Genomic DNA, 57,671 nt, shown 5'->3' on the forward strand with positions numbered 1-57,671 from the left:
ATTTTAAAGTATGTATTTTTATTATGGATTTATAGGGTTTAGTTTATATATGCGTATCCACTTCTTTTTTCTATATTTATAGAGGCTACATTATTATTTTTATCTGTTAAAACTATCTTACAATCACCTTTTAATAGTCTTGAATAAGGTCTTTTTTCTCCTTTATTGTTAGTAACACTCACCACTCTCATGGGCCTACCTAATTCGTCAAAATCAATGGTTTGCGTTTTGCCTTTTCCACAACTACCAATAAATTTAACTGATTTTATGCCATATTTTTTCTCGATATTTAAATCTGTATTAATTTTATTGCAATAGGATTGAGGAATGCCTCTCCAGCCCGCACTTAAGAATTTGTTTGATTTTTGTGTATCGATGGCAACCTCTTCTTTGGAATTTAAGTTGCCACTAAATTTATTACCACTACCTCTTTTATCATAAAAAATACTATATTTCCAAGATTTAACCCCAGGCTCATCTACAGAGCACTCTTGCAAATTAGTGTCATTAATAGCTATCCCCCATCTCATTTTAAACCAAAATTTTTCATTTTCTGAATGTACAAATTTATCATCTTGCATGGCAAGGTGCTGGGCGTACCTTATATGCGTTAGCATCTGTGTAGCTGCCTCTCTGGCTCCGTTTATTTCTAGCCTTGGTATGATCATTGCTGCAAGTATGCCAACGGCAATGATTACAAAGATAAGCTCTATAACAGTAAAACCCTTGTTTTTATGCATCTACCTGCCTCTTATGTCAAAATTTGCAATTACTTTTCCCATTTTTTCTATGCAAAATTTTGATTTTCCATTTAGATCGACGCTTAATAATAAATTTTTAGACTCATCTCTTACATCTATACCATAAAATTTAAGTCTTAATGCAAGCTTTTTATTGTCAGTGTATAAATCCTTGATTTCCGCTTCTTTTAATTTATCAGCAAGCTCTTTTACAATATCAAATTTATAGACAAAATGCTTTGTTGGATTATCCAAAAATAGGTAAAAAATTTGATTAAATACAATCATCGACCAGTTTATAGCCAGAAAAAGCATCACTAAAGTCGTACAAATTTTATAGCCTTTTCTAAATTTTGGCAATCTTACGCGATACGAATTAAAAAAAACTCTTACCATAAGTGGCGTTGCGATCACGCAAAACGGCAAAAACTGCTCAAGCTCTAGCCTTTGGCGCACTGAGACTATCATACAAAAGCAAAATGAGCAAATCGCAATAAACCATAAAAGATCCTTCTTTTCCTTAACCCAAATTCTATAAATAGTATAGACAAAAAAGATAAAAACAAACGGTGAAAAAACAGCGGCAAAGATACCAAAAGTATCGATAAAATGCCCACTTGGCCTACCATTTGTATCAAAGCCAAAAAAGTAAAGCGTGAGTAAAAATAAAATAGCACTTAGCCAAGCAAGCGGAGGCCTTCTTTTATAAAGTGAAAATATAAAAAATCCTGCGTAAAATATCAAAAAATCGCCATCTATAAAAAAAGAAAGGCAAAAAAATACTACAAATAAAATTTTATTTTTAACATGGAAAAAGTATATACATAGGAGCGCCAGCATAACGCAAAGCCCAGCATTATTGACGATAAGAGCTGAAGCTAACGTGCCAGGAAGTAAGATAAAAAACAATACCGCAATAAGTCTGTCAAACTCTAATTTAATGTAAAATTTGCTTATCTTATACATAAAACGACACTTATGACATGAAAAGCAATCATCACAGATCTTAGAGCAATATCTGTTTGACCAAAAATTTGAACGCTTAAGTTTAAAACATGACTAAGAAAATTTTGTTTGTTAAAAAAAATTTCAGCTTCACTATAACTTATGCTAAGAGAATTTGCCGTATAAAGTAAAAATATACAATCAATCAAACATATTAAAAATACGCTAAAGGCGACGTGATGTCCAACAAATTCTCTAAATTTATCTAGCAAAAATTTTCCTTAAATATGTATATCCCAAAAAAACTCGATCCAATCGTGAGCTTCTTTTACCTTAAATTCTGGTAAAAGCAGAGCTTTCTCTTTATAAAAGACGGTCGCTATTTTGATATCTAAATTTGGATAACGCTTAAGTAGCTCTCTTTTTATCTCGACCATGCTCTCTCCACTATCGATGATATCATCGACGAGCAAAATTTTAGTGTATTTGCTAAGATCTGGTACGTTAAAGATATTAATAGTATCAAGCTTATTTGTATCTTCGTAATGGATAGAATTTAGGGTAAATAAATTCCTATTATTAAGCGCAACAGCTAGCGAGTGGCCAAGCGTTAGACCGCCTCTTGCCACAGCTAGTATCACCTCTGGATCAAACTCGTCTTTTATCTGTTTTGCCATCTTTTTAGTATCAACGGCAAATTCATCGTAGCTATAAAATATCATCTTTCTTCCTTATCAATGCACTAAAAATACGATAAAACTAATGAGCGCTAGCACGACTACGCCTAAATTTATATCGCTAAATTCTCTCTTTATGAGCTTAACTATGACGTATGACATAAAGCCAAATGCAAGGCCGTTTGTGATCGAATAAGTAAGCGGGATGAGCACAACTATGAAAAATGTCGCAACAGCAATGGCTGGATCTTTAAAATTTATACTAGCAAGCTCAGCAAACATAAGCACGCCAACCATCACAAGGATCGGATAAATGGCATTGCCAGGAATCGCTTTAAAAAGTGGCAACATAAATAATGTAAGTATAAATAAAAGTCCGCAAAATACAGCCGTTAGACCAGTTCTACCGCCCTCTTCTACACCGCTAGCACTCTCTACAAACGATGTGGTCGTACTTACGCCTACAAGTGAGCCAGCTGCCGTAGCAATAGCGTCAGCTTCAAGAGTTTTTTCAAGTTTTACGACGCCATCTTTTTTGTTTTCATCAAAAATTCCAGCCCTCGTGCCTACACCAGCTAGTGTGCCTATCGAGTCAAAAAGATCGGTCACAAAAAATGTGATAACAACTGGCAGCAAGGCTAGACTAAGCGCGCCTTTTATGTCAAGCTCTAAAAATATCGGAGAGATAGAGGCTGGAGTTGAGAAAATTTCTGTTGGATGAGGAGCGATACCAAGCACCCAAGCTATTACTGAAGTAGCAAGCACAGCTAGGATAAACGCGCCCTTTATCTTCCACGCCCAAAAGAAAATAACTAAAAATAGTCCCAAAACGCCAAGAAGTACGTTTGGATCTTTGAAATTTCCTATACCAACCAAAACTACGTCGCTATTTACAATAAAACCCATTTGCTGAAATGCCACAAAGCTGATAAATGTGCCTATGCCAGCGCTTATCGCCCTTCTTAGATCAAGTGGGATGGATCTAATTATCCACATTCTAAAATTTGTAAACGAAAGCACGACAAATATCACACCACTTAAGAAAACAACGCCAAGAGCCGTTTGCCAAGGCACTTTCATACCGATGCAAAGACCAAATGTAAAATAAGCATTAAGCCCCATACCAACGCTCATCGCAACTGGCGTGTTCGCCCAAAGACCATTTAATACAGTAGAAAATATGGTAATTAGCGCTGTTGCAGTGATGAGTGCCTCATAAGGCATGCCAGTTTTGCTCATAATGATCGCATTTACCGGCACGATATACATCATCGCCAAAAACGTCGTAAGTCCCGCTCCAAATTCCTGCTTCACACTAGTTTTGTTTTGTGCTAAGTCAAAAAATTTCACCCCAAGCTCCTTTTAGTAAATTTTAAGTTCGTTATATAAGCTATCACGCTCAACCGGCGTAAAACCAGATGTCTTTATGAGATCGCAAAATGTCTTTAATGTAACGCCATTTGCGCTATTTGCGCCAGCTGCACTTTGGATGCTCTCTTTTTCTATCGTGCCATCAAGATCATCAGCGCCAAATTCCTGCGCTATCATCGCTAAATTTAAGGTCGATGTAGCCCAGTATGCCTTTATGTGTGGGACATTATCAAGCACCAAGCGAGATATCGCCATAGTCTTTAAAATTTCAGCTGATCCTAGAAATTTCACATCTTTTAAGTAGTTATTTTCTCTTTGATAGACAAGTGGGATAAATGCGTTAAATCCGCCAGTTTCGTCCTGCAAGTCCCTTATCCTTAGCATGTGATCGATCCTATTTTCACGACTTTCTATGTGGCCAAAAAGCATTGTTGCGTTGCTTTGTTTGCCGTGATTGTGCCACATTTTGTGGATCTTTAGCCAGTTCTCGCTACTTACTTTGCCTTTGCAAATTTTAGCCCTGATCTCTTCATCAAAAATTTCAGCCCCGCCGCCTGGCATGCTATCGACGCCATATTCGAGCATCTTTTCTATCACCTCATCGTAGCTTAAGCCGTAATGCCTTGACAAAAAATCAATCTCAGCCGCCGTCATCGCCTTTACATGAAGCTCTGGATGATCTGCCTTTATCTTTTTAAAAATTTCTAAGTACCACTGCCAGCCGCTAGTTGCGTTGTGGGCGGAGACGATGTGTATCTCTTTTGCGCCGTGGCTCACGCTCTCATCAACGATCTTTAAAATTTCTTCGTGGCTCATTAGGTATGGATTTGGATTTTTTCTGTGGGCTGAAAATGCGCAAAATTTACAGATATCAGCACAGATATTTGTTGGATTGATATGGCGATTTACATTAAAAAAGACCTTGTTGCCGTGCAGTTTTCTGCGCTTTTTATCGGCAAATTTAGCCAAGGTAAAAAGATCAAGCTCATAAAGCGAAAAAGCCTCTTGCTTGCTTAATCTCTCGCCACTTTCTAGTTTTTGTAATAGATTCATTATTTATATCGTCCTAAAGCTGAACTTAAGGCTTCATTATAAGCAAATAAAGCTTTGTTTTTGCAAAAATTATGTAACATTTGCCAAGATATTTTTAACAATGGAAACACTAAATGCTAGCTGATAAAAGTGCCAAAAATAGTGATAATTATTCAAAGATCAAAGAGAAATTTCTTGATTTTAAGGCAAATTTACCAAAACATTTTCAAAAAAATCAGGGTAGAAATTTTGCAAATTTTTTAGCAAAAGAATATGATGATTTTATAAAATCTTATTTAAATGAAACAATGCGAGAGTTTTTTGATGATTTCATTCCGCAAAATGATAGCTTTGCCTTTGGCGTTTTAGCCACCGGAAAGTACGCTCAGACGCTAATAAGTGCAAATAGTGAGCTAGAAATTTTACTAGTTTATAAAAATTTAAAAGGCTACAACATAAAGAATTTCTTAAAAGAATTTAGCGAAATTTTAAGTAGCTCTGGAATAAATTTTTATATAAAAAGCGTTGAAATAGATGAAATTTTTACAAATTACAAAGACGATCTCAAATTTAAAAGCGAAACATCGCAAGTCCGATATATCTGTGGTTCAAAAAGTCTCTACCGTCTAGTAAAAAGCGAGATCATAAAATTAAAAGAATTTGATAAAAAAGCCTTTTTAAACTACCATTTAAAGGCATTTTTGCCGTTTTCTAGCATCAGCTACTTAGCCCAAGAGCCAAATTTAAAAAGTGGCTTTGGCGGGATAGATGAAATTTATCACCTAAACTGCATACTAAACTGCCTAGATAGCGACGTTTCTGTTAGGTCTCAAGCCCTAAAAGTGATGAATGAAAAAGAGATCGCTAGCTTTAACCTAAATGTGGACTTTTTATTAAGCTTGCTAAGTGCTTTAAATTTAACTCAAAATACTGATACTTTCAGCGCTTCAAGCGTTGAGATCACGACAAATTTCATGCAGACAAAGTCCAAAAAACTTCAAGACAACGAAAGCGTCATCAGCCAAAAAATGCTAAGCTCAATGAATAATGTTGCTATTTATTCAAGGTTTATCGTCGCTTCTCTTTGTAGGCCATTTTTTAAAAGTGAGCTAAATTTTGATCAGAGAAAATTTGCTAGGCTAAAAAATGGCTTTTACGAAATAAATGGCGTTATTTACGTGCCACTTCATAAAAAGCCAGCTCTTATTGAAAATCTAATAACCGAGCTTTTAGAACTAAAAGATGTGGATTATAAATTTGATATAAGCGCGATCTTTTACATCAAGCGAGCCATTATCACAAAAAGCGGCTTAGAGCGTGCTATAAGCGAGTTTAAAAAGATATTTTTAAGAAAAAATTCCTACGCAATTTTAAAATCATTGCTCGATGCGCAAATGATACAAATTTTAATAAAACCAATGGAACACATCAGCCAGCTAGCTCAGTATGATGGCTATCACGAATTTACGGTCGATGAGCATAGTATTTTAAGTGTAAAATTTCTTGAAAATATAAAAGATAAATTTATAAAAAATCTCTATACCGAGCTTTGCTTGGAGGGCAAGACGATGCTAAAGATCGTGACTTTAATGCACGACGTTGGTAAGGGGCTTGGCAAAGACCACGCAAATATCGGAGCAAATATCTTTAGAGCCTACGCAAACAAGCTAAATTTAAGCCAAAAGGCCGTAAATATCGGAGTTACGCTTGTAAAATATCACACCCTAATGAGCAATGTCTCAAACAGAGAGGACATCTACTCGCAACGCGTTATCTTTGCCTTCATCTCAAAGCTAGGTGACAAGCAGGTTTTAAAGCTACTTTACATCCTGAGCTACTGTGTAATAAACGCAACAAACGAAAAGCTTTATAACGCCTACACCGCAAAGCTTTTAAGAGAGCTTTATGAAATTTCATTAAATGCATTTGGCGATGAAAACTTACTTGATGAGGCAACAAGAAGAGTCAAAAAAGAGCAGTCAATAAAAAGAAACAGTGAATTTTTAGCGCTTACACCAAGCTTGCAAGATAAAATTTTTAAGATAACATCAAATCTAGTCTTTGCAAAATATAGTGCGAGCGAGATCATAAATTTAAGCAAGGTGGCAGATAGTCTAAATACGACAGAAATTTTTATAAATAACTCTAAAAATTTAAGCATACAAATTTATACGAAAAAGAGCCTAAATTTAAGCGCCCTGCTCTATGAATTTGCCAAATTTGATCTTGCATATATGGAGATTTTTGAGCTATTTGAGAAGAAATTTTACATTAGGCTTGATTTTAACCAAAATATAAAAAAAGAGGAGCTTGAAATTACTAAAAACTTGGCTCTAATATCTCTAAATAGCGAGACTTTAAGAGAGCCTTTGAAACCAAATATTAACAAAGATGAGATAAACTTCGAGCTAAATCATTCAAAAGATTACGCCAAACTTAGCATCAATGCAAAAGATCAGCGTGGGCTTATGGCGTATGTGATGGGTGTTTTTGATAGACTGAGCTTTCAAATCACGAGCGCGAGAATTCAGACGGTTAAAAATAGAACGAGAAACCTATTTTTGATCGAGAAAAACGAGCGTCTTGAGAGCAAGGGTGATGAGATATTAAATTTATTAATAAGCGAGTAAAAAATGTGTGGAATCGTAGGATACATCGGAAATAAAGAGAAAAAAGAGATCATACTAGGTGGACTTAAAGAGCTAGAGTACCGCGGATATGATAGTGCTGGTATGGCTGTGATGAGCGATAACAAGATCGACTTTTTCAAAGCTGTTGGTAAGCTTGAAAATTTAGCCCTAAAAACAAAAGACTTTGCTTCAGAAGGCTTTGGTGTGGCAATAGGTCACACACGCTGGGCAACTCACGGCAAACCAACCGAGATAAACGCTCACCCACACCTTGGTGAGCACTCATTTGTCGTGCATAACGGCATCATCGAAAACTATAAAGAACTTAAAGATGAACTTGAGGCAAAGGGCGTTAAATTTGTAAGCCAGACTGATACCGAAGTGATCGTACACCTTTTTGAAGAAATTTTAAAAGAAAAAAAAGATCCTTTTAAAGCCTATGAGGCAACTATTTCGAAGCTAAAAGGGGCGTATGCAACGCTACTTATCACTAAAACTGCACCTGGTAAGATATTTTTCGCAAAAGACGCTGCTCCTATGGCGATAGGAAAGAGCGACAAAAAAGAGCTATATTTTGCCTCATCTGACGCTCCACTTATTGGAAATGCAACAGAAGTGGCATATCTTGATGATAATAATTACGGCTACGTGAGCTTAGACGAGATCGTAGTCTTTAAGCACGGCAAAAAGGCTAGCATAACATTTAACGCCTTGCCAAAAGACAAAAGCTATGCCCAAAAAGAGGGCTATACATTTTTCATGGAGAAAGAAATTTACGAGCAAGGTGCAGTCGTATCTGAAACCATCATGGGCAGGGTTAAAAACCACAAAGTCACCCTTGAAAATTTAGACGATGAATATCTAAAAAGTATCGATGATGTCGTGCTTTGTGCGTGCGGTACGAGCTATCATGCAGCGCTTGTTGCAAGCTATCTTTTTGAAAGACTTGCTAAAGTTAGAACAAAGGTCGAAGTAGCAAGCGAATTTAGATATAGAAAGCCTTATCTAAACAAAAACTCGCTCTTCATCGTTATCTCACAAAGTGGCGAGACAGCCGACACTCTTGAGGCACTTAGGATCGCAAAAGAGGCTGGGCTAAAGACGCTTGCGATTTGTAACGTCGATAACTCATCTATCGTTAGACTAGCTGATAATACGCTTCTAACTCGCGCTGGCATCGAAAAAGGTGTGGCAAGTACAAAGGCATTTGCAACGCAGATCATCGTGCTTTGGATGCTTGTGCTTCAAATGGCAGCAGCAAAAGAGTCTATCAGTAAAAAAGAGCTTGATCACGAGATCAAAACGCTTCTTCACATTCCACAAATTTTAAATATCAACAACTCTCTTCAAGAGAAGCTTCACCGCCTAAGCAAGCACTATTTACACGGTCATGGCTTCTTCTTTATCGGTAGAGATATCTTCTATCCGCTAGCACTAGAAGGTGCGTTAAAGCTTAAAGAAATTTCATATCTTCACGCCGAGGGCTATCCATCAGGCGAAATGAAGCACGGTCCTATCGCGCTTGCAGATGAGAAGCTATTTACGATCGCTTTAATGCCTCAAAATTTACTTTACGAAAAAACAAAGAGCAACGTCGAAGAGCTTGCTGCAAGAGATGCATATATCCTAGCGATAAGTCCACTTGAGTTTGAGCTAAGCGATGACTACGTAAAAACAAGCGTTCAAGATCATTATATGAGCGAATTTTTTGAGATGATGCTTGTGCTTCAGCTACTTGCGCTTGAAATTTCTGTTAGACTTGGCAACAACGTCGATATGCCAAGAAATCTCGCAAAAAGCGTAACTGTCGAATAATTTAACTGGCCAGTAAACACTGGCTAGTTAAATTTTAGTTGATATTTTGCATTAAATTTTATGAAATGCTGTTTTTGCAAGAACACGATCCAGCTAAAATTTATCTAGCTTTAGTTTAATTTTTTATACTTTGCCATGACAATAAAAAATGGTGGCATAGATATCATTTTTGATGTGACTAAAAAACTTAATCAGTTAAGTAAAAAGGATAAGAATATCACACTGGAGTATTTTAAAATGATGTGCGATATTAAAAATCAAAAAGTGGATATTGCCCGATCTTGTTGGCATCTTCTCTTTTAAGGATAAAGGAGATGTTTAACAAAAAGCCTTTTTTCTAACCCACTAAACTAAAAAATTTAAAGCTCAAAACTCTTAAAATTTATCTTTACCTAGTATCGTTGCCAGCTTTTCTTTGATACTCTCATCAAACTCACTAACGCTTATGACACCCCTACTCTCACACATCTTAGCGTCATTTACCTCACAGTAGTCACTAAGTGCATTTTTGTACCCGCCTCTTATGCAAGCTTCTCTGTCTTCTAAAAATCCAGCCCCACCAAGAATGAGCACGCCAAGATCAAACCCTATCTTAAATTTTGCACTCGCTGAGCTTTTAACCCAGCTTAAAAATATCTCATCGTATCTTAATCCAAGTGCTCCAACGCCATCTGGTACGACTAAAATATCCACACCATAAAGGCTTTCAGCATAAATTTCTGGATGGAGCCTGACGCCAGATTCATCGATTATCTCAGGCTTTAGTGCGTAGGTCTTGATATTAAAATCCTCAAATTTATGTAAAAAATCATAAATTTTGGCAAAGCTTAGTAGATTTAGCTTGTCAAACATCAAAATGCCAACTTTCATGCTAGCTCCTTTTAATGAAGTGCCTCATTTAGCTTGATCGCCCTTTTGCTCGCACTTGCAGTGATCTGGCCTGTTTGGCTATTTTGTCTAAAATGAAGTCCATTTAGCCCACCAAGCTCAAGCGCTTTGTAAATTTCAGCTTCAAATTTAAACTCTGGATTTAGTTTGGCTAGCTTTTCGCGCTCGCTAGCTGATATATAGACTTTTGTGCCCTCAAGCACTGCTATGCCAGCATCCACGATGCAGTTATCGCCAAGAGGCACGCCCGTAACTGAGTTTGCCCCAAGCAAGCAGTGTTTGCCGATGCTTACAGGGTTGCCATTTGTGCCACTTAGCACGCCAAGTATGCTAGCTCCGCCACCTACGTCACTACCCTCGCCAACTACGACAGAGCTACTAACTCTACCTTCAACCATCACCCCACCGGTTGTACCTGCGTTAAAGTTAATATAGGCAGCACCTGGCATAACGACTGTGCCAGGATACACGGCAGCGCCCATGCGAACCTTGGCTGAGTCTAAAATTCTCGTATTATCAGCTGGGATGATGTGACTTAAAAATCTTGGGAATTTATCGACGCTAACGATCGCTGGATATTCGCCAAACATCTTTAGAGAAATTTCATTTTCTCTTAGCCATTCAAGCTCAATTGGCGTATTTTGGCTAGTCCATGCAACATTTGGTAACGCACCAAAGGCTCCATCAAGTACAATCGTCCTAGGTGCGACCTTGCCAAGCGATATCAAATAAAGCTTGAGATATACGGCCTCCACGCTAAGTGGTTTTGCATCATCAAACAAAAATACAAGTTTAAATTTATTCTCATTTAGTTCAAGATCGTCATCAAATGCTATTTTTACGGCATGTAAATTTTGTACATTTTTATGAGAGCTTATCTCTTTTTCAAAGACACTAAAGAGCTTACTAGCTTTTTTCACCACTTTTGGAGTAAGATCGGCTACAAATTCAGAGCCATTAAAATCAACTTTAACATCACATTTTTGCAAAGCATAAATATAAGCAGCTGCGCTTAAAAAGCTCTCTTTGTAATTTACAACAGCAAAAGTCGCTTGCAAAATTTTATCTGTATTTTTTTGTCCACGATCGATCCTAGCGATACCAAAAGCAAGCGGATCTTTATAGCCATCTTTTTTTCTAAATTCTTCAAAAAATTCCTTAAAATCATTTGCATCTTTAAACTCTTTAGACATCTATTCTCCTTTAAATTTTTTCTTAGTCTAGCCAAAAATGGCTAAAAATTTTATGATTTTAAGTCCATTAAAATTTTAAATATTTTTATGTTTTTAATAATGATTAATTTTATCATAAAGTAAATTGCAATAAGATTTTGCAAATTTAAAGAAGGAGTTTAAATGTCAAATTTAGTAACAAAACCTAGATTTGCTCTGGCTGCATTGATCGGCCTTGTCGCTGGCGTTGTCTCAGCCTTTGTCAAATGGGGAGCAGAATTCCCACTCCCTCCAAGAAGTCCGATGGATATGTTTAACGCTGCTTGCGGACCAGAGAGTGCCATTAGAGCAGCCGATGCGATCGATTGCTCTAGAAATTTCTTAAATCCGCCTTATGTATTTTTAAGGGATTATTTGGGCGTAGCGATCCAAATGCCGCCATTTACGAGTTTGCAGGGCATGCGTTTAACTACGTAATGATGACGCATATATTATTTTCGATCGTTTTTGCGGTTGCTTATTGTGTTTTGGCTGAGAAATTTCCAAAGATTACAATATGGCAAGGCTTACTAGTTGGCATTATCGTAAATATCGCTGTTCACGTGATCACATTACCTATTTTAGGGCTTACTCCACCACTTTGGACACTTCCTTGGTACGAGCATGTATCTGAATTTGTCGGCCACATGATATGGTTTTGGTCGATAGAGATCATCCGTCACGACTTAAGAGCTAGGATAACAAAAGAAAAAGATCCAAGTGATTATTGCTGCTGCAACGCATAAATGCAAATTTTTGCTGTTTTGGGCTAAAAACCTAAAACAGCAACCAAATTTATCTCACCATTTAAAAGCAAAATTTATCCGCGATTAGCACTCCTGGCTAAGCTCTAAATTTTCTAAACGAAGTGGCTTTTCACCTTCAAAAATCACCCCAATACCAAAAGGCTCGCAAATATCAAGCGCACCATCGGCAAACCTCATCAGCCACTGCTTATCATGCGCATAAAAGGTGCATTGAGGCGAGCTAAACGGCAGATCGCAAACTGGCACATCAAGCGCTCTAAGCTCATCCTTGTTCAAAAGGCATTTTTGCTTAAGCTTCTCTCGCAAAAACGTAAGTGCGTCTTTTATGTACCGGTCGATATCCTGAGCGATACGCTGCACAAGCAAAATCGTCTCATCATCCACATCTGCCCATTTGCCGAGATAAGGCAAAAGAGCACTTGGCCAAAAATTTCGCTTTTTAGCTCTGTCTCCGCGTACCAAATAAAACCTTCATCCGTTACTACTTTTTCAAGCTTGCCAAATTTTAAAGTCATTTTTTATTCTCATTTTTGTGGTTTTGCTACTCTTACGAAAAAGAGCGAAATTTAAGCAAATCTGTCGTGACATAAAATAGAGATAGCTTGTAAATTTACCCTTTTAGCATAAAGCAAAAGCTAAATTTACAAGCAAATTTTCAGTTTTTCTCGCTATTTAGAAGCAAAATTTCTCATCAGTGCCATTTTGCTTGCGCATAGCTTTAAAGTTAGCAAGATTATCTTTATCTAAAAAGTAATCTTTCTCTTTTTTATTGCGGGCTTCTAGCTTTTCTATGCCTTTTGCAAGGACTGCTTTTCTATCTTCGTGAGGCGAGCTAAATTCTGGCGAGAACATCGCTTCATAGGCATTTTTCTTAGTCCATCCAAGCGCTTTATCAGCGATCTCTTGTTGCTTTTTGATATCGCAAAATGCATAAGGATTGACCACGTCGCCAACAAGCTTCATAAACGCCCCTATCGCGGCCACCACGTCAGTAAATTTCTCGCCCTCCATGTCTATAACGCCTCTTAGCAAGATCGCGCGATTTTTTGCCGCATAAAACCAAAATACCGCATCATCGCGAAGTCCAAGATCGTATGCGCGAGCTGAAAGGACAAAAAGAGTTATCGGAGAGACCATTTGTGGGGCGTCTTGCACGATCTTTTCAGCCTTTTTAAAGTCCTCTTCTTTGCCACTTTTTAAAAGCTCATCTATCTTGTCATAGACCTTGACGTACTCCACCTTGCCAGCATTTGCTGAGTAGTAAGGCGTGACGTAGATGTCGATACTTCTTACTTTGCCGTCATTTGCAAAGCCACATACCGCTCCAAAAAGTAGCGCCGTAAGCAGTGATAAAATTTTCATTTTAGCTCCTTGGCTTAAAATTTTTTATTATTTTAACTAAAAGCAGTTGAAAAGATTAGGATAAATTTAAGAAAAAGTCCGCAAATTTAAAGCGGACTTCGAAGATTAGTTTTTAAAACTATGAATTGGAGCTGGAATTTGTCCGCCACGAGCGATGAAGTCAGCACTTGAGGCCTTATTTATCTTCATCACAGGCGCTCTTCCTAAAAGGCCGCCAAACTCGATCATATCGCCCTCACGTCCAAGAGGTATGATACGAACGGCCGTTGTTTTTTGATTTATCACGCCGATAGCCGCCTCATCAGCGATCATCGCAGCTATACTCTCGCTTGGCGTGTCCGCAGGTATGGCGATCATATCAAGTCCAACTGAGCATATCGCTGTCATCGCTTCAAGCTTTTCTAAATTTAGCGATCCTGCGCGCACCGCAGCTATCATGCCCTCATCTTCTGAGACTGGGATAAACGCACCGCTTAAGCCGCCCACTTGATTGCACGCCATGACACCACCTTTTTTGACAGCGTCATTTAGCAGAGCAAGTGCCGCTGTCGTGCCATGCGTACCAACAGCCTCAAGCCCCATCTCCTCAAGCACGCGAGCTACCGAGTCGCCCACGGCTGGTGTTGGAGCAAGAGAGAGATCGACGATACCAAATTTAACCCCAAGGCACTCGCTCGCCATTTGACCAACTAACTGACCGATACGAGTAATCTTAAACGCCGTCTTTTTCACAGTCTCAGCTACCACGTCAAAGCTCTCGCCACGCACCTTTTCAAGGGCTCTTTTTACCACACCTGGGCCAGAAACGCCGACATTTATCACCACATCAGCCTCGCCCACGCCGTGAAATGCACCAGCCATGAAAGGATTATCTTCGACTGCGTTTGCAAAAACGACAAGCTTAGCACAACCCATCTCTGAAGCTGCTGCTGTCTCTTTTATGATGCGTCCCATATCACGCACCGCGCTCATATTTATGCCGGTTTTCGTTGAGCCGACATTGACACTTGCACATACTTTTGAAGTCTGAGAAAGTGCTTGTGGAATAGAATTTATCAAAATTTCATCGCCCTTTTGATAGCCCTTTTGAACTAAAGCTGAAAAACCACCTATAAAATCAATACCAACCTCAATAGCCGCCCTATCAAGCGTCTTTGCGATCATTACGTAGTCTTTTGCGTCCGTTGCGGCGCCGATTATCGAGATAGGCGTCACGCTCACTCTTTTATTGACGATTGGTATGCCTAGCTCAGCAGAAATTTCATTGCCCACTTTGACTAGGTCTTTGGCTTTAGTGGTGATTTTTGTGTAAATTTTGTCGCAAGCTTTGTTGATGTCAGGATCGATGCAGTCAAGCAAACTAATGCCCATCGTGATCGTTCTGATGTCAAAATTTTGCTCTTCGATCATCGAGATCGTTTCGGTTACGTTTTTGATGTCCATTGTTTTTCCTTAGATTGTATGCATCGCATCAAAGATAGCAGAACTTTGGATATTTATCTTTACTTTTAGGCTCTCTCCAAGCTCGTTAAGTTCTGCTCTTAAGGCCGTAAAGTCTTTATTTTCTTCACTTGAAACCACTGCCATCATCGTAAAAAACTCATCTAAAATAGTCTGTGAGATATCATCTATATTTAGCCCTAGCTCGCTAAGCTTTGCTGAGACGCCAGCAACGATGCCGACTCTATCTTTTCCGACTACGGTTACGATCGCTTTCATGTTTTCTCCTATTAAATTTAAATGATTGCATTTTGGCTCCAAAATTTAAGCCAAGCATCAAGCAAAGCTAAATTTTGGTAGCCAAATTCAAACTGGCAAATTTTAAAATTTGCTCTAAATTTTATCTTTTGTAAATTTTACTTCGAGCAAGCACTTTTGCCGTCATTTACTGGTTGGATCGCTGAGTTATCAACTCCGCCATCACTATTTATATTTTCTATCACTTCCCAAAGTCTAGCAGCCGCACTCTCGTAGCGTTTTGCAGTGACTGAGTTTGGCTCGTAAAAGCTAACTGGCTTGCCATTATCGCCACCCACGCGAACAGCTGGTTCGATAGGGATTTCAGCTAAAATTTGAGTGTTATAAGCTTTTGCCACCTCTTCAGTCGTACCTTTGCCAAAGATGTCGTACTCTTTGCCATTATCTGGGCAGATGAAACCACTCATATTTTCGATGACGCCAGCGATTGGGATGTGAAGCTTCTCAAACATATCAAGCGCACGTTTACTATCGTCAAGCGCTACCACTTGTGGTGTTGTGACGCAGACGCCTGCCGTTACTGGCACGCTTTGAGCTAGAGTTAGCTGTGCGTCACCCGTTCCTGGAGGCATGTCAAGAAACAAGACATCAAGCTCGCTCCAAAGCACGTCTTTTAACAGCTGTTCGATCGCTTTCATAATCATCGAACCTCTCCAAATAAGACTCATGCCTTCTTCCATCAAAACGCCCATGCTCATCATCTCGACGCCGTGACTGAGTATTGGTTTTAGTTTGTTGCCTACTACTTGCGGCTGAGTATTTACCTCGCCAAGCATTCTTGGGATGTTTGGTCCGTAGATGTCAGCGTCCAAAATTCCAACCTTTTTGCCTAGTTTTGCCATTGAGATGGCTAAATTTAGAGTCGTGGTTGATTTACCAACGCCGCCTTTACCTGAGCTTACCATTACGAAATTTTTAACTTGCGGTGCGATGTTTTTGCCACTTTGAGTGTTACTTTTTTCTTCAGGCATCTTTGGCTGGATCAAATTTAGCACATACTCATTTGAGCCCATGACACGTTTGATATCCGTTTTTAACTCGTTTGCCACATCAGAGCTTGAGCTAACTATCTCGACATCGATCAAAATTTTCTCGCCTATTTCAACATTTTTTACAAAGCCAAAGCTAACTATATCTTTTTCAAAACCAGGATAAATAACACCTTTTAGTCTATTTAAGACCTCTTCTTTATTTAACATTTTTCTCCTTTTTCTAGATCTTTTGAAATTTTATATGCACAAAATTTTGGTCCGCACATCGAACAAAAATGAGCACTCTTAAACGCCTCTTCTGGCAAGCTCTCATCGTGAAGCTCTCTAGCCTTTTTTGGATCAAAGCTTAGCTCAAACTGCTTGTTCCAGTCAAATGCATATCTAGCATCGCTCATCTCGTGATCCTTTTCTATCGCTCCCGCCTTGCCAAGTGCGACGTCTGCGGCGTGAGCTGCTATCTTGTGAGCTACGATGCCCTCTCTTACGTCATTTTCGTTTGGCAAGCCAAGGTGCTCTTTTTGCGTCACGTAGCAAAGCATGCTAGCGCCGTGGTATGCTGCCATTGTGCCACCTATGGCTGACGTGATGTGATCGTATCCTGCACCGATGTCTGAGACAAGCGGCCCAAGCACGTAAAATGGGGCGTCATGGCAGAGCTCTTGTTCAATTTTCATATTATACTCAATTTGATTTAATGGCACATGACCAGGGCCCTCGATCATCACTTGCACATCTTTTTCCCATGCACGAAGCGTAAGCTCTCCAAGCACCTTTAGCTCGCTAAGCTGTGCCTCATCTGTCGCGTCATAAAGACATCCTGGACGAAGTCCGTCGCCAAGCGAGAGAGATACATCATGTCTTGCGCAAATTTCTAAAATTTCATCAAAAATTTCATAAAATGGGTTTTGTCTATTTAACTTTGACATATAGCTTGCACTTAAACTGCCACCACGGCTTACTATGCCCATTTTACGCTTTTTGACAAGCGGCAAAAAATCACGCAAAAAGCCAGCGTGTATCGTAAAGTAACTAACTCCTTGCTTTGCTTGCTTTTCAAGTATCTCTAAAATGAGCTCATTTGTAATATTAGTAACCTCTTTTGCTTCTTTTAAAATTTCATACATAGGCACTGTGCCAACTGGCACGCTTGAATGCTCAATGATCGCACTTCTAATGGCATCCAAATCGCCATCCGTACTTAGATCCATAACCGTATCGGCGCCAAATTCTAGGCAAATTTCAAGCTTTCTAAGCTCTGCGCAAATGTCACTACTTAGCTTGAGTTGCCGATATTTGCATTGACCTTTGTCTTTAGCTTTCTGCCTATGCCCATTGGCTTTAAATTTTTATGATTTATATTTGCTGGGATGATGATGCTACCTTTTGCCACCTCATCCATCACCAAATTTTCACTAAGCCCTTCGATCCTTGCCACATAGCTCATCTCTTGCGTTATCTCGCCGCGCCTAGCATAATACATCTGCGTCTTATCTCTCATATAAGGCCTTTTTAAATTTTTAAAAACCTCATTTTAGTCCTTTTTTGATTTAAACTAACTAAATAAGCTTTTAAAAATTTACTTTTTTAAAAAGAAATTTTGAAGTTTTGAGATGTATAATTCTGTAACAATTTTCAAAGGAGTTATCTTGCTTGATATATCACTTATAATGCTTGGAGCAGGAAATTCTAGCCGTTTTGAGCTACCAGTAAAGAAGCAATGGCTTCGAATAGGAAGCGATCCACTTTGGCTATTTGCTACTAAAAATTTGAGTAACTTTTACACATTTAAAGAGATAATCGTCGTTAGCAAAGAGTGCAAATATATGTCAAAATTTGCTCCAAATTATAAATTTGTTGATGGCGGCGAAACTAGACAAGATAGCCTAAAAAACGCACTTAAGCTAGTAAATAGCGAATTTGTCTTGGTTAGCGACATCGCTCGCCCTTGCATTTCAAGCGAGCTTTTTCACAAGATTATAGAGGCAGCGAGTCAAGCCGATTGTGTAGTTCCAGCGCTAAAGATCGCAGACACCACTTATCTTGGCGAAAATGTGGTTGATAGAGATAAGGTAAAGCTTATCCAAACACCACAACTTTCTCGCACAGCACTTCTTAAAAAAGCTCTTAGTAGCAGTGAAATTTACACAGATGATAGCTCGGCCATGAGAGCCATTGGCGCAAGCGTATGGCAAATTTTAGGTGATGAGATGGCAAGAAAGATCACTTACAAAGAGGATCTTGCCAAAATTTCTGCTTTAAAAGAGCCCGAAAATGAAGTCTTTGTGGGAAACGGCTTTGATGTGCACGAGTTTGAAAAAGGTCGTCCTTTGATTCTTTGTGGCGAGAAGATCGACTATGAGTTTGGACTAAAGGCTCACAGCGACGGCGACGTGACACTTCATGCGCTAACTGACGCTATCTTGGGAGCTGCTGGACTTGGCGATATAGGCGAGCTTTTTCCTGATACGGATGCTAAATTTAAAGATATTAGCTCCATTTACTTGCTTGAGGAAGCTTACAAAATGGTGCAAAGTGTGGGCTTTGTGCTAACAAACGCTGATATCACGATAATGGCACAAAAACCAAAAATTTCAAAACTAAAGTCAAAAATGGAGGCAAATATCGCAAAAGCTCTAAATTTAAGCCAAAACCGCATAAATGTAAAGGCAACGACTACTGAAGGTCTTGGCTTTGTAGGCAGATGCGAAGGGATCGCTGTAATGGCAAGTGCAAGCCTTAAATTTTATAACTGGAAGCAAATATGAAAATTTTAATAGTAGAAAATGAAATTTACCTAGCTGGCTCGATGGCTAGCAAACTAGCTGATTTTGGCTACGACTGTGAGATCGCTAAAAGCGTCAAAGAGGCTTTAAAATTTGAAAATTTTGATGTAGTGTTACTTTCTACCACACTTCCAGGGCAGGATTTTTACCCTGTTATCGAAAAATTTAAAAGCTCTATCATCATTTTATTAATCGCTTATATCAATAGTGACACTGTGCTAAAACCGATTCAGGCAGGTGCGGTTGATTACATCCAAAAGCCATTTATGATAGAAGAGCTAGTTAGAAAGATAAAGCATTTTGAGGAATTTAGAAATTTCAAAAACGAGATCAAAAACTATGAAAGCTACGTAAATTACGCTTTAAAAGAGTACGAAATTTCTAGCTTTGAGGCAAAAAAGATAAAATTTCCACTGCTTTTAAAATCGAGCAAAAGCGGATACAGCGATAAATTTATATTTAGCTACGTAAAAGCTTGCAAATTACCATTTTTATTTTTAGGCAAAGCCTGTTTCTCTGAGCTTGAAAAGGCACTAGCCAAAAATGGTGACGAGCTAATCTATATGACAAATTTAGAGGAGCTAAAACAAGAAGAAAAAGAGAAAATTTTAGAAATTTGCAAAAAGAAAAAGGTCGCGATCTCAACTAGCGATTTTGCACAAAAAGCTCCATTTGATGAGCTTAAACTTTCACTTGCCAATAAAGATTTTAGTATAGATGAGATCGTCACTATCGATGAATATATCAAATACATAATCGTTAATTATCAAGACAAATTCCCAGATACTGAGCTTAGTAAAAAGCTTGGAATTTCTAGAAAATCACTTTGGGAAAAGAGAAAGAAATACGATGTTAGCAAGAAAAAATAGCGAAATTTCAATCAATACCGAAGTTTTTGGTGCTTTGGAGCTAATAAAAAATAAAATTCTCTCAGATTATGACTCGCTGATGGACGATGAACAGATAAAAGAGGTGAGCAAAAAAGGCTATTTTAATGGCGAGCCGATGCCGTATTCTTTTGGATTTGCTCCATTTGGCGAGCTAAATCAAAATATTGCTAGCAAGCTTGTTCCTGGACAAAAGGTAAATCTAAATCTTGATGGTAAGATCGTTGGACACATCAATGTTGCTAAGGTTTTTAAATTTGACGAGAGCATGAGAGCTAAAAATATATTTTTAGCAAACGAAGCCAGCAATGATAAAGAGCTAAATTTAGGCAAATACGGTATTAGTGGCGAATTTGAGCTTTATGATGAAAGTATGCAAATAAGCAAAAACGCACTAAATGATCTAATAAAAGAAGATGGCGCCAAAAAGATAACGGCTGTCTTTTTAACGGCCGATCCATTTAATAGAGCTCACGAGCGCCTTGTTAGAATGACTATTGACAAAGCTGATTTAGTAATCATTTTTTTAATACGAACACGCGAAGAAAAGCACGTTGATTACGAGATTAGAAAGCAAGTGCTAGATTATTTTATACAAAATTATTTACCGATAAAAAAGGTCTTTGTCTTTGCTCTAAAAAATACGACTCTTTTTAGCTCACATGCAAACCCAACACTTGAGTGCATCGCTGCTTCAAGATTTGGAGCAAATAAGCTAGTCATCGGACAAAACCACTCAGGAATTGGAATGTTTTTTGATCACAATGAAGCTCATACGATTCTTGATATTTATAAAAACGACCTAAATTTAGAGGTAATCGTACTGCCAGAGCTAGTTTATTGCAACAAATGCAAGACGCTAGTTAGCACTAAAAGTTGTCCGCACGGACAACATCATCAGATCAAATATCATCCAGATGTTATCAAGGAGCTGCTATTTAACGGCATTATGCCTCCAGCTATTCTTGTGAGGCCAGAAATTTCTGCACTGGTTTTAAGCAAACTCTTTACAAATCGATTCAAAGACGTGCAAAAGCTTTGCGATGACCTTTTCGTAAATTCAGGACTACTTGAAAACAAAACTGACCGCGACTTTTACGAAGAGCTTATGAAGCTTTATCAAACATCATCGATGACTTAAGGAAATTTATGCAAAAACTATTTTTAACTTTTTTTGGATTTGGACTTTTGCCAAAAGCGCCTGGTACTTGGGGCTCTATAGCTGGCGCTGTGGTAGCTTATTTTGTGCTTTATTTTTTATCATCAACCACGCTTTTTCTAGCTAGTATTTTGCTCTTTTTGATAAGCATTAGTGTTATAGATGATTTTGAAAAAAAGATAAATTCTCACGATGAAAGTTTTATCGTTATAGACGAAGTTGCTGGAGTTTGGCTTGCTATTGCCATTAGTGGAGCTACGATCTCTCAACTCATACTCTCGCTTGTGCTTTTTAGAGTGCTTGATATCAAAAAGCCTTCTATAATAGGTAGGATCGACCGCAATGTAAAAGGTGGCCTTGGCGTAATGGGCGATGATATGGTGGCTGGTTTTTTTGCTGGATTAATTAGCGCAATAATATACGGGGCTGCTATAAAATTTGGCATAACTTTGCCGTAAAAATATAGATTTTTGGCAAAGTTATATAGGCTTAAATATCTTTTATATAAATTTTAAGCAAGTCCTAGCTCATTTAAAACAGAACTTAGATTAACCGAGCTACTACTCTTACTATTAAGATTTTTTTGCTTCTCTAGCAGAGCTTGATTAGCAAGTGCTACATTTAGCTCTTTGCGATAATCGCTCAAAATTTTATCCATTATCTTAAGTAGCTCATTTTTTTGATCCTGTGTTTTTGCGGGATCATCTATGCCTAGAAGTTCTGTTAGCTCCTTTTTCTTTTGGGCTATTTTCTCTTCTATCTTGTTAGAATTTAGCTCGCTTATAAAACCAACTGCACCGATTTCAGTAAGTCTTTTTTTAAACTGTTCAACTTTATCTGAAATTTTTGCATCGCTTGCGATCTTATCCATAGCAAGGCTTAAAATTTCATCAAAACTATTTTTTTTATACTTAGTTTTGCTTGAGCCTGATTGCAATAAATAATCAATTATGTCGTTATTTTGTACCTTCATATATCTCCTTTTTACTGTATTGAGATATATTTTATAAGCAAGATTTATTCCTAAAAGTTAATCTCTTTGGCTGTTTTTGCTTTTTGTAAGATAAAACTAGCAAACTCATCACTAAAATTTGGGCACCAAACAACCTTGTAGAAGCTAAAATTTAGCTCTTTTGCAATCTTTGCATACTCAATAACTAGCTCAAAAATGGTCTCAGAGTTATCAATACAAAAAGAGAGCGGATAGACAAGAGCTTTTTTGTTATCGCACTTAGCCAAAACTTCATTCAGTGAAGGCTCTAGCCACTTTACCGGACCAAGACGTGATTGATAAGCCAGACTTATATCTTTAAAATTTAGCCCTTGCTCTTTTATCATTTTGCTTAAAATTTGTACATGCTCATTTATATGCTTTTCGTAGACATCGCCTTTTTTAATATGACTTTGAGGCAGTGAATGAGCTGAAAAAATTAAGCTTACATCGCTTGTGTCTATACCACTTATGGTTTTATTTATGTGGGAAATTATGATTTTATTATAGTTCTCATCGTCATAAAAGGTATCGCAAAGTAAAATTCTAGCCTTAACCCCCAGTTCGTCTTTTGCTTTTTTAAAATCATCCAAACTAGAAGATATCGTGGTTTTAGAGTGATGAGGATAAAGTGGCAAAAGTACTATCTCATCAAAATTTTCATATTTTTTCAGCACTTCTTTTGTAAAAGGCGAAGTATAGTTCATCGCAAAATCAATCGCACTAAACTCATTTTCAAAGCTTGAAATTTTATCGCAAAGCTTTTTTGTAAGCTCACAAATAGGCGACTTGCCACCGATTTGTTTATAGTTGTGCTGTGCGGCCTTTAGTCTACCTTTTACTATCATAAAAGCTACAAGTTTTCTTAAAAATTTATTTTTTATGCCCAAAATATATGGATCATCAAACATATTTTTTAAAAAAATTTCTACATCATCAAGGTTATTTGCACCACCCATATTTAAAAGCAAAAGTGCCTTTTTCTTCAAAATAACTCCTTAATTTTTATAGCATCGTCAATACTTGAAAGTTCGATGTTTTCGCCGCTTTGACAAAGGTCATAAAAGGCATCATATTGGGCTTTTATTTCATTGTTTAAAGGATCGGTTTTTAAATTCATCTGACCATTTTCATTTACTCTGTGAAGTTTATAATCAATAAGATCACCAAAATAAACACCCTCTTTGGCATTTACTTCTATTTTAAAACGTTCTAAAGAGCCACAAAAAGAATCAGTAATGCTCACCAAAATTTGATTTTTCATTTTAATGTTAATTCCAACATTATCACATATTTTAGTATTGGTTTTATTTGCCTGAGTATAAAAGAAGTTGCAGACTTCGCTACCTACTAAATTTTTAGTAAGATCTATATCGCAAAGTGAAAGCTCATTTATAATATTTCCCTCGCAAAGCGGTTTAAAATGAGCGATTGAGATACTGTAAATTTCTTCTTCTTTTAAAAGCGCCTTTTTTAGTGAAACAATGGTTGGATTAAAACGTTCATCAACACCAGTACAAACTCTTACTTTATTTACAACTGAGGCATATTTGATCTCTTTTAATTCGCTTACGCTTTTAAATATAGGCCTTGAAATCAATATATTTTGACAATATTTTGCACACTGACAAAATGCCTCTACAATCTCGTGTTGTGGCAAACAAAGTACAATGGCTTGTGGCTGAGCAACTTCGATAAATTCCTTAAATTCATCAAAAAATGGAGCCCTGCAAGATTCATCTCTATTTTCTTTATCAAAAACTCCACAAACTTCAAATTTGTCGGAACGTCTAAGTTCCATATAGTGCCTTTTGCCAACTAGATTGTATCCAACAATACCAATTTTAAGTTTCACCAAAAGCCTTTTAGTTCTATTTTTTAGGCTATTTTAGTTGCAAATCGCTTTTAAACAAATAAATTTATCAAATATCTTAAGTGAAAATTAATTTTGTATTTTTTATAAATTTACAAACGATTTTTGGCTAAAATCAAACAAAATTTTAAGATTAATGAGGAAACAATGCAAAGTTTAGATATAAGAAAGGCATATCTTGATTTTTTCGCAAGCAAAGGTCATGAGATCGTCGCGTCCGCACCCCTAGTGCCAAACGACGCTACGCTACTTTTTACAAACGCGGGTATGGTGCCGTTTAAAAGCATTTTCACCGGCGAAGTACCGCGCCCAACACCACCTATTCGCACGAGCTGTCAGACCTGCATCCGCGCAGGCGGCAAGCACAACGACCTAGACAACGTCGGCTACACCGCGCGCCACCACACGTTTTTTGAGATGCTGGGAAATTTTAGCTTCGGCGAGTACTTTAAAAAAGAGGCGATCGCTTACGCTTGGGAATTTGTAACAGAAGTACTAAAACTGCCAAAAGATAAGCTTTATGTAACCGTTCACGAGAGCGACGATGAGGCGTTTGAAATTTGGAGTACTCGCATCGCAAAAGAGAGAATTTACCGCTTTGGCGACCATGATAACTTCTGGCAGATGGGCGATACTGGGCCATGCGGACCGTGCTCGGAGATCTTCTACGACCAAGGCAGCGAGCACTTTAACACGCCTGAGGACTACATGGGCGGCGACGGCGATAGATTTCTTGAAATTTGGAACCTGGTTTTTATGCAGTACGAGCGCAGCAGCGACGGCAAGCTAACTCCGCTACCAAAGCCTAGCATCGACACGGGCATGGGTCTAGAGCGCGTCACGGCGATAATGGAAGGCAAATTTAGCAACTACGGCAGCTCGCTTTTTATGCCGCTTATAAACGAAGTAGCCGCGCTTTGCGGCAAGCCTTACGCCTATGAAAGTGGCGCTAGCTACCGCGTCATAAGCGACCACATCCGCTCAGTCACATTTTTGCTAGCTCAAGGCACGACATTTGATAAAGAAGGCCGTGGCTACGTGCTTCGCCGCATCTTACGCCGTGCGATCCGCCATGGATACTTGCTAGGCATAAAAGAGCCATTTATGTATAAGCTTGTCGATAAAGTTTGCGAGCTCATGGGCGGACACTACACCTATCTAAACGATAAAAAAGCGGCTGTAAAAGAGCAGATCAAGCTTGAAGAAGAGAGATTTTTAGCGACTATTGCAAGCGGTTTAGAGCTATTTGAGAGCGAGCTAAAAAATACAAAAGAAATTTTTAGTGGAGAGGCTGCGTTTAAGCTTTATGACACATTTGGCTTTCCACTTGATCTAACAGCTGACATGCTTAGAGAAAAGGGTCTAAAGGTCGATGAAGCAAGGTTTGATGAGCTTATGAGCGAGCAAAAAGCACGCGCAAAAGCTGCTTGGAAAGGCAGTGGCGACAAGAGCGCGAAGGGCGACTTTAAAGAGCTACTTGAAAAATTTGGCGAAAATAAATTTATAGGCTACGAAGAGCTTAAGAGCAAAAGTAAAATTCTAGCCCTGCTTGATGAAGAATTTAAAAATGTAGATAGTTTAGATGCTGGCAAAGAGGGCTGGGTGATGTTTGACGTCACTCCATTTTATGCTCAAAGTGGCGGCCAGTGCGGCGATAGCGGTAAGATAATTGGTAAAGCAAATGTGATTGATACGCAAAAATTTCATGGGCTAAATTTATCTTTAGTAAAAACTACCGTGGCACTAAAAGTTGGCGATGAAGTAGAGCTTGAAGTTTCTAGCGATAGAGCAGAAACTGCACGTCATCACAGCGCTACACACTTACTTCATGCAGCCCTTAGAAGCGTGCTTGGCACGCATATTGCTCAAGCTGGTTCAAGTGTAGAAGCAGATAGGCTAAGGTTTGACTTCTCCCATCCAAAAGCACTTACTAGCGAAGAAATTTCAAAGGTCGAAAATTTGGTAAATGAGTGGATACTAAATGGCGCTAACTCAAAAACAGAACTTATGAAGCTTGAAGATGCTAAAAATAGTGGAGCTATTGCACTATTTAATGAAAAATATGCTGATGATGTGAGAGTCGTTAGCTTTGGCAATGTCAGCAAAGAGCTTTGTGGTGGTACACACGTTAAAAATATAGATGAGATCGGATCGTTTTTCATCACAAAAGAGAGTGGTGTAAGTGCTGGTGTTAGGCGCATAGAGGCTGTTTGCTCAAGGGCTGCGCTAAATTTAGCAAGGTCTTTTAGAGCTGAGCTTGACGAGCTAAAAGATGAGCTAAAGAGCGCCGAGCCACTAAATGCGGTCAAAAAGCTAAAAAATGAGCTAAGAGTTTTAAAGGATAAACTAAAAAATGCTAAAAATTCTCATGAGCTAGTCTATTTAGATATAAATAAAACCAAACTTTGCGTCACAAGCGTAGATGGTGGAGATATAAAAACCTTGATAGACGAGTTTAAAAATGAGCATGAAAGTGCTGCTATTTTGCTAATCCAAGCCGATGAGAGTGGCAAAATTTCTCTTGCAGCTGGAGTCAAAAATGCTCCACTAAAAGCTGGTGCTTGGGTAAAATTTGCAGCACAAATTCTAGGCGGCAATGGCGGTGGTAAAGATGACTTTGCAACAGCTGGTGGCAAAAATGCATCAATGATAGAAGATGCGATAAAAGATTCATTTGGATACGCAAGGCAAGCCTTAGAAAAATGAGTCATTACGATATAGCTTTTATAAAATTTGACCAAGTAGTACTATTTTTGCATGTATGTTTTGTAGCTCTTTTTGTGGGGCTACAAGCCGGTCTTGTGCTCGTTGGAAGCTACTTTATAAAAAATAAATTTGAAGACAAGGAACGCTACCACATCTTACTTCACATTATAAGACGCTTTGGCATTGCGATTTTCATACTAATCCTTTGCGTGATAGCGACAAGCATAGTTATAATTTTTGGATTTTATGATGCAAATTTGACAAATCCTATGGCAAGTGCAATGGTGGCAACAAAATGCGCAATAGAACTATTTTTGCTATTAAATTTAAGCTATATATTTTATAGATACAAAAAGGCCTTAAAAGCACTAAGATCGCATGAAATGATCGAGCTAAACGAGAGTTTGATCGTTATAATTTATTACTTCACACCATTAAATTTATTAGCTTCGCTAGCAGCTATTTATCTTGGTATAAGTTATAAGGTATTTTTATGATAACACTTGCTTCAAGCTCACCAACAAGGGCAAATTTATTAAAAGATGCTTGTATAAATTTCACTCAAATTTCTTTCCAGTTTGACGAGAGTAAGATAGAAAAGAACGTAAAGCCTGAAATTTATGTCCAAAATGTCGTAAAAGCTAAAAAAAAGCAATTTTTAAAAGAAAATATAGGTCTTAAAAATTTGCTCTTTGCAGATAGCTGTGTGGCGTGTGGAGATAAAATTTTAGGTAAAGCAAAGGACGAAAAAGAAGCGATTGCTATGCTAAATTTACAAAGTGGCAACAAATGCAGCATCTATACGGCGATGATATTTTTAGGCGAATTTGAGCTTATAAACGTAAGTAAGACTACGTATAGATTTAAAAAATTTAATGAGCATGACCTTAATGAATACATAAAAAATAATGAGTGGCAAGGCAAGGCTGGAGCCATGACGATAGAAAATTTTAATAAAAAATACATCATCTCCCAACACGGCGAAACTAGCACGGCCATGGGACTAAATTTAAAAATATTAAAGGCATTTTTATGAAATATATCTTGGCATTTATCTTTATAGTTGCCATTTCACTTGGCGGAGCATTTTTATATTTTTATTCACAAGTTAGATTTGATGCTTACGCTATTATTGATTATAAACCAAAGCTTACAACGCAAATTTTTGATAGAAACAACGAACTCATTGCAAATATCTTTGAAGAAAATAGAATTTACGTAAAGTATAACGACATCCCGCCGCGTGTCATCGAAGCACTTGTGGCTATTGAGGATACGAGCTACTTTGAGCATGGTGGCATAAACGTAGAAGCTATGGCAAGAGCTGCCATAAAAGATATCAAGGCCAGAAAACTAGTCGAGGGAGCTTCAACACTAACACAACAGCTCATTAAAAATTTAGCTCTAAGCCGTGAGAAGAAATTTACAAGAAAGATAAAAGAAATCGTGCTTGCCATGAAGCTTGAAAGCGAGCTTAGCAAAGAAGATATCATCGAAAGATACCTAAATCATGTCTATTTTGGACATGGTTACTACGGCATAAAAACAGCAGCTGAGGGGTATTTTAGAAAAGAGTTAAATGAGCTAAGCATAAAAGAGGTTGCCATGCTAGTTGGCTTGCCAAAGGCTCCAAGCACCTATGATCCTACAAAGCACCTTGACCTATCACTTAGCCGTGCAAATAGAGTGCTTGAGAGAATGTATAGTATCGGCTGGATAAATGAGGATGAGTACCGCAAGGGCGTGCTTGAAGAGCCAGCGGTCTTTGACGATACACTCACAAGGAATAAAGCTCCTTACGTAGTCGATGAGATAATAAAAGAGGCTTCAAAGAAATTTGACGATATAAAAACTGGTGGTTATAAGATACAAAGCACAGTTGATCTAAATGTTCAAAAGATCGCTCAAGAAGCTCTAGTCTATGGCTACAATGAAATTTTAAAGCGCGATAAAAAAGCAAATGCAGAAATCCTAAATGGAGCTATAGTAGTCACTCATCCACAAAGTGGTCAAATTTTGGCACTAATTGGCGGTATTGACTACACAAAAAGCAGCTATAACCGTGCCACTCAAAGTAAGCGCCAGCCAGGATCTAGCTTTAAGCCATTTATCTATCAAATAGCCCTTGATAGCGGCTACTCAGTAGTCTCTCAAGTAGCTGATATCGCCAGGACATTTGACATGGGTAACGGCAAAGAGTGGACGCCAAAAAACTATAGCGGCGGTTTTCAAGGCTATATCACTATAAAATCAGCCATAACCCAGTCGCGTAACCTCGCAACCATAAATTTGCTAAACGACCTTGGTCTTAGCTCAGTTCGTAAACAGCTTACTGATATGGGCTTTAACGATATCCCAGAAAATTTATCTATCGCACTTGGAAGTTTTGGGATTTCGCCACTTGATTTTGCAAAATTTTACTCGATGTTCCCAAATGAGGGCGAGATGGTTGAGCCAACACTTATTAAGCATATAGAAAATAGCTTTGGGGCTTCGATGGATTATGAACCACAAAGAAAGCAAGTGCTAAAACCTGAGCAGGCATTTTTGATGACGACACTTCTTCAAAATGTCGTAAATAACGGTACTGGACGCAACGCTAAAATAAATGGCATCCAAATAGCAGGCAAAACCGGCACAACAAACAATAACATCGATGCTTGGTTTTGTGGCTACTCACCTGATATCGAAGCAATAATCTGGTACGGAAATGACGACAACAGCCCTATGAAAAAGATTGAGGGTGGTGGTAGAACAGCCGCACCTGTGTTTAAGAAATTTATGGAAGGCTACATTAAGCTTTATCCTACTTTAAGACGTGCATTTGAGCAGCCAGATGGTGTTTATAAAGGCTATTATGGTGGCAGTGACGAATACTACACAAACGACTCACCACTACCTCAAAATATACCAGCAAATGACATCATACAAGATCAAGAAAATGATGGATTATTATTTTAGGAAGATAAGATGTGGATTAAAATTTTACTTTGTTTAGTAGTCGCAAGTATTGCATATGGCGCTAATCTAAATACGGCCAGCAAAAACGAGTTGATGGAGCTTGGGCTAAGCAAAGGCCAAGCGTTAAACATTATAAAATACAGAAAAGCCCATAAATTTAAAAGCATCGATGAGCTTGAAAAAATCCAAGGTATTGGCTTTAACGATATGCAAAAAGTTAAGGCAAAACTTAGTATAAAAGAGAATACAAAAGTAAAAAAATCTGAAGTAAAAAGCTCTAAAGGCAAGAAAAAATAATCTTATTTTTTATTTGAAATTTCTAGCCATTTACATTTGAGTCCTATTATTATGGCTTTTACAAAGGCTGAAAAGATGCTAAATATTAATAAATTTAAAAATATCGGTTTTTTAAAGTTTCTGGTTTTATTTACTGCTTACATATTTTTTATAAATTATATCTTTTTATACAAAGGCGTTTTTTAGGCTTTCTACAAAATAATCAACTCTCTTTTTCTATATTCTTTTTTCTTATATTTGCAATTGTCTTTATCTTGGTTTTTGCTAGTATTTTTTGTATCTTATTTGTGCCTTTTTTGCTAAAGCCAGTTGCAATTATTTTGATTTTAGCAAGTGGCATATCTGTTTACTTTATGCAAGCATATGGTGTTATTATAGATAAAGATATGTTATTAAACGTCCTACACACCGATACCAAAGAAGCCTTTAGTTACTTTAGCACAGGTTTAGTTTTTTGGATAATTTTTACAACCATCTTACCTTGCGTATATGTATCATTTGTAAAAATTAACTATGGTAGTTTCAAAAATGAGCTTAAATCAAGAGCAAAAATTATCTCATTTTCTATAGTTGCGATAGCTATCATATTTTCATTAACGTCTAAAATTTTTATACCATTTTTTAGAGAACACTCAAATTTAAGGACCGCATTACTCCCATACTATCCCATCTACTCGGCTGCAAAGCTAGTAAAATCGATCACACAAAAACCACTACCTTTTACTTATGTAGCAGATGATGCGGTACTAGCTGATGATAAAAAGAAAATTTTAGTTTTGATAGTTGGCGAGACGCAAAGAAGCAGAAACTACTCACTAAATGCTACGCCAAAAACGATACGAATAAATTTACTAAACAAAAAGGTGTGGTAAGTTTTACAAATTTCTACTCATGTGGAACAGCCACGGAGACTAGCGTGCCTTGCTTATTTTCAGACTTAAAGCGAGAAAATTTTAGCAACCGCGAAGCTAAAGCTCGTGAAAATTTAGTTGATATCATCAACAAACTTGGAATAAAAACATACTTTTTTGGCAACAATAGCGGCGGCTGCAAGGGCGTTTGCGACAATCTTGATCAAAACCATACTTCAGATCATAGAGCAGAAGGCTTTGATGAAGTGATATTTGATGAGGCCAAAAAGGTCATCAAAGATGCAAATTCCACCACCTTTATCGTGCTACATCTGCAAGGCTCGCACGGCCCTATCTACTACAAAGGCTACCCAAGCAAATTTAAAGAATTTACCCCAACTTGTGATACTGCCGAGCTAAATAAATGCACGCCAGATGAGATAGCAAATACCTATGACAACACTATTTTATATGAGGACTATCTACAAAGCGAGCTAATAAACGCCCTTGAAGCAAGAAAAGATGAATTTGAAGTCACCATGTTCTTTTTCTCAGATCACGGGGAGAGCCTAGGTGAAAACGGTATATATTTACATGGTCTGCCTTATTCCATCGCTCCAGATGAGCAAAAACACATCCCAGCCATCGTCTTTTCAAGCGATAGTGGGCTTTTAAAAAGGCTAAAAGCTAGAAAAAACGAAAGTCTTTCGCATGATTTTATATTTAGCTCAGTTCTTGGATATTTTGGAATAAAAACTAAGGCCTATAAGCCAGAATTTGATATTTTCAGATAGTAAATTTAAAGCCAGCCTAGGCAAAGCCTGAAGCTGGCGCAAATTTAAAAGCTGATCTCTTTTATATCAGCTACTTTTAGTATCTCACTATAAATTTGACCGATGACCGCGATGCGATTATTTCGCACTTTCTCATTTTCAACATTTATCATAACTTTGTCAAAAAACTCATCGATCTGTGGTTTTAGAGCAAATAGTGCCTTTAATCTTGGCTCGTATGCAAGGCTCTTATCAACTGCACTAAATGCATCATTTAGGGCTTTTTCAGCATCTATCTCAAAGAGACTCTCGTTCACCTTGCTAAATTTATCATCTTTTATGATGTTTGCAAGGCGCTTAAATGTCGAGAAATTCTCCCTAAAACTTGGCTCACTTGAAATTTTAGCAAGTGCCTCTATTATCTTAGTTAGCTCCAAGATATCCTTTTCACCACTTTTTATGCACGCTTTTACGATAGAAGCGTTTGCATCAAAGAAAGTGTAGAGTCTATCAAGGATGAAATTCATAAGCACTTCAACATCAAATTTCTTATACTCTTTTGCGATATCTTCTAAAATTTCTTTTATATTAAATTTCAAATTATGCGCCAAAACGATCTTTATCACGCCATTAGCCGCACGTCTTAGAGCGTATGGATCTTTTGTGCCGCTTGGGATTTTGCCGATACTAAAGAGCCCCATTAGCGTATCAAGCTTATTTGAAAGCGCCACAACCGAGCTAAATGCCTTACTTGGGCACTGCGCCTCCTCGCCGTCTGGCAAATACTGCTCTTTTATGGCTAGAACGACGTCTTTATCCTCGTTTTAGCCTTTGCATAGTAAGCGCCCATGATACCTTGAAGCTCGGTAAACTCATAAACCATCTGCGTTGTAAGATCAGCCTTGCTTAACATCACAGCTCGCTCAAGCTTGGCTCCATACTTGCCAGCTTCTTTTTTGAGTAGCTCGTCGTAGTTGCTAGCAAGTTTTTTGGCCACTTTTAGCTCTCTAAGCTCTTTTTCATAGATACTTCCAAGCTCTTTTAGGTAGGTTATATTTTTTAGTTTTTCTGGGCTAAATTCGTGCGCTAGGTCGCTTTGCCAAAAGAACATCGCATCACTTAGCCTTGCCCTTAGCACCTTTTCGTTGCCCTTGATGATGAGTGAGTAGTCTTTTGTGATGGCGTTGCTAACGACAACGAAGCCATTTGCGAGCTTACCATCTTTAAAGACTGGGAAGTAGCGCTGATTTTCTTTCATGGAAGTGATTATGACCTCGCTTGGCACCTCCAAAAATTCCTCTTCAAATGAGCCAAGAAGTGCTGTCGGATACTCGGTGATCGCCACAACTTCAGCCAATAGATCTATATCGATCTCGATCTTTAGCCCGCTTTTTTGGCTAATTTTTTCAAACTCATCAAGGATTATTTTTTCTCTCTCGTCTGCTTCAAGCACGACACCACGGCTCTTTGAGCCTTCAAAATACTCTTTTATATTTGAAATTTTTATCTTGTCGTAGCTGATACTTCTGTGAGGATAGGTAGAGTTACTGCTCTCTACGCCAAATTTGTTAAATTTAATGACCTCATCTCCAAGCAAGCATAAAAACGATCTTATCGGGCGGATAAACTCAAACTCGCCGTTGCCCCAGCGCATAGACTTGCCAAAGCTAAGGCTCTTTAAAAACTCTTCAACCATCTCACCCATTATCTTAGCAACCAGCTCGCCCTTCACCTCTTTTTCGTAGTAAAGCACCTCTTTGCCGTCTATCTCTTTAAATTTAAGCTCACTTTCATCTATGCCGCATTTATTTGCAAAGCTGAGTGCTGCCTTTGTAAATGCTCCGTCTTTTAGTGCCACTTGCTTTGGCGCACCGATAAAGCTAGCCACGCTATCAGGCTGAGATTGTGGAAATTTCTCATGAAAAAAGACCAAACGACGCGGCGTATAATAAAATTTAAAAGGGCTTACAAGATTATATTTTTCAAGTACAGCCTGCCATTTAGCATTGATATTTGGCAGCTCCCTTAAAAAGGGTATCGCTGGAAGCTCCTCAACTCCGATTTCTAACAATAACTCTTTCATATTTCACTCTTTTTATTAAAATTTTCTCTTTTTTCTCTTACCATTTTTCTTGCCCTCTCCTTCTCCTGTGACTGCAAAATGACGCCTCTTATCATAAAAATAAGAAATAAAACAAACGCCGTAATCATAAAAATATCTAAAATTTGCACTCTCTACTCCACAAAGATTTGGTTTTCCCTCTTATAAATTTTAACTCTCGCATTTTCAAAACTATACTCGCCATCTTTTAGCTTTTTCTTACTATAAACCCTGATCTTACCGTATGGTGTATGCAGATAGCCTCTCTCTAGTCTGCCCGAAATTTTAGCAAAGACATCGCCACTTCTAGCTTCACTTAATTGCGATGCATCTAGTAAATTTTCGCTAATATCTTTTGTGCCGTGCTCATTTGTGATCTCATAAGAGCTAACTTCAAGCGCATCTTTATAAATTTTCATTCGCCTTACTAAAATATCTAGCTCTTCGCCTACAGTAACGCTATTTTTAGGATCATAAACATAAATTCCGCGGTGATTTTTCGAGATAATAAAGCCATGCTTATCTTTTAAGATAACAACCGCTTTTTCAATCACTGCTGGAACTGCCTCTGGGTGATCAAAAAGCGTATCCACATCAGCCGTCTTATAGTTTTGTTCGCTTATTTTTTTATTGGCTTTGTTTTCATCTTTTTTAAAAATTTTACTCACAAAGCCTTTTTTTACTGGGCTTGGATCAGTTGAAATTTTAAACTTTAATGCAAAGTGATCCGAGTAAAGGTCGCTCTTTGCAAAGCCTTTTTCATCGACTGCAAAGTTTGGTTTAAAGACTTCAAAACTGCCACTAACATAACTTAGATCGCCATTTTCCATAAAGCTAGATGAAAGCAAAACATGATCGATCGCTCTTTTTTTGCCATGTACTGCGTGAGAATATCTATCTTTTGGATCAAGCTCTTTATAAAGATCATAAAAATTTCTCGTTGCAATGATGTCATTTAGAATGGATTTTTGTCCAAAGGGCGAGTTAAAATCACCCAAAATAATCGCATTTTTCTCTTTACCAAGAGCTGTTCTTAACGTTTTTTCAGCCTTTTTTTGCATATTTATACCATTTTTATAAGTTGGAAAGTGATTTACAAATATGCTAAATTTCTTACCTTCCGTCTCAAAAATAACCTTTAAAATATTTCTCGTCTTTACGTTTGGAACTTTAAAAATTTCACTGCCGATTGGCTGTAACTTTGAAATAAGCCCAAGCCCAACAGGCGAGTTTTTCTCCTTTGTAAAGCTTATAAATTTATACTCGCTATCACTTACTAGAGCTTTTAAAACCTGTTCATTTTCGATCTCTTGAAGTGCGATAATGTCAGTATTTAGTGCATTTATGACTTGTCTTGTTCTTTGTAGTTTTGAATCAGCCGCCTCGCAGTCCCATTTTGATACACCTACTTTAAAATCAAGATACTCGCTACCATCATCTTTGCAATCAAATAAATTTTGCACATTATAAGTTGCGATGCTAATTTCACTCGCAAATGCCACCAAAATGGTAAAAAACAAAGCAAAAACTACTCTCAAATCTCACTCCTAAAGTCAAATTCAGTGATATTTTGCCTGATCGCCTCATACGCGATAATGCCAGCACTCATAGCTAAATTTAAGCTCCTGCCCTCTTTTCCCATTGGTATGGTTATGGCATTTTTAAAATTTATATCCATAAATTCTCTTGGCAGTCCAGTACTCTCGCCACCAAAAAATATAAAATCTCCTGGCTTAAACTCGGCCTCGTAGTAAAGCCTATTTGTCTTTGTAGTAGCGAAGAAAAATCTATCCTTGTGGCTTAAGTTTGCTTCTAAAAATTCTTCCAAACTATCCCAAATTTTTGGATTTAAAATTTTCCAGTAGTCAAGCCCTGCTCGTCTAACAGCCTTTTCACTCAGATCAAACACAGTGGGCTTAACGATATGTAGCTTTAAATTTGCATTAACACACATTCTACCGATAGCTCCAGTATTTTGCGGTATCTGAGGATAAACTAAGACTATGTTAAACATAAGCTTTCTTTGCCTTAAAAAGTGTTATAAACTAGCCTATTTTAGCCAAAATGGGCTTTTAAGAGTTTTAAAGACTAATCTTTTCTAGGCTTACGCTCGCTTAGATATTTTGAAATTTCAAGCTCTTGCCTACGTTTTATCTCTTTTGCAATTTCTTCGTTTTTAAAACCAGCTGATAAAATTTCTGCCACATCGACTTTCGCGTCAAATTTTGCCTCATAAATTCCAAGCTTCACAGCACGCTCTATCCGCTCTTTATTATAAGCTCCAAGCCATGATTTTATGGGCATATTTAGAGCTATTTGCATTAGCTCTTTATCGATTGGCATGTCCTTAAAATAAGGCTGCTTTAAGATAGAAAAGTAGCTCTTTGGCAGACGCATTTTCTCTAAAATTTCATTTGCGTCAAGCTCAAATTTGCCAAACAAAAGATACAAAAATAGCCTCTCATCATCCACAAATTCTCTAGCACTCTTAAGATCGCTTAAAAATCCATCGTCCATAGAAATTTGCATACCAAAAATTTCTTTAAAAAGTCCAAGCTCAAAAAGATAGCAAGCTCCTTTTTCAAGATGCTTTGCACGAAAAAATTTAATAAGCTCAGTATTTATCCTATCTCTACTTAGATGCTCTAAACTAAGGCTTTTCATAAGAGCTATCGTCTCGTTTGCTATACTAAAATCAAGCCTTGAGCTAAACTGCACTCCTCTAAGCACCCTTAGTGGATCCTCTTTAAATTTTTCACTATCAATGTGCCTTAATATCTTGTTTGCTAGATCTTGCTTCCCACCGTAAAAGTCTAAAATTTCTCCATTAAAGATATTCATCATTATGGCATTTATTGTAAAATCTCGCCTAAGGCTCGCCATTTTGGGATCGTTAATATAGCTTACTGCAAAGTCTTTGTGTGAATTTCCAGTTTTGCTCTCGCTTCTTGGAAGCCCAATATCGTAGTTTTTGTATTTGTAGATGAAGTAGCTTTTGCCAACACCGCTCGCTCCTATGCTAGCCATCAACTCATCAAACTTGGTAGGCTCGATGTCATAGACCTCAATATCGTAGTCATAAATTTCTCGCCCAAGAAGAGCGTCTCTCACGCACCCGCCAACTAGATAAACGCGCGATGAAAAAGGAGCAAATAGCGATCTAAAAAAGTCTAGCTCGCTATTTTTATAAATTTCATTTTTGATTTTTAAATTTTGCAATCTCTCATCCGTCAGGCAGTTTATAAACTCACTTTGAGAGATTTTGAAGTCTATTTTCGATGTTTGCAAGAGTAAATTCTAAAAACTTAGTAGTTAGCTCAAGCCTTGAAGCGAGATCTTGCTCGCTAGTTTGCTTAAGCCCTTCAAAAAGTACCTCGATGCGTTCAGCAAGGTTTGCCAAAAAAAATTCCTCTTCGCTTATCTCTCTACTTTTTGGAGAAATTTCTATCTCGACTTTTGGCTCAAACTCTTTTGAAGCTTCTAAATTTAGTTCAAAATTTGGTTCATTTTCCACTCTCTCCTTTTCGGATTCTATTACCAAAAGCTCTTTTTTTAAATTTTCTTGCTCTAGCTCTTCTTGCTTCTTATTTTGTAAAGCCTCTATCTTTTTAAGCTCGGCGCTAACCTCACTAATTGCCATTCTAGCGATATCATCAAGCTTCATAATCTTATCAACCACCTTTTAAATTCATTTATCTCTTCATCACTTTTCATCGCTATAAAAAACTCTTTCATCTGCTCATTTTTTATCACTCGCTCTTTTCTTAGTCCGCTTAAACGATTGATCGCGCTAAGCGCATCTTTGTTTGAGGGGTCTTGCTTCAAGATGTTCTTGTAAATTTCAAGTGCATCATCTTTTAGTCCTTGAGCTTCGTAGATGAGTGCTTCAGTGATTGTGTTTTTCATTTTTTGATAAATCCTGCGATAACATCGCCTATCCCACTAGTTGAGCAGATCTCAACTGCGTTAAATGCAGCGATATCTTTTGTTCTGTACCCATTGGCTAGTGTAGTTTTTACAGCATTTTCTATGGCGTCTGCTGCCTCGCTCTCACCAAATGCGTATCTTAGCATCATCGCCGCACTTAAAATGGTGGCTATTGGATTTGCTATACCCTGCCCTGCGATATCTGGTGCTGAACCGTGTATCGGCTCGTAAATTCCAACTTTACCGCCCATGCTTGCACTTGGAAGTAGACCTATCGAGCCACAAACCATACTCGCCTCATCACTTAAAATGTCGCCAAATAAATTTTCAGTAAGGATGACGTCAAAATTCGCTGGGGCTCTTACTAACTGCATCGCCGCGTTATCCACATACATAAAGCTAAGCTCTACTTCAGGATAGCCCTTTGCTACCTCGCTAGTCACCTCGCGCCAAAGCTGACTTGTCTCAAGCACATTTGCCTTATCGACCATGCAGACCTTTTTCTTGCGAAGCATTGCTGTTTCAAAAGCGATCTTTGCGATGCGCTCGATCTCCATTTTAGAATAAACCATAGTATTAAACGCTCTATCTTCGCCTTTTTCTCTAGGCTGGCCAAAATAAAGCCCACCAGTTAGCTCACGAACAACGACAAAATCTACGCCTTTTAGAACTTCTGGCTTTAGAGTACTAGCATTCACCAGCTCATCAAAAACGATAGCTGGGCGTAAATTTGCATAAGCTTCTAGCTCTTTTCTGATCTTTAAAAGTCCGCTCTCTGGCCTAAGATGCTTGGTAGACTATCCCATTTTTCTCCGCCGATCGCACCAAATAGCACAGCATCAGAGCTTAGAGCAGCGCTTAACGTCTCATCTGGCAAAGGCACACCAAATACATCATATGCAGAGCCACCCATAAGCTTATAGTCGTACTCGAATTTCATACCAAACTCAGTACTTACTACATCTAGAATTTTTATCGCTTCGTCGATTATTTCAGGACCGATACCATCGCCCTTTATAACACAAATTTTATACTTTTTCATTTTTGTTCCATCTTTGCTTTTGCATATTCTATAAGTCCACCAGCATTTAAAAGCTCTTGCATAAAAGGCGGTATAGGGCTAAATTTATACTCTTTGCCACTGGTTAAATTTACGATCACACCGTTATCAACATCTATTTTTAGCTTATCACCAGCGTTTATCTCATCTGTTTCTTTTATCTCAAGTATCAAAAGTCCTGTGTTAAAGCTATTTCTATAAAATATTCTCGCGTAGCTTTTAGCTATCACCGCGCCAATGCCAGCAGCTTTAAGTGCGATAGGAGCGTGCTCACGAGAGCTACCACAGCCAAAATTTTCGCCTGCCACGATGATGTCGCCTTTATCTATCTTGGTACTAAAATTAGGATCAGCATCTTCCATAATATGCTTTGCTAAAATGTTTTCGTCGGAGGTGTTTAAGTATCTAGCAGCAATGATGATATCAGTATCGATATTATCGCCAAATTTCCAAACCTTGCCTTCTTTCATCTTTAACCTTTTGTTATGTAAATTTGAGCTGATTTTAGCCAAAAGTAACTAAATAATTCATCAAATCACAAATAAAGTCTGCGATTTAAACGGCTAAAGGGCAAGGCAAAGGGCGTTAAACGCCCCTTTTATTTTTTTAAATTTAAAGAACACCTGCCTAGGAATTTACACGCCGGGCAAAAACCCGTAACGCCGACGATAATCGGGATTAACCCGATTAACGCCCAGTAGCTCTCGTAAAAATACCAAACTACCGCCATAAAAACTAGCCCTAGTACGACCCTAATAATTCTACTTTTCACGCTTACCATATTTTTACCTTTTCTTAAAAATTTTATAAAGCGGGCAGTAGCCGTAATATCCCGTTAAAAGCGGAATTAGCCCGACCGTCCACAACCAGCAGTCGCAAATAAATCCGAAAATAAAAAACCAAATCGCCGCTATAATCAAACGTATAGTTTTATCTAAAACGCTCATTTTATCTCCTTTAAGCCAAAGCTTTTAGTATTCCGTTCATAACCATAGGTTTAAATCCGTAAATTTTAACCAGCCAACTCATGTAGCTCTCTCTGGTAGCGCCGAAGCACTCTAACGTCGGAGCCGTTCCCTCCCAGTCGAACTCTACCATTATGGCCTTGCCGTATTTGGTGATAAAAGGGCAAGCCGTATATCCGGTAAATTTCTCGCTAGGTTCTCGTCCTTTTATCGTATCGGCTAAATTTTTAGCTAAGATCGGATACATTTTCCTAACGCTAGCCCCCGTTTTACCAGCCGCAAATCCGCAAATATCGCCGATACCGAATATATTTTTAAATTTTGTACTTTGCAGGCTGTATTTATCGACGGCTAAAAAATTTAGCTTGTCACCCTCTTTGGTTAGGCCGGCGCGAGCTAAAATTTCGCTTCCTTTTTGCTTAGGCGGCAAGTGAAGCCAGTCGTATTTTACATCGATTAGCTCGGACGCGATTTTATCTTCGCCGTTTTGCCTATACGCCGTCCAAAACTCGAAAGTAGCGGTATTTGAGCTTTTATCGACGGCTACAATTTGGTGGCGAAGATTAAATTTTATCTTTCTTTTTATCATTATTTGAGTCATCGCCGCGGCATAAGTCGGATCGCCGAAAAGCTTGCCGCCGCCGACGTAAAGATTAACGCTGCCTTTATCGCGGTTGCCGGCCAACCTCAGCCTATCTTCACTCATACATGTTACTTTTTTATTAGCGCCGCTGCATTTCATCGGGGTTTTTTGATCGCAAAATACCGCTGCGCCGCCGTTTTGAGAGAATTTTTTCATCAGCTCGTTGCTCTTTACGGCGCCTTGTAGAGTGTAGACGGAGGATATGTTGCCGCTCGTATCGTTAATATCCTCTAAGCTCAGACCTTTAACGGCCTCAAAGTCGTATTCCACGCCGCTTGCCACGATTAGATAATCATACCCCAGCTCGCTCCCGTCGTCTAGGACGAGTAGATTGGCTTCGGGCTTTATCTCCGATACGTTTTTGCGTATCCACTCGGCTCCTTGCGGGATATAATCCGCTTTTTCGTAAACGACGTCGCTAGCTTCGTAGATTCCGACGGCGATTAGCGTAAAGCCCGGCTGATAGTAAAATTTCTCGTCTTTATCCACGAGAATTACCTTGGCGTTAGGCATATCTCTTCTAAGTTTAGCCGCCAACGCGATACCGCTAAGTCCCGCGCCCATTATGACGATTTTAGAATTTATATCGTCGTTTTCGTCGCCCGTTGCCGAGCAACCGCTCATACTAGCAGCTAGTCCCGCGGCCCCCATTAGCTTTAAAGCGTCTCTTCTTTGCAGTCCTTTCATAAATTCTCCTTTTAAACGAGTTTATGAAATGCTACATAAAAAAGGCCGCTCTCTCCGTAACAAAGTTACTTTAAAACGAGAATTTTAAGAAACTAGCCTTATTTCGCCGCGACTTTGCGTTATTTGTCCGCTTCTCTCAAGCTCTTTTAGCACCCTAGATACCGCCTCTCTAGCGCTTCCTAGATGATTCGCCAGCTCTTCGTGAGTTATTTTTATAAAATTTTCGTTTAGATTTTCGATGCTTTGAGATAAAAAATTCATAATCCGCGCCGAAAGCGGTAAAAACAAAGCCTGTTCCATAACGTTTATGGTTCTAGCAAACCGATCGGCTACGATTTTTAGAGTAAAATTTAAAATGCTCGGATATTTTTCTTTAAGAGGTTTGTAAATTCGCGCCGGAATAACGATGATCTCGCTATCTTGCTCGATTTCGACGCTTACTTTATTTTCTAGCGAATTTATAGAACACGTATCGCACAGCACGCAGCTCTCGTCTTTAGTTAGCCTAAATATCGTTATTTCCTTTGCGCTAGACGACACGAACGCCCTTAAAACGCCTTTTAGTATAAAGATAAATCCAAAGCAATCGTTTCCGGAGTAAAATATATCGCCCTTTTTTACGGTTTTTAGATACGCGTTAGCAAAGATCGCATTTAGATCCTCGCTTGCTAGATCGAAACTATTGGTAAATCTCTCGCGCAAAATTTCTTTTAACTCTTCGCTTAGCATTTTGCCCTTTCGTGACTTCGTTACAAAAATTTAACCTTATTATAGGTAATATTGCATAAAAATTTAATACGAAAAGAAAAACAATGCACGATGTTAAGAAAAACGACTCGCAAAGCAAAATAAAATCGCTGCCGATTATGCTTTTCGCCGGTACTATGGGGCTTGGAGGGCTTTGCGCGGCCTATAAGAAACTAAGCAAAATATTTGATTTACCCGGCGAGATATTCTCGGCGCTTAGAACGCTAGACTGCACGGTATTTTGCCTACTTTCGGCGTTTTATCTCTTTAAGCTTTTAAAATTTAAAGAAGAGGTAAAGGCCGAATTTTCGCACCCTATAAAGATAAATTTTTTCGGCGGATTTATCATCTCGCTTTTTCTTTTAGCTCTGGCCTACAAAGACGCACCGCGACTATACTACTCGCTTTTTTACGCGGCTTTAGGCTTGCAAACGATTTTTACGCTTTACGTAATTTCTTTTTGGATCGACGAAAAATTCGATATCGCGACGCTAAATCCGGCATGGTTTATCCCCGTAGTGGGCAACTTGCTAATCCCGATCATAGCCGAAAAATCTCAAGCGATCTGGTATTATTTTAGTTTGGGGCTATTTTTCTGGATTATTTTATTCGCCGTTATATTTTACAGGCTAGTCTTTTACGATAAGTTAGCCGACAAATTCGTCCCGACGCTAGTCATTACGCTAGCGCCGCCGGCTATGGCGTTTTTGGGATATGTAAAATTAACCGAGCAATTCGATGCTTTTGCGGCGATACTGCTTAATATAAACGTATTTTTCGCGGCGCTTATACTTTTTTCGTATAAAAGATTTATTAAACTCAAATTCGCCCTATCGTGGTGGGCTTTTACCTTCCCGACGGCCGCTAGCTCCATAGCGTTTTTAAAAGCTTACGAAATTACGCAAAGCGATTTTTATTTAGTTTTAGGAGTCGGCGCTTTTGCGGCTCTAGTCGCTTCGATTTTGATAGTCGGATTTTTAACGGCTAAATCTATAATAAACGGCGAAATTTTTTCAGAAAAATAACCTTAGCTCAAAAATTTACTTTAGTAGTATTCATAGCTGATTTCCAGCTTTTTATATAGGCCGATTTCCGTTATGTCGCCGTTTTCGTAGTATTTGTCCGTGGGCTTAAATTTGACCGAGGTTTTATGCGTCAAATTTCCCCGCTCGTCCCTGCTTATATCCTTAAACTGCAAGATTTGCCCGATTTTTGCCTCAGATCCGAAGTAATTTACCGACGTATACTCCATCTCGTCGCCGTTTGCGGCGTAGTAATAAACCCATTTTGAGCCCGGGGCTTGCGTGATTTTTTCGTATTCGCCGTTTGGCTTGCGCTCGAAGCTTATCTCTATGCCGTGGCGCGGCTCCATATTATTTTCTATCCGCGTTAAAACGCCCTTTTCGTCGTAGACGTAGCTATCGTCCGTCACTAGCGTCCCACCCGAATACGCCGCCCAAGCGATCATTTTGCCGTCCTTGCTGTAAGTGGTTTTCTCCGTGCGGGGGTAAAATTTATCCTCCACATGCTGTTCTTTGGCTGTCGCGACTAAATTTTCGCCGTCAAATTCGTATTCGTAGAGATAAACGGCGCTATCTTGGTATTTTTTGCGTATTAGCCCGTCTTTGCCGTATTCAAACAAAACCGAGCCGTTTGGTACGCCGTTTATGTGCTCGGTTTCTTGCAGTATATAGCCGTTTTCATTAAACTCCGTCCGCTTCACGCGCGTATTTTCTAGCGTCCCGGAGCCATCCATTGAGTATTCGTACTCCGTAGCCGCCATACTTTTGACCTCGCCTTTTAGATCTTTTTTGTTCCAGTCGCTTTCTGGTAAAACGGCCGAGTTTAGATAGCAAACCGCCGATGCCGCCGCTAAAATAGCTTTTAAAATTTTCATTTTTATCCTTTTTCAAATCACGCAAAGCCTAGATTAATTTAGGTTAAAATTTCGCCTAATTTAGCCCAAAAAGCGACAATACTAATGAAATCCTAGCTTTTACGAGTTAAAATATATGTTTAAAATCGACTCAAATTTTTAAGCAAGCCTGAGGCGAATTTTCATTTTCGAGTGGTTTATTAACTTAAGACTAAGCTTCATTTACCTTTTTAAAAATTTCTCTCATCTCTTCTTCACTCAGTGGCTCAACTAGCACATTTGCCGCATCGATGAATCGGTATTTTTCTTTTGGTAAATTTTTCATGAAAGCACCATATTCACACTCACCAAGCACATGTGCATCACTATCTTCCACACCCACTACTAGCGTAAGTATCCAGCGTGAGACCTTGCGTTCACCTAGGGCTTCTTGTGCTTGCCACGAAGGAGAGGGAGCGTAAGGCAAGATGGTCGGTAAATTTTCACTAAGCGTATATGCACCAAAAATTTCGTTGCCGTTTTTATCTTCGTATAAATTCTCTCTTGCGCTATAAGCGTCAAGGTACTGCACCTGCCTCATCATCTCATCAAATTTAGCCACAGGGCTGGCACTTGCAAAAATTTCATCTATCATAACCGCGTCAAACGCCACGTCACGCTCCACGCCATAGATATAAAGCGTTTGATTTTTCTCTTTTGCGTCCTTTAGAGCTTCAAGCCCCCACATTATGTCAGCTTCATAATCAAATTTTAAAATTTGCTCGCTATCGTAAATTTCTTCATTGTCGCGCTCTATTTTCGAGCCGGTTTGGGCTGAGAGCTTTGAGAGTAGTTCAAGCGCGATCTGCCAGTCGCCAACGCCGCTTGGAGTGCAGACTCGAACGATATATTTTCCATCTTCATAGTTTAGCTCAAAGCCACGAGCACTTTTCTCCCAAATTCCTGCGATCATCACGTCAGCACCAAGCTCATTTGCGCCTGGCTCTTCTTGTTTGCCATTAAAAAAGAAAAGTCCCCCGACAAGCCCTGAAATTTCACGCTCGCTTAGCGCCTTTTCATATCCGCCCAAAAGCTTCTTTTTATTTTTTACCTTAAATGTTACGCTCATAAATTCTCCTTTATCTAAATAGCAAAAGTATGCCGATGCCACAGACTATAACGGCGGTGCAAATTTCAAGTAGTCTTAGGTGTATTTGTAAAAATTTCTTTAGCATAGCTCCGCCAAGAGCATAGACGCTAAGCGAGCAAAACTCGATAAAAACGAGCGTAACCGTGATAGAGAGTATGCGCGGCAGGCTAAAAGGATCGTTTGCATCCAAAAAAGTCGGCAGCAAGGCGGAGAGAAAAATCCATGCCTTAGGATTTGAGATACAGACCACGGCGCCGTTTAAAAACATCTGCTTTTTGCTCGGCAGCTGCGAGACCTTCGTGATACTAAGCTGCCCCTTGCTAAAAAACAGCATAGCGCCCAGATACAGCAGATAAAGCCCCGCGATGACGTTTAAAACCTTAAACGCGAAACTATAATGCGCCAAAACGGCGCCCACTCCCAGCATACAGCAAATACCCACGAAGGCCAGAGAGGCGAGCTGCCCCGACATCATCGGCAGCGCGCGCACGTAGCCTAGGCTCATGCCGATACTCATCGCATAGGTCATGTTGATGCCTGGCATTAGCGAGATAGGAGCAAGCGTGGCGAAAAAGAGTAAGAAGTCCATAAAAAGCCTTGAAATTTAGCTAACAAATATAAAAATTTAAGCTATAAATCAGATCCAGCGATCAAATTTATAGTTTAAATTTAAAAGGCGGACTAAGCCGCCTCTTTTTTTAGTGAGTTAAGAAATACTCTTGAATTTTGGCTTTGTCGCTTGTTTTTGTAAGCGCAAGCATCAAAAGCACTCTAGCTTTTTGCGCGTTTAGGTTATCGCTTGTTAAAAAGCCGTATTTGCCGTCGTCTACTTCGCCGTTCATAGTCGTTTCGCCACTTCCTACACGTGAGTCACGAACTACCACTACGCCGGCTTTTGAAGCCTCGCCAAGTGCGTCAAGTACGCTAAAGTAAGGGTTGCCATTGCCAAGACCAGCACTGATGATGCCTTTTGCGCCGTTTTTAACAGCTATGTTTACAAAGTCAGGGTTGTCATTTGCATGAGAGTAAATGATATCAACTCTTGGAAGTTCTTTTACTCCCTCTAGATCAAATGCTGATTTTGCTGTGTGTTTTCTGATCGGATTCATATAGTATTTTACGTTACCATAAAAGACTGTGCCGATCTTACCGCTGTTTGGTGATTTAAATGTATCAACGCCTGTGGTGTTGGTCTTTGTCACTTCTCTAGCAGCGTGAATTTCGTCGTTCATAGTAACCACAACGCCCTTGCCTACGCTATCTTTGCTGATAGCTACGTTTACAGCGTTAAATAAATTTAATGGGCCGTCTGCGCTTAGTGAGCCACTATTTCTCATCGCACCTACAAGCACAACTGGTTTGTCGCTTTTAACGACCAAATTTAAAAAATACGCCGTCTCTTCCATAGTATCTGTGCCGTGAGTAACGACGATACCATCAGCCTTGCCACTATTTAGAAGTTCGTTTATTCTATTAGCAAGCTTAAGCCAAACTTCATTGTTCATATCTTGTGAGCCGATATTTGAAATTTGCTCGCCTTTTATTGTAGCGATCTTGTTGATATCTGGCACGGCTGCGATCAGTTTATCGACCGTAACAGTTCCAGAAGTATAGCTCGCATCAAGCGATCCTGAGCCGCTTCCCGCTATCGTTCCACCAGTGGCTAGAATGTAGATGGTTGGCTTTGCAACCGCTAAAGTAGCACCTAAAATCATGAGTAACACCGCCTTAAAGATTAAACGCATTTTAGCTCCTTTGCATTAAAATTTGCAAAGTCATTATAATGCCATTTATTTAAAAAAATTATTAACTTCTAAATTTTATATTTATTTAAAAAATTCTTATCAAAAACATATAAATTCCGGTTGAAATAACTATGCTAAGAAGGGTATTTTTAAATTTTAAATGCATCAAAATAGCTGTAAAAACTGCTGCTATCTCGCTTAAGCCGTATGGAGACTCGCTAAATTTCGTATCTTTTAAGCCGTAGCAGACCAAAACGACCATTATCATCATGCCCATATGCTTCTCAATGGCGTCTAAATAATGGTTTGACTTATGGTTTTTCAGAGCATAAAACGGCGTTGCCCTCGTTATAAAAGTAGCCAAGGCACTTAAGAGCACCGCCACAAAAAGAACCATCTCGTTTGAGCTTACACTTATCAAATTTTATCCTTGAACAAAAGCAAAAATACAAAACAAAGCGCCATTGAGCCAACAAGCACAAATTTAGCTGGAAATAGGCTCACTCCAAGCACGCCAAAAAATGTCGCCGCAAAGAGCACGCGGCAGTTTTTATCATTTTTAAACATTTCAATCACAATAACTATAAAAAGTGCTGTCAAGCTAAACTCAAGCCCTTTTGTATCAGCCTTTATAAGATCGCCAAGTATCGCACCAAGCAACGTTCCAGCCGCCCAGTAAGACCAAGAAAGGATATTTAGCCAAGTAAAGACAAAACTTCGATCACTTGCCTCTTTTAGTCCCGAATTTTTAAATATCGCAAAGGTCTCATCTGTTAGCAAAGCGATGTTTAAAAGCCTAAATTTGATCCTGCTATACTCTTTTAAAAGTGAAATTCCATAAAAAGTATGGCGTAAATTTACTAGATAGCTCACGATAAATACCTCAACGTAGCTCGTGCCAACGCTAAAGAGCGAGAGCATCATAAACTGCGCTGCTCCGCCGTATGCTAGCGTACTAAGTGCCACGGCGATAAATGCGCTAACGCCCATGCTCTTTGCCAGCACGCCAAATGCGACGCCAAGTGGGAAATAGCCCATAAAAATAGGAATAGATAGTTTAAAAACGTAGTTAAATGTCAAATTTTTACCTTCATAAAAAGCCGAAATGTTAGCAAAATTTGAAAAATTTAGAGTAAAAATAGAGTTAAATTTTATAAAATGATAGAAAATTTTTAGAGTTAAAAAATGAAAAAGGTAATTCTAATTTTATTTTGTATTTTATTTTCTTGGGGTAAAAATTTTGATGCCACTAAGCTTGAAAGTGAATGCGCTTTAAATAACGTAGAAAGTTGCACCGATCTTATATATATCTACTTTAATAAAAATGAGCACGATAAAATGGCAGCTATGGCAAACAAGGCTTGCGAGCTAGGCAATCCACATAGCTGCCTATTTTTAGGAAATATATATCTACAAAAAGACACCCTAGCACAAGAAAAAGAAGAAGGGCTTAGGCTTTATAATAAGGCTTGCGAACTAAAAAATGCATTTGCTTGCTATACCCTTGCACTTATCTATGAAACTGGAGATGCTGGTATATTGCAAGATAAAAATAGAGCAAAAAACTACTATAAAAAAACCTGCGAGCTTGATTTGGATGAAGCTTGCAGTACACTTAAAAATTTTTAATTAAGCAAAAGATGCTTTTACTCTTGCTTTGAAAAGCAGAAATTTTGGACGAAATATATCAAAGTGATAGCAGGATAAGAGAAAATTTTACAGGCAGTTACAAAGATGCCTTAAAAATTTATAATTCATCAAGCAACAATAGTACTGCCAAAAATTTTTAATTTAGCCCAAATTAATGAGTCTATTTTATCGAGTCCTTGCCTTTTGGCGTTTTATTTAAAAAGCAAAATACCTCAAGCATAAAAGAAAGCAGTATAAGCCCAACGATAGCTAGAGTTGCGTTCATACTACCTACCTTTTAAGCCCATTTACTATTTCAAGCATCGAATCACTCGTAGTTATCGCCTTTGAGTTTGCCTCGTATGCGCGCTGACCAGTGATAAGATCGGTCATCTCTTCAACCAACTGAACGTTACTCATCTCGACAAATCCTTGTCTGATCGTACCAAGTCCGTCAAGTCCTGCCACGCCTACCACAACATTACCGCTAGCGCTTGTTTCTAGGTAGTTGTTGTCGCCCATTGAGTGAAGGCCAGCCGGGTTTATGAAATTTGCTAGCTCGATCTGACCTATCTGAGCCATCTCTCTCTCACCTGCTTGGAGTACTGATACAGTGCCATCTGTGCCGATAGAAATTTGCGTCGCATTTGCAGGGACTGTGATCTGAGGGATGAGCTGATAGCCATCACTATTTACGATCGTGCCGTTTGCATCAAGCTTAAATGCGCCATTTCTAGTGTAGGCTGTCGTGCCATCAGGCAGCTGAATCTGAAAAAATCCATTGCCCGCTATTACCATATCTAGGTTGTTGCTAGTCTCTTTGAAATAGCCCTGAGAGAAAATTTTATTTATCGCCGTTGGACGCACACCAAGGCCCACTTCGATGCCTGTTGGGCTTGTGGTAGTCTGGCTTGTAGCCGTACCTGCATACTCCATGACTTGATACATAAGATCAGCAAATTCAGCCCTATTTTTCTTGTATCCATAAGTATTTACGTTTGCGATGTTGTGTGAGGTTACGTCTATCTGCGTCTGCTGGGCTATCATACCAGTGGCCGCAGTGTAAAGTGATCTCATCATAGTTTTATCCTTTTATTAAGCTTTTAGGGCTAGTTTTTGAACAGCATCTTGGTTAAGGTCGCTCATGTGGCTTGTCATAACCTTTTGATACATATCAACTAAGCGCTGGGTTTCTATTAGACCAACCATTTCTAAAACTGGATTTACATTTGACATCTGAGCATATCCTTGCATTACGCTATCAGCTTCTTCAAGCTCTGTGATGTCGTCAAAATTTCTACTCTCAAAGAGATTATCTCCGACCTTTTTAAGATCTCTTATCTCTCTTGGCTGAGCTATAAAAAATTTAGAAAATTGATTGTTATTTGAGTATAAATTTCCATTTTTATCGGCAGTTAGCACCTCACCTTGTGGCACTTGGATACCTCTTTGGCCAGGATTTTGTGCCTCGTAGCCGCTTGGCAAAACTTTATAGCCCTCTTTTGTAACGATGTAGCCGTCGCCATCAAGGCTAAAAGAGCCGCTTTTGCTAAGTTTTACGCCGTTTGGGGTATCAACTAAGAAAAACGCGTCATCTCTTTTTATCGCAAAGTCAAGCGTGTTTGAGCTGTATTTAAAGCCTCCAGCGCTAAAGTCGGTGTACTCTTCGCTCACTTGTGGTACGCGGTCAAGCGTTCTATTTAAAAATTTAGCTCCATCTTTTGTGTGATTTTTAAGAGGAAGCTCATCTTGCGTCTCTTTAAAAATTCTCGCAAAGTCACCGATAACTACATCATTTCGCTTATAGCCGATCGTATTTACATTTGCAAGGTTGTTTGAGATGATATTTAGTCTGTTAAACTGCGTTACCATGCCAGCAGTGGCTTGATAATAACCATTTTGCATAAATTTTCCTAATCAAATTTTGATTTTTATAGCTACTAAGCAATCATCGTTCCAACTTTGTTTTTATACACATTTACAAAATTTGGGTATAATCCACTTTCTTTTAAACAATACTTAATCACAATCATACGATTTGAAAGGAAATTTATGAGCGCCGCAAAAGACTCTTTTTCTCAAATAGAAGAGCTTTTCGCTGAAAATGCAAAAGGCTTTTTGACATACGAAAAATTAGTAAAATTATTAGACAAAGCTCCGACTGCTACGATAGTAAAAAAGATAGAACAACTAGCAAAAACAAATAAAGTCCAGCTCATCACATCTGCTGAGGCTGCAAAGCTTAGAAATTTAGCCGATGCTAAAAAACGCCAAGAAAATGCTCAAAAAAGTGATCAAGATATCGACGAGGATCTCGATCTTTCAGGCGAAAGTGACCTTTTAGAGTGGTCAAGGTCAGATAGTCCTGTCAGGATGTATCTAAGAGAGATGGGGCAGATCGCGCTTCTTACAAAAGATGAAGAGGTAGAGATTAGCAAAAGGATCGAGCTTGGCGAAGATATTATCATCGACGCATTTTGTTCTGTACCATTTTTGATCGATTTTATACTTGACTATAAAGAGCCACTTATCAACAGAGAACGCCGTGTAAAAGAGCTTTTTAAGAGCTTCGAAGACGAGAGCGAAAACGAAGAAAATGAAGACAGTGAAGACGATATAGACGAGGAAGATGAAGAGAACGAAGAAAACGAAGCTCCTAAAAAATCAGCTAAAAACGATAAACGCGCTGAAAAAGTTATAGAGAGCTTTAAGGCCCTTGAAAAGGCAAAAAAAGAGTGGCTAAAGACTGCAAACAAACAAGATAAAGTTGAGAGCGACGACACAGCTTCAAAGATGACTCTCGCATTTAAAAAGAAAATTTTAAAAGAGAAGCTAATGGACCTTGGCCCAACAAGCAAGTTGATTAGTGAGATCGTAAAATCAATGGAAACAGCTCTAAAAAGCGACGATGAATTTGATAGAGAGCTAAAACGTTTGGAGTATCGCTTGCCAATGTTTAGCGACGAGCTTAAGAAAAATCACAAAAGCATACTAAAAGATATCATTAAGCTTAGTAAAGAAGAGATCGCAGCTCGCGTGCCAGAAGCTACAATGGTCTCAACTTATGTCGAGATCAAAAAGCTATTTACTACAAAAGAGGCGAGCAAGCAAGGCTTTGATCTTGAGCCAACAAGGCTAAAAGAAATTTTAGAGCAGATCAAACGTGGAAAGAAAATTTCTGACGAAGCAAAAGCTAGAATGGCCAAGTCAAACCTCCGTCTAGTTGTAAGTATCGCAAAACGCTATACAAACAGAGGCTTGCCATTTTTAGATCTTATACAAGAGGGCAACATCGGACTTATGAAGGCGGTTGATAAATTTGAATATAGAAAAGGCTATAAATTTTCAACCTACGCCACATGGTGGATCCGACAGGCTATTTCGCGTGCGATCGCCGATCAAGCAAGGACGATTAGGATACCTATCCACATGATAGAGACGATAAATCGTATCAACAAAATAAACCGCAAATACCTCCAAGAAGAGGGAAAAGAGCCTGATGTAAGCGTTATCGCAAAAGAGGTTGGGCTAAGCGTTGATAAGGTAAAACAAGTCATCAAAATAACAAAAGAACCTATCAGCCTCGAAGCTCCAATCGCAAATGAAGAAGACGGTAAATTTGGAGATTTTGTTGAGGATAAAAGCTCACTTTCTCCGATAGAGCAAATTTTAAAAAGTGACCTTAGAGAGCAAATTGACGATGTACTTTCGCAGCTAAATGAGCGTGAAAAAGCAGTCATTTCGATGAGATTTGGCTTGCTTGAAGATGAGAGTGACCGTACACTTGAAGAGATCGGCAAGGCACTAAACGTCACTCGTGAGCGTGTCCGCCAAATAGAAAGCTCAGCTATCAAAAACTAAAACACCCAAAAGTCGGTAGAAAACTTAAAAACTACATTGAGGGCTAAAAGCCCTTTTTTCTTTTGCGTGTTTTCTTTAAAATTTTTCTCTTTAGCTTTCTAAAATTTAAATTTGACAATTTTTAGCAATAAAAATTTTACTAGCAACCTACATTGATTTTATTATTGAAAGGCTGGATTCAGCCCTCATTTAGCCATTAGATCGGCCCAAAATAAAAATACAAAGAACCTAATATTTTTTTAAAGAATAAAATTAGATAAAAAGAATTTACCGGCGCAAGACCGGTAAAAATTTATTCAGCTAGAAGTTTATCTAGTTTTGCAGCCAAACTCGTAGTATCATGAGCTTTAGCTAAGCTCGCAGCATGAAGTCTTAAATTTGCTTGTAAATTTTCTTCCAAGCTCTTTGCGATATCACTACTATCAAGGTTCTCTACACTATTAGCATTTGCCACACTTCTTGCGGCTAGAACATTTATACCTCTAAATACAGCATTTTGTGTTGATCCGATCTCTGAGCGAAGTGAATTTATATTTTTTAAAATTTCACCTGTATTTGAGCCGTCATCTTTGACATTTAAAAGAGCATTTGTGCCCAAATTTATATTTTTTGTACTCTCGCCTGTAAAAAATCCAAGCTCAGCATCAAATACATTTTTGCCGTTAAATTTAGCCTCTTTTACGCTATCATTCATAGCATTTCTTAGTGCGTTGATTTCGCCCTTTATGCCTTTTTGTTCATTTGCTGAAAGAGTAGGATTTGTAAGCTTACTTGAAAGCTCGCCTATTCTATCCGTACTTTTACTTAAATTTAAAAGCGTTGAATCAGCGATTTGAAGCATACCGATCATATCGTTTGCATTTGCCAAACCTTCGTTCAAGACATTTGTTTGTGAAAGCAAACTCTCTGCGATTTGTAAATTTGCACCTGAAGCTTTGATCTCGCTGTTTGCAGAGATAGCATTTAGTGCTTTCTTCTCGCTATTTTTTGCCTGATCTAAATAATAGTTTCCTGAAGCCTGGTTTGCAGTATAAGTTCCTAACTTCATAACAACTCCTTTTTAATAATTCGCTATGGATTCTACTATAAATTCTATAAAAAGTTGCAAAATCTCTATAAAATCCATTTTTCTTTACTCTTCTAGCCTCACTGCAACTGATTTTTTATGAGCAGTTAGCCCCTCAGCTTCAGCTAGCTGGATGCATGATTTGCCAAGATGCATGATACCTTTTCTACTCACCGAAATTATCGAACTTCGCTTCATGAAATTTTCAACTCCAAGCGGTGAATAAAATCTCGCACTTCCGCCAGTTGGCAATGTGTGATTTGGTCCAGCGATATAATCCCCCATCGCTTCAGGCGTAAAGTGTCCAAAAAATATAGCGCCCGCATGAGTCACATCATCAATATAACTTAAAGCATCGTTTGTAGCGATCTCTAGGTGCTCAACAGCAAGCTCATTCATGAGAGCAAAACACTCTTTTAAATCTTTTGCCACTATTATTGCAGCTTTATTTCTTATGCTTGCACTTGCGATTGGCTCACGTTTTAGTGTCTTTAGCTCATCTTCGATGTGTCTTTGTACTGCCCTTGCGAAAGCTTCTACTGGCGTTATCAAAAAGGCACTTGCGATCTCGTCGTGCTCAGCTTGAGAGAGCATATCGATAGCTATGTGGCGAGGATCGGCACTATCATCAGCGATCACGCCTATCTCGCTTGGACCAGCGATCATATCGATATTTACGTCGCCATAAACTAGCTTTTTAGCAGTCGCTACGTAGATATTGCCAGGTCCTGTGATGACATCTACTTTTGGTACCGTTGCAGTTCCGTATGCCATCGCTGCGATCGCGCTTGCACCGCCTATTTTAAAGGCTGTCTTTATGCCACAAAGGTGCATTGCAGCAAGAAGTAAGGTATTTACCTTGCCATTTGGTGCTGGGGTGCAAACTATGATCTCTTTTACGCCGGCTACGATCGCTGGGATCGCATTCATAAGAAGCGAGCTAGGATAAGCCGCTTTGCCACCTGGGATATAAAGGCCTGCACGATCAACCGCTGTGTATTTTGCACCTAGCAAGATGTCATGCTCATCTTTATATGTCCAGTCACTTGGCTTTGTGCGTTCATGATAGCTTTTTATCCTATCGTGAGCTAAATTTAAAGCTACTCTTAGGGCGTTATCTAGCGAATTATAGGCAGCCTCCATCTCTTTAACGTCGATTATTATGTCGTTTTTACTTGTAACGCTAAATTTATCAAATTTTGTTATCTGGGCAAAAAGTGCACTATCACCATCATTTCTTATCTCATCTATTATGCCTGCAACCACTGGCATTACGGCGCTCATATCATTATCACTTCGTTTAACCAGCTGTAAAAATTTACTCTCAAAATCAGCGTCGCTACTATGAAAAAATTTCATCCATGCTCCTTTAATTTTAATTTTCTCTCGTATCTTTGTCTTTGTGTAATGTTACCTAAAATTCCGCCCTGGTGAATGTATAAAATTTGATCCCCAGGCTTATCTAAATTTGCAAAAAGCGTAATAAAGCCAACAGGGTCATAAATAAGGTCAAATTCCACGCCACTTTTGCAAACCTCTAACCAAATTTCATAAAGCTCTGGGTATAAATTCCCAAAATGATACTTCTTTGGGGGATTTAAAATTTGCACTTTGCTATTTTTGTCTAGCTCATAAATTTGCTTTTTTAGATAGTCACCATCCCCTACACAAGGGGCGGTAAAGACTCTAAAATCGGTGTGCTTTGCTAGGTAGCAAGCACTAGTGCCTGTACCAGAAGGCAAGAAAATATCAGGCCTTATACCACTTTTTTTACTCCACTCATTTATCTCGCGTGCTTGTGTGATAAAGCCAAGCTCGGCCTCACTCTGCGCCACACCCTCATTTATAAAGAGCGCATTTTGGCTCTTTGCCAGCTCTTTAGCAAATTTCTCGCGTTCCTCTTTTACAAAAATTTCCATGCCATTTTCAAGTGCAAATTTGAAATTTCCAACCGGATTTTGCTTTAAATTTGAGTTTAGATGAGAGACGATGTAGTAAAATTTAAGCCCCTTTAGCTTGGCAAAAAGACTTAGGCTATACATCGCATTTGACTGGCTTGAGCCGTGAGATACGATGGCTTTGATGCCGCCAAGATCAGCCTTTAGAAAGTACTCCAGCTTTCTTGCTTTGTTACCGTTAAACTTGCCTAGCAGATCATCTCTTAAAAGCCAAAACTCTCGCCCCCTAAGAACAACCTGCTCAATCACCCTTAAACTCCAAAAATTTCTCTATCTCGTTGATAGCCTCTTTGTTTGAGAGTGAAAATTTGATCTCGATACGCCTTGAAGCGTCCTTATCTTCGGCTCCGTCCTTAAAAACTAGCTCGTTGTAGCTTCGACCACTTGCCACGAGCAACTTTCTAAGGCGAACGTCATCACTAAATGAGTTTATAAACTCCATCACCGCGTAAGCTCTTTTTTGCGAAAGCTCTAAATTATAAATATAGCTTCCATCGCTATCTGTAAAGCCTTCGATTATTATCTGATCGATGTTTGAGGCGATCTCTTTATCGTTTAAAAGCACGTCAAAATACTTACTAAGCGTCGCCTTTAGCTCCTCTTTGACCTCTTCTTTTAAGACTGCACTTCCTTTATCAAAAAGTACTGAGGAGCTAAGCTTTAGCGCGCCTGAGTTTGGATCGATCTCGATGCTTGAGCCTAGCCTATCTTTTAAGGCTGAGATCACTTTTACTCTGATACCGGTTAAATTTTTCACTCTGTCACGAGTGACGTTTAGATCTCTTAAAAGCTCGTCATATCTAGCTTCTCTTTGGCTTACTTGCTCAAGCAAAAAGGCAATCTTGGCTAAATTTTTCTCACTGCTTTCGTTTGCGTCACTAAGTGCTCTATCTTTTGATAAAATTTCATCATTTAGCACGATCATCTTTTGATTTAGATCAAAAATACTGGCATTTAGCTCTTTTATGCTCGCATTTGCGTCCTTGTTTTCCTCTATGAGCTGGGCTAGTTTTTCTTTTAGAGCGTCTATTTGGATAACAAAAATTTCATTTGATTTTTTCAAATTTATATTTTCGTCGCTTATCTTTGAAAGCTCGCTTTTAGGGCGTCATTTAGCTCTTCGAGTGTAAAATTTCTGCCCTGGGCGTCTTTTAAATTTGCTAAAGCTGCGATGATAACTTGCTCTTTATTTTCAAGGGTGTTTTGAGTTAGGACGTATTTTACGACGACAGCGCCGATAAGTAGCATAAAAACAAAGAGCAGACCTGCCATCAAGTCCGCGTACGAAACCCAAAAGCTTGATTGATCTTCATTATTTTTGTTTATTTTCATTGCACTAGATTTTCGATTTTTTCTATTACAGAATTCGCTTCTTTATCGATCTCGTCTATGTTCTTCTTAAGCTCAGCGATGAGGCTCTCACGCTCTTTTTCACGCTCCAAGCTCCTGCCCTCTTGCTCATACGCGGCTTTAAATATCGTCGCACTCTCCACGAGCGAGGCTCTAAATTCCTTTAGTGCGTCATTTTGTTCTTTCATGAGCGAGTAAGAAAATTCCCTTAAAACCTTGTCAAAGCTCTTTATGGTCTGCTCAAATTTAAGCTGGCTCTCTTTTGTGGCGTTTAAATTTCTACTAAAAATTTCACCAAGCTTTGCATGCTCAGTTAAAATTTTAACCTCCATATCTTTAAAGGCATTAGAAAATGCGCCAACTGCCTTTAATATATCGGAGTGGATTTTTACAAATTCATCTTGTTTTAGCCCAGATTCATTTAGCATTTTTAAATTTGCGCTAAGCTCTGCCTTGCTTTGATTGATGATATTTTTTTCAACCTCACAAAGCTCTTTTAGGCTGTTAAATTTCTCATTTGTCTGCTCGCTTAGCTCTTTTACAAATTTATCATCAAGCACCATTTTAAAGGCGTCGTGGCTATCTTTAAAGTAGCCTACACTTGCTTTCATAAAATTTGCATTTAGCTCATTTTCCTGCCAGAAAAACTCACGACTTAGTTCTTTTTGCTCGCTGTAAAATTTCTCAAATTTACTAACGCCTATCTTTTCAAAAAACATCCACCAAAGCGCTAAAAATATGCCATAAATCGATACATAAAACGCCGTAGCCACGCCATTTAATAATATAGCGATCTCTTTTTCAAGACCATCTGTAGTATTTGAGCTAAACTCTGGCATGGAGATAGCAATACTGATAAATGTACCCAAAATTCCAAGCATAGGAAAGACTGCTTGGCCGATATTTGCTAGGTTGTCATTTCTAAAATTTCTTGTATAACTCTCGAAAAAATCTTCAAATTTAGCGTTTGCCTTTTTGACGCTTGAAATTTCAAAAAGGTGAGCGATGATAAATTCTTTTAGCCTTATCTTGTAGTTTTTGGCATTTGCTAAAAAATTTGAGTAAGCGACCAAGGCGCTGTGGCGTGAAAATATAAAAGCGACAAAGAGTATAACGCCCATCATTACGATGGTGTGAAGCTTCATCTGAAAATTTATAACGCCAAGATAGGCTAGTATCGCCAAGATGTAGATAGCTAAAGGGATAAAGATAACTTTAAAAAAGACAAAGAAAGAGTGAGCTTGGCGCTCTTTTGGTACGCTTAGCTCACTAAAATCATTTTGATTTTGCATAGGATTAGTTCCTATTTAGGCAGTTTAAGTCGCTAAAAGCAGTCTGAAGACGCTTAACCATGCTCTCCTCGCCACTTCTTAGCCATTTCCTTGGATCGTAGTATTTTTTATTTGGCTTATCATCGCCCTCTGGGTTGCCGATCTGACCTTGTAAGTATGCTCTATT

The 57,671-nt window shown here is 38.6% G+C and carries 47 protein-coding genes and 10 pseudogenes (1 of these 57 running past the window's edge); 16 read left to right on the forward strand and 41 right to left on the reverse strand.

The features are described 5' to 3' along the window. Window positions 1–38: 38 nt before the first annotated feature. The 5 genes and pseudogenes from A3835_01180 to A3835_01200 form a co-directional block, all read right to left on the reverse strand. A complete protein-coding gene (locus A3835_01180; GenBank protein ID ORI08939.1) occupies window positions 39–740 on the reverse strand; it encodes a carbamoyl-phosphate synthase large subunit in 702 nt (233 codons plus the stop codon). Next, window positions 741–1,957: pseudogene (locus A3835_01185) on the reverse strand (hypothetical protein). A gap of 9 nt (window positions 1,958–1,966) precedes the next feature. Then, window positions 1,967–2,407, reverse strand: coding sequence for a nicotinate phosphoribosyltransferase (locus A3835_01190; protein ID ORI08940.1), 441 nt, complete (start codon window positions 2,405–2,407; stop codon window positions 1,967–1,969). A 12-nt stretch (window positions 2,408–2,419) separates the two neighbouring features. Next, window positions 2,420–3,712: a guanine permease gene (locus tag A3835_01195; GenBank protein ID ORI08941.1), complete on the reverse strand. Its 1,293-nt coding sequence runs from the start codon at window positions 3,710–3,712 to the stop codon at window positions 2,420–2,422. 12 nt (window positions 3,713–3,724) lie between these two features. Further along, window positions 3,725–4,786 (reverse strand): aminofutalosine synthase MqnE, encoded by a 1,062-nt coding sequence (locus tag A3835_01200; GenBank protein ORI08942.1) that lies wholly within the window; start codon window positions 4,784–4,786, stop codon window positions 3,725–3,727. Window positions 4,787–4,899: 113 nt separating this feature from the next. Between A3835_01200 and A3835_01205 the strand changes: the two genes are divergently transcribed. Both A3835_01205 and A3835_01210 read left to right on the forward strand, forming a co-directional pair. Beyond that, window positions 4,900–7,395, forward strand: a complete 2,496-nt coding sequence (locus A3835_01205; GenBank protein ID ORI08943.1) for an ABC transporter ATP-binding protein — start codon at window positions 4,900–4,902, stop codon at window positions 7,393–7,395. 3 nt (window positions 7,396–7,398) lie between these two features. Further along, complete coding sequence (locus A3835_01210; protein ID ORI08944.1) at window positions 7,399–9,210, forward strand: glutamine--fructose-6-phosphate aminotransferase; 1,812 nt, start codon at window positions 7,399–7,401, stop codon at window positions 9,208–9,210. A gap of 375 nt (window positions 9,211–9,585) precedes the next feature. Here A3835_01210 and A3835_01215 read toward each other — a convergent pair whose 3' ends face one another. After that, window positions 9,586–10,080 (reverse strand): hypothetical protein, encoded by a 495-nt coding sequence (locus A3835_01215; GenBank protein ORI08945.1) that lies wholly within the window; start codon window positions 10,078–10,080, stop codon window positions 9,586–9,588. A gap of 11 nt (window positions 10,081–10,091) precedes the next feature. Then, window positions 10,092–11,291: a 2,3,4,5-tetrahydropyridine-2,6-carboxylate N-succinyltransferase gene (locus tag A3835_01220; GenBank protein ID ORI08946.1), complete on the reverse strand. Its 1,200-nt coding sequence runs from the start codon at window positions 11,289–11,291 to the stop codon at window positions 10,092–10,094. A gap of 162 nt (window positions 11,292–11,453) precedes the next feature. On the opposite strand from A3835_01220, the pseudogene A3835_01225 reads away from it, so the two are divergent. Next, window positions 11,454–12,055: pseudogene (locus A3835_01225) on the forward strand (hypothetical protein). Window positions 12,056–12,139: 84 nt separating this feature from the next. Here the strand turns inward: A3835_01225 and A3835_01230 are convergent. From A3835_01230 to A3835_01255, 6 genes and pseudogenes are all read right to left on the reverse strand, one after another. Then, window positions 12,140–12,591: pseudogene (locus A3835_01230) on the reverse strand (hypothetical protein). Window positions 12,592–12,748: 157 nt separating this feature from the next. Then, entirely contained in the window at window positions 12,749–13,438 is a 690-nt protein-coding gene (locus A3835_01235; protein ORI08947.1) for a cytochrome-c oxidase, read from the reverse strand. A 105-nt stretch (window positions 13,439–13,543) separates the two neighbouring features. Continuing rightward, the gene (locus A3835_01240; protein ORI08948.1) at window positions 13,544–14,881 is read right to left on the reverse strand and encodes a hypothetical protein; all 1,338 of its coding nucleotides are present in this window, start codon (window positions 14,879–14,881) and stop codon (window positions 13,544–13,546) included. A gap of 9 nt (window positions 14,882–14,890) precedes the next feature. Beyond that, window positions 14,891–15,157: a hypothetical protein gene (locus A3835_01245; GenBank protein ID ORI08949.1), complete on the reverse strand. Its 267-nt coding sequence runs from the start codon at window positions 15,155–15,157 to the stop codon at window positions 14,891–14,893. 137 nt (window positions 15,158–15,294) lie between these two features. After that, complete coding sequence (locus A3835_01250) at window positions 15,295–16,395, reverse strand: sodium:proton antiporter (GenBank protein ORI08950.1); 1,101 nt, start codon at window positions 16,393–16,395, stop codon at window positions 15,295–15,297. Then, window positions 16,389–17,686 (reverse strand): annotated as a pseudogene (locus A3835_01255) (thiamine biosynthesis protein ThiC). The gene A3835_01250 and the pseudogene A3835_01255 overlap by 7 nt, the downstream one beginning before the upstream one ends. Before the next feature lie 148 nt (window positions 17,687–17,834). Here A3835_01255 and A3835_01260 point away from each other — a divergent pair. The 4 genes from A3835_01260 to A3835_01275 are packed head-to-tail and all read left to right on the forward strand — an operon-like array spanning window position 17,835 to window position 21,475. Further along, complete coding sequence (locus tag A3835_01260) at window positions 17,835–18,953, forward strand: bifunctional 2-C-methyl-D-erythritol 4-phosphate cytidylyltransferase/2-C-methyl-D-erythritol 2,4-cyclodiphosphate synthase (GenBank protein ORI08951.1); 1,119 nt, start codon at window positions 17,835–17,837, stop codon at window positions 18,951–18,953. Further along, window positions 18,950–19,840, forward strand: coding sequence for a hypothetical protein (locus tag A3835_01265; GenBank protein ORI08952.1), 891 nt, complete (start codon window positions 18,950–18,952; stop codon window positions 19,838–19,840). Before A3835_01260 ends, A3835_01265 begins: the two co-directional genes overlap by 4 nt. After that, window positions 19,821–20,999 (forward strand): sulfate adenylyltransferase, encoded by a 1,179-nt coding sequence (locus tag A3835_01270; protein ORI08953.1) that lies wholly within the window; start codon window positions 19,821–19,823, stop codon window positions 20,997–20,999. Before A3835_01265 ends, A3835_01270 begins: the two co-directional genes overlap by 20 nt. A gap of 8 nt (window positions 21,000–21,007) precedes the next feature. Further along, window positions 21,008–21,475 (forward strand): phosphatidylglycerophosphatase A, encoded by a 468-nt coding sequence (locus A3835_01275; GenBank protein ORI08954.1) that lies wholly within the window; start codon window positions 21,008–21,010, stop codon window positions 21,473–21,475. A gap of 53 nt (window positions 21,476–21,528) precedes the next feature. Here the strand turns inward: A3835_01275 and A3835_01280 are convergent, their stop codons facing one another. The 3 genes from A3835_01280 to A3835_01290 are packed head-to-tail and all read right to left on the reverse strand — an operon-like array spanning window position 21,529 to window position 23,863. Continuing rightward, window positions 21,529–21,990: a response regulator gene (locus A3835_01280; GenBank protein ID ORI08955.1), complete on the reverse strand. Its 462-nt coding sequence runs from the start codon at window positions 21,988–21,990 to the stop codon at window positions 21,529–21,531. 50 nt (window positions 21,991–22,040) lie between these two features. Continuing rightward, entirely contained in the window at window positions 22,041–22,967 is a 927-nt protein-coding gene (locus A3835_01285) for a ferrochelatase (protein ORI09038.1), read from the reverse strand. Window positions 22,968–22,993: 26 nt separating this feature from the next. Further along, window positions 22,994–23,863 (reverse strand): oxidoreductase, encoded by an 870-nt coding sequence (locus tag A3835_01290; GenBank protein ID ORI08956.1) that lies wholly within the window; start codon window positions 23,861–23,863, stop codon window positions 22,994–22,996. 165 nt (window positions 23,864–24,028) lie between these two features. Between A3835_01290 and A3835_01295 the strand changes: the two genes are divergently transcribed. The 6 genes and pseudogenes from A3835_01295 (at window position 24,029) to A3835_01320 (ending at window position 31,490) form a co-directional block, all read left to right on the forward strand. Beyond that, window positions 24,029–26,587 (forward strand): alanine--tRNA ligase, encoded by a 2,559-nt coding sequence (locus tag A3835_01295; protein ORI09039.1) that lies wholly within the window; start codon window positions 24,029–24,031, stop codon window positions 26,585–26,587. Beyond that, window positions 26,584–27,084, forward strand: coding sequence for a 3-isopropylmalate dehydratase (locus tag A3835_01300; GenBank protein ORI08957.1), 501 nt, complete (start codon window positions 26,584–26,586; stop codon window positions 27,082–27,084). Before A3835_01295 ends, A3835_01300 begins: the two co-directional genes overlap by 4 nt. Then, a complete protein-coding gene (locus tag A3835_01305; GenBank protein ID ORI08958.1) occupies window positions 27,081–27,623 on the forward strand; it encodes a septum formation inhibitor Maf in 543 nt (180 codons plus the stop codon). Before A3835_01300 ends, A3835_01305 begins: the two co-directional genes overlap by 4 nt. Further along, window positions 27,620–29,548, forward strand: a complete 1,929-nt coding sequence (locus tag A3835_01310) for a penicillin-binding protein (GenBank protein ID ORI08959.1) — start codon at window positions 27,620–27,622, stop codon at window positions 29,546–29,548. The genes A3835_01305 and A3835_01310 overlap by 4 nt, the downstream gene beginning before the upstream one ends. 9 nt (window positions 29,549–29,557) lie before the next feature. Continuing rightward, window positions 29,558–29,845 carry a competence protein ComEA gene (locus A3835_01315; GenBank protein ID ORI08960.1) on the forward strand — a complete coding sequence of 96 codons (288 nt, stop codon included), beginning with the start codon at window positions 29,558–29,560 and terminating at the stop codon, window positions 29,843–29,845. Window positions 29,846–29,920: 75 nt separating this feature from the next. Then, a pseudogene (locus tag A3835_01320) lies at window positions 29,921–31,490 on the forward strand (hypothetical protein). 44 nt (window positions 31,491–31,534) lie between these two features. On the opposite strand, the pseudogene A3835_01325 reads toward A3835_01320, so the two are convergent. The 10 genes and pseudogenes from A3835_01325 to A3835_01370 form a co-directional block, all read right to left on the reverse strand. Then, window positions 31,535–33,552: pseudogene (locus A3835_01325) on the reverse strand (glycine--tRNA ligase subunit beta). 152 nt (window positions 33,553–33,704) lie between these two features. Next, window positions 33,705–35,108 (reverse strand): endonuclease, encoded by a 1,404-nt coding sequence (locus tag A3835_01330; protein ID ORI08961.1) that lies wholly within the window; start codon window positions 35,106–35,108, stop codon window positions 33,705–33,707. Then, the gene (locus A3835_01335) at window positions 35,105–35,584 is read right to left on the reverse strand and encodes an RNA methyltransferase (protein ORI08962.1); all 480 of its coding nucleotides are present in this window, start codon (window positions 35,582–35,584) and stop codon (window positions 35,105–35,107) included. Before A3835_01335 ends, A3835_01330 begins: the two co-directional genes overlap by 4 nt. Window positions 35,585–35,658: 74 nt before the next feature. After that, window positions 35,659–36,804, reverse strand: coding sequence for a poly(A) polymerase (locus tag A3835_01340; protein ORI09040.1), 1,146 nt, complete (start codon window positions 36,802–36,804; stop codon window positions 35,659–35,661). A 13-nt stretch (window positions 36,805–36,817) separates the two neighbouring features. Further along, entirely contained in the window at window positions 36,818–37,234 is a 417-nt protein-coding gene (locus A3835_01345) for a GlcNAc transferase (protein ORI08963.1), read from the reverse strand. Continuing rightward, window positions 37,231–37,476 carry a hypothetical protein gene (locus tag A3835_01350; GenBank protein ID ORI08964.1) on the reverse strand — a complete coding sequence of 82 codons (246 nt, stop codon included), beginning with the start codon at window positions 37,474–37,476 and terminating at the stop codon, window positions 37,231–37,233. The genes A3835_01345 and A3835_01350 overlap by 4 nt, the downstream gene beginning before the upstream one ends. Continuing rightward, window positions 37,473–38,539: pseudogene (locus A3835_01355) on the reverse strand (3-isopropylmalate dehydrogenase). Before A3835_01355 ends, A3835_01350 begins: the two are co-directional and overlap by 4 nt. Continuing rightward, window positions 38,536–39,027: a 3-isopropylmalate dehydratase gene (locus tag A3835_01360; GenBank protein ID ORI08965.1), complete on the reverse strand. Its 492-nt coding sequence runs from the start codon at window positions 39,025–39,027 to the stop codon at window positions 38,536–38,538. The pseudogene A3835_01355 and the gene A3835_01360 overlap by 4 nt, the downstream one beginning before the upstream one ends. A 487-nt stretch (window positions 39,028–39,514) precedes the next feature. Beyond that, window positions 39,515–40,852, reverse strand: coding sequence for a pyridine nucleotide-disulfide oxidoreductase (locus tag A3835_01365; protein ORI08966.1), 1,338 nt, complete (start codon window positions 40,850–40,852; stop codon window positions 39,515–39,517). An 84-nt stretch (window positions 40,853–40,936) separates the two neighbouring features. Further along, on the reverse strand, window positions 40,937–41,581 hold the full coding sequence (locus A3835_01370) for a hypothetical protein (protein ID ORI08967.1): 645 nt from the start codon (window positions 41,579–41,581) through the stop codon (window positions 40,937–40,939). Between the two features lie 83 nt (window positions 41,582–41,664). On the opposite strand from A3835_01370, the gene A3835_01375 reads away from it, so the two are divergent. Beyond that, window positions 41,665–42,624, forward strand: a complete 960-nt coding sequence (locus A3835_01375; protein ORI08968.1) for a C4-dicarboxylate ABC transporter — start codon at window positions 41,665–41,667, stop codon at window positions 42,622–42,624. A gap of 20 nt (window positions 42,625–42,644) precedes the next feature. Here A3835_01375 and A3835_01380 read toward each other — a convergent pair whose 3' ends face one another. From A3835_01380 to A3835_01405, 6 genes are all read right to left on the reverse strand, one after another. Further along, entirely contained in the window at window positions 42,645–43,496 is an 852-nt protein-coding gene (locus A3835_01380; protein ID ORI08969.1) for a hypothetical protein, read from the reverse strand. 190 nt (window positions 43,497–43,686) lie between these two features. Further along, complete coding sequence (locus tag A3835_01385; protein ORI08970.1) at window positions 43,687–44,583, reverse strand: hypothetical protein; 897 nt, start codon at window positions 44,581–44,583, stop codon at window positions 43,687–43,689. A gap of 10 nt (window positions 44,584–44,593) precedes the next feature. Then, window positions 44,594–45,193, reverse strand: coding sequence for a lysine transporter LysE (locus A3835_01390; GenBank protein ID ORI08971.1), 600 nt, complete (start codon window positions 45,191–45,193; stop codon window positions 44,594–44,596). Between the two features lie 109 nt (window positions 45,194–45,302). Then, window positions 45,303–46,349: an L-asparaginase 2 gene (gene ansB, locus A3835_01395; protein ID ORI08972.1), complete on the reverse strand. Its 1,047-nt coding sequence runs from the start codon at window positions 46,347–46,349 to the stop codon at window positions 45,303–45,305. Window positions 46,350–46,434: 85 nt separating this feature from the next. Next, entirely contained in the window at window positions 46,435–46,770 is a 336-nt protein-coding gene (locus A3835_01400) for a branched-chain amino acid ABC transporter (protein ID ORI08973.1), read from the reverse strand. Then, a complete protein-coding gene (locus tag A3835_01405; protein ID ORI08974.1) occupies window positions 46,767–47,429 on the reverse strand; it encodes a branched-chain amino acid ABC transporter in 663 nt (220 codons plus the stop codon). Before A3835_01405 ends, A3835_01400 begins: the two co-directional genes overlap by 4 nt. Window positions 47,430–47,534: 105 nt before the next feature. Here A3835_01405 and A3835_01410 point away from each other — a divergent pair, with 105 nt between their 5' ends. Next, window positions 47,535–47,978 (forward strand): hypothetical protein, encoded by a 444-nt coding sequence (locus A3835_01410; protein ORI08975.1) that lies wholly within the window; start codon window positions 47,535–47,537, stop codon window positions 47,976–47,978. A gap of 181 nt (window positions 47,979–48,159) precedes the next feature. On the opposite strand, the gene A3835_01415 is transcribed toward A3835_01410, so the two are convergent. Genes A3835_01415 through A3835_01425 form a run of 3 tightly spaced genes read right to left on the reverse strand, consistent with a single transcriptional unit; the run spans window position 48,160 to window position 49,883 of the window. Continuing rightward, window positions 48,160–48,264, reverse strand: coding sequence for a phosphohydrolase (locus A3835_01415; protein ORI08976.1), 105 nt, complete (start codon window positions 48,262–48,264; stop codon window positions 48,160–48,162). Between the two features lie 5 nt (window positions 48,265–48,269). Further along, window positions 48,270–49,058: a flagellar basal-body rod protein FlgG gene (gene flgG, locus A3835_01420; GenBank protein ORI08977.1), complete on the reverse strand. Its 789-nt coding sequence runs from the start codon at window positions 49,056–49,058 to the stop codon at window positions 48,270–48,272. Window positions 49,059–49,073: 15 nt separating this feature from the next. Further along, complete coding sequence (locus tag A3835_01425; protein ID ORI08978.1) at window positions 49,074–49,883, reverse strand: flagellar biosynthesis protein FlgG; 810 nt, start codon at window positions 49,881–49,883, stop codon at window positions 49,074–49,076. 147 nt (window positions 49,884–50,030) lie between these two features. On the opposite strand from A3835_01425, the pseudogene A3835_01430 reads away from it, so the two are divergent. Then, window positions 50,031–51,886, forward strand: a pseudogene (locus A3835_01430) (RNA polymerase subunit sigma). A 245-nt stretch (window positions 51,887–52,131) separates the two neighbouring features. Here A3835_01430 and A3835_01435 read toward each other — a convergent pair. The 6 genes and pseudogenes from A3835_01435 to A3835_01460 all read right to left on the reverse strand — a co-directional run. Beyond that, window positions 52,132–52,999, reverse strand: a pseudogene (locus A3835_01435) (flagellin C). Further along, window positions 52,972–54,264, reverse strand: a complete 1,293-nt coding sequence (locus A3835_01440; GenBank protein ORI08979.1) for a histidinol dehydrogenase — start codon at window positions 54,262–54,264, stop codon at window positions 52,972–52,974. The pseudogene A3835_01435 and the gene A3835_01440 overlap by 28 nt, the downstream one beginning before the upstream one ends. Continuing rightward, complete coding sequence (locus tag A3835_01445; protein ID ORI08980.1) at window positions 54,261–55,112, reverse strand: 1-aminocyclopropane-1-carboxylate deaminase; 852 nt, start codon at window positions 55,110–55,112, stop codon at window positions 54,261–54,263. The genes A3835_01440 and A3835_01445 overlap by 4 nt, the downstream gene beginning before the upstream one ends. Beyond that, window positions 55,105–56,195: pseudogene (locus tag A3835_01450) on the reverse strand (chemotaxis protein MotB). The gene A3835_01445 and the pseudogene A3835_01450 overlap by 8 nt, the downstream one beginning before the upstream one ends. After that, on the reverse strand, window positions 56,192–57,505 hold the full coding sequence (locus tag A3835_01455) for a transporter (GenBank protein ORI08981.1): 1,314 nt from the start codon (window positions 57,503–57,505) through the stop codon (window positions 56,192–56,194). The pseudogene A3835_01450 and the gene A3835_01455 overlap by 4 nt, the downstream one beginning before the upstream one ends. Window positions 57,506–57,509: 4 nt before the next feature. Next, window positions 57,510–57,671, reverse strand: the 3' end of a protein-coding gene (locus tag A3835_01460) for a class II fructose-bisphosphate aldolase (GenBank protein ORI08982.1). The gene runs 903 nt beyond the window's last position; only the last 162 of its 1,065 coding nucleotides appear in the window; its start codon lies beyond the right edge, outside the window; the stop codon is at window positions 57,510–57,512.

The organism is Campylobacter concisus (genome assembly GCA_002092835.1).
Classification (GTDB): Bacteria; Campylobacterota; Campylobacteria; order Campylobacterales; family Campylobacteraceae; genus Campylobacter_A; species Campylobacter_A concisus_K.

Bases quoted from the DNA above. Each gene is read 5' to 3' on its own strand.
- A3835_01200 (ORI08942.1), bottom strand. From the start codon at position 4,786: ATGAATCTATTACAAAAACTAGAAAGTGGCGAGAGATTAAGCAAGCAA.
- A3835_01205 (ORI08943.1), top strand. From the start codon at position 4,900: ATGCTAGCTGATAAAAGTGCCAAAAATAGTGATAATTATTCAAAGATC.
- A3835_01350 (ORI08964.1), bottom strand. From the start codon at position 37,476: ATGAAAAACACAATCACTGAAGCACTCATCTACGAAGCTCAAGGACTA.
- A3835_01440 (ORI08979.1), bottom strand. From the start codon at position 54,264: ATGAAATTTTTTCATAGTAGCGACGCTGATTTTGAGAGTAAATTTTTA.
- A3835_01380 (ORI08969.1), bottom strand. From the start codon at position 43,496: ATGAAAATTTTAAAAGCTATTTTAGCGGCGGCATCGGCGGTTTGCTAT.
- A3835_01180 (ORI08939.1), bottom strand. From the start codon at position 740: ATGCATAAAAACAAGGGTTTTACTGTTATAGAGCTTATCTTTGTAATC.
- A3835_01250 (ORI08950.1), bottom strand. From the start codon at position 16,395: ATGTTAAATAAAGAAGAGGTCTTAAATAGACTAAAAGGTGTTATTTAT.
- A3835_01455 (ORI08981.1), bottom strand. From the start codon at position 57,505: ATGCAAAATCAAAATGATTTTAGTGAGCTAAGCGTACCAAAAGAGCGC.
- A3835_01215 (ORI08945.1), bottom strand. From the start codon at position 10,080: ATGAAAGTTGGCATTTTGATGTTTGACAAGCTAAATCTACTAAGCTTT.
- A3835_01285 (ORI09038.1), bottom strand. From the start codon at position 22,967: ATGGGTGGTGCAAATAACCTTGATGATGTAGAAATTTTTTTAAAAAAT.
- A3835_01280 (ORI08955.1), bottom strand. From the start codon at position 21,990: ATGAAGGTACAAAATAACGACATAATTGATTATTTATTGCAATCAGGC.
- A3835_01335 (ORI08962.1), bottom strand. From the start codon at position 35,584: ATGTTTAACATAGTCTTAGTTTATCCTCAGATACCGCAAAATACTGGA.
- A3835_01390 (ORI08971.1), bottom strand. From the start codon at position 45,193: ATGGACTTCTTACTCTTTTTCGCCACGCTTGCTCCTATCTCGCTAATG.
- A3835_01365 (ORI08966.1), bottom strand. From the start codon at position 40,852: ATGAAAGGACTGCAAAGAAGAGACGCTTTAAAGCTAATGGGGGCCGCG.
- A3835_01240 (ORI08948.1), bottom strand. From the start codon at position 14,881: ATGGACATCAAAAACGTAACCGAAACGATCTCGATGATCGAAGAGCAA.
- A3835_01360 (ORI08965.1), bottom strand. From the start codon at position 39,027: ATGAAAGAAGGCAAGGTTTGGAAATTTGGCGATAATATCGATACTGAT.
- A3835_01410 (ORI08975.1), top strand. From the start codon at position 47,535: ATGAAAAAGGTAATTCTAATTTTATTTTGTATTTTATTTTCTTGGGGT.
- A3835_01370 (ORI08967.1), bottom strand. From the start codon at position 41,581: ATGCTAAGCGAAGAGTTAAAAGAAATTTTGCGCGAGAGATTTACCAAT.
- A3835_01425 (ORI08978.1), bottom strand. From the start codon at position 49,883: ATGCAAAATGGTTATTATCAAGCCACTGCTGGCATGGTAACGCAGTTT.
- A3835_01270 (ORI08953.1), top strand. From the start codon at position 19,821: ATGTTAGCAAGAAAAAATAGCGAAATTTCAATCAATACCGAAGTTTTT.
- A3835_01265 (ORI08952.1), top strand. From the start codon at position 18,950: ATGAAAATTTTAATAGTAGAAAATGAAATTTACCTAGCTGGCTCGATG.
- A3835_01300 (ORI08957.1), top strand. From the start codon at position 26,584: ATGAGTCATTACGATATAGCTTTTATAAAATTTGACCAAGTAGTACTA.
- flgG (ORI08977.1), bottom strand. From the start codon at position 49,058: ATGATGAGATCACTTTACACTGCGGCCACTGGTATGATAGCCCAGCAG.
- A3835_01305 (ORI08958.1), top strand. From the start codon at position 27,081: ATGATAACACTTGCTTCAAGCTCACCAACAAGGGCAAATTTATTAAAA.
- A3835_01190 (ORI08940.1), bottom strand. From the start codon at position 2,407: ATGATATTTTATAGCTACGATGAATTTGCCGTTGATACTAAAAAGATG.
- A3835_01235 (ORI08947.1), bottom strand. From the start codon at position 13,438: ATGAAAATTTTATCACTGCTTACGGCGCTACTTTTTGGAGCGGTATGT.
- A3835_01210 (ORI08944.1), top strand. From the start codon at position 7,399: ATGTGTGGAATCGTAGGATACATCGGAAATAAAGAGAAAAAAGAGATC.
- A3835_01220 (ORI08946.1), bottom strand. From the start codon at position 11,291: ATGTCTAAAGAGTTTAAAGATGCAAATGATTTTAAGGAATTTTTTGAA.
- A3835_01345 (ORI08963.1), bottom strand. From the start codon at position 37,234: ATGAAGCTTGATGATATCGCTAGAATGGCAATTAGTGAGGTTAGCGCC.
- ansB (ORI08972.1), bottom strand. From the start codon at position 46,349: ATGCGTTTAATCTTTAAGGCGGTGTTACTCATGATTTTAGGTGCTACT.
- A3835_01275 (ORI08954.1), top strand. From the start codon at position 21,008: ATGCAAAAACTATTTTTAACTTTTTTTGGATTTGGACTTTTGCCAAAA.
- A3835_01295 (ORI09039.1), top strand. From the start codon at position 24,029: ATGCAAAGTTTAGATATAAGAAAGGCATATCTTGATTTTTTCGCAAGC.
- A3835_01415 (ORI08976.1), bottom strand. From the start codon at position 48,264: ATGAACGCAACTCTAGCTATCGTTGGGCTTATACTGCTTTCTTTTATG.
- A3835_01245 (ORI08949.1), bottom strand. From the start codon at position 15,157: ATGAAAGCGATCGTAACCGTAGTCGGAAAAGATAGAGTCGGCATCGTT.
- A3835_01310 (ORI08959.1), top strand. From the start codon at position 27,620: ATGAAATATATCTTGGCATTTATCTTTATAGTTGCCATTTCACTTGGC.
- A3835_01315 (ORI08960.1), top strand. From the start codon at position 29,558: ATGTGGATTAAAATTTTACTTTGTTTAGTAGTCGCAAGTATTGCATAT.
- A3835_01375 (ORI08968.1), top strand. From the start codon at position 41,665: ATGCACGATGTTAAGAAAAACGACTCGCAAAGCAAAATAAAATCGCTG.
- A3835_01385 (ORI08970.1), bottom strand. From the start codon at position 44,583: ATGAGCGTAACATTTAAGGTAAAAAATAAAAAGAAGCTTTTGGGCGGA.